At 55.8% G+C, this 57,671-nt stretch carries 47 protein-coding genes and 1 tRNA gene (2 of these 48 running past the window's edge); 22 read left to right on the forward strand and 26 right to left on the reverse strand.

Going from position 1 to position 57,671, the window contains the following annotated elements; all coding sequences use genetic code 11:
- On the reverse strand, positions 1-1,038 hold the 5' portion of the coding sequence (locus H7846_RS17000; protein ID WP_186693879.1) for an adenylosuccinate synthase. Its footprint begins 273 nt before the window's first position; the window shows 1,038 of its 1,311 coding nt (coding positions 1-1,038); the start codon lies at positions 1,036-1,038; the stop codon falls past the left edge of the window.
- A gap of 344 nt (positions 1,039-1,382) precedes the next feature.
- Here H7846_RS17000 and H7846_RS17005 point away from each other — a divergent pair, with 344 nt between their 5' ends.
- Positions 1,383-3,506, forward strand: a complete 2,124-nt coding sequence (locus tag H7846_RS17005; protein WP_186693881.1) for a fused MFS/spermidine synthase — start codon at positions 1,383-1,385, stop codon at positions 3,504-3,506.
- Between the two features lie 283 nt (positions 3,507-3,789).
- Here the strand turns inward: H7846_RS17005 and H7846_RS17010 are convergent, their stop codons facing one another.
- Positions 3,790-4,794 (reverse strand): YVTN family beta-propeller repeat protein, encoded by a 1,005-nt coding sequence (locus tag H7846_RS17010; protein ID WP_186693883.1) that lies wholly within the window; start codon positions 4,792-4,794, stop codon positions 3,790-3,792.
- Between the two features lie 74 nt (positions 4,795-4,868).
- Here H7846_RS17010 and mutM point away from each other — a divergent pair, with 74 nt between their 5' ends.
- Positions 4,869-5,678 (forward strand): bifunctional DNA-formamidopyrimidine glycosylase/DNA-(apurinic or apyrimidinic site) lyase, encoded by an 810-nt coding sequence (gene mutM / locus H7846_RS17015; protein ID WP_186693885.1) that lies wholly within the window; start codon positions 4,869-4,871, stop codon positions 5,676-5,678.
- 36 nt (positions 5,679-5,714) lie between these two features.
- Here mutM and H7846_RS17020 read toward each other — a convergent pair whose 3' ends face one another.
- Both H7846_RS17020 and sthA read right to left on the reverse strand, forming a co-directional pair.
- On the reverse strand, positions 5,715-6,611 hold the full coding sequence (locus H7846_RS17020) for an ROK family protein (protein WP_186693886.1): 897 nt from the start codon (positions 6,609-6,611) through the stop codon (positions 5,715-5,717).
- 32 nt (positions 6,612-6,643) lie between these two features.
- Positions 6,644-8,041 (reverse strand): Si-specific NAD(P)(+) transhydrogenase, encoded by a 1,398-nt coding sequence (gene sthA, locus H7846_RS17025; RefSeq protein WP_186696463.1) that lies wholly within the window; start codon positions 8,039-8,041, stop codon positions 6,644-6,646.
- Between the two features lie 288 nt (positions 8,042-8,329).
- On the opposite strand from sthA, the gene H7846_RS17030 reads away from it, so the two are divergent.
- Complete coding sequence (locus H7846_RS17030; protein ID WP_186693888.1) at positions 8,330-8,947, forward strand: thiamine phosphate synthase; 618 nt, start codon at positions 8,330-8,332, stop codon at positions 8,945-8,947.
- Positions 8,948-8,986: 39 nt separating this feature from the next.
- A complete protein-coding gene (locus H7846_RS17035; protein WP_186693890.1) occupies positions 8,987-10,801 on the forward strand; it encodes a tetratricopeptide repeat protein in 1,815 nt (604 codons plus the stop codon).
- Positions 10,802-10,804: 3 nt separating this feature from the next.
- Here the strand turns inward: H7846_RS17035 and H7846_RS17040 are convergent, their stop codons facing one another.
- Together H7846_RS17040 and H7846_RS17045 are read right to left on the reverse strand one after the other, a co-directional pair.
- The gene (locus H7846_RS17040) at positions 10,805-11,341 is read right to left on the reverse strand and encodes a DinB family protein (RefSeq protein ID WP_255460711.1); all 537 of its coding nucleotides are present in this window, start codon (positions 11,339-11,341) and stop codon (positions 10,805-10,807) included.
- Positions 11,342-11,498: 157 nt separating this feature from the next.
- Complete coding sequence (locus H7846_RS17045; RefSeq protein ID WP_186693891.1) at positions 11,499-11,843, reverse strand: L-rhamnose mutarotase; 345 nt, start codon at positions 11,841-11,843, stop codon at positions 11,499-11,501.
- A gap of 140 nt (positions 11,844-11,983) precedes the next feature.
- Here H7846_RS17045 and H7846_RS17050 point away from each other — a divergent pair, with 140 nt between their 5' ends.
- The 3 genes from H7846_RS17050 (at position 11,984) to plsX (ending at position 13,906) form a co-directional block, all read left to right on the forward strand.
- Positions 11,984-12,553 carry a YceD family protein gene (locus tag H7846_RS17050; RefSeq protein WP_186693893.1) on the forward strand — a complete coding sequence of 190 codons (570 nt, stop codon included), beginning with the start codon at positions 11,984-11,986 and terminating at the stop codon, positions 12,551-12,553.
- A gap of 67 nt (positions 12,554-12,620) precedes the next feature.
- Positions 12,621-12,806: a 50S ribosomal protein L32 gene (gene rpmF / locus H7846_RS17055; protein ID WP_186693895.1), complete on the forward strand. Its 186-nt coding sequence runs from the start codon at positions 12,621-12,623 to the stop codon at positions 12,804-12,806.
- A 38-nt stretch (positions 12,807-12,844) separates the two neighbouring features.
- Positions 12,845-13,906, forward strand: a complete 1,062-nt coding sequence (gene plsX, locus H7846_RS17060) for a phosphate acyltransferase PlsX (protein ID WP_186693897.1) — start codon at positions 12,845-12,847, stop codon at positions 13,904-13,906.
- Between the two features lie 40 nt (positions 13,907-13,946).
- Here plsX and pdxR read toward each other — a convergent pair whose 3' ends face one another.
- Positions 13,947-15,467, reverse strand: coding sequence for a MocR-like pyridoxine biosynthesis transcription factor PdxR (gene pdxR, locus H7846_RS17065; protein WP_186693899.1), 1,521 nt, complete (start codon positions 15,465-15,467; stop codon positions 13,947-13,949).
- 232 nt (positions 15,468-15,699) lie between these two features.
- On the opposite strand from pdxR, the gene H7846_RS17070 reads away from it, so the two are divergent.
- The 3 genes from H7846_RS17070 to H7846_RS17080 are packed head-to-tail and all read left to right on the forward strand — an operon-like array spanning position 15,700 to position 17,217.
- On the forward strand, positions 15,700-16,170 hold the full coding sequence (locus H7846_RS17070; RefSeq protein WP_186693901.1) for a cupin domain-containing protein: 471 nt from the start codon (positions 15,700-15,702) through the stop codon (positions 16,168-16,170).
- A complete protein-coding gene (locus H7846_RS17075; RefSeq protein WP_255460713.1) occupies positions 16,167-16,715 on the forward strand; it encodes a DoxX family protein in 549 nt (182 codons plus the stop codon). The genes H7846_RS17070 and H7846_RS17075 overlap by 4 nt, the downstream gene beginning before the upstream one ends.
- A 28-nt stretch (positions 16,716-16,743) precedes the next feature.
- On the forward strand, positions 16,744-17,217 hold the full coding sequence (locus H7846_RS17080; RefSeq protein WP_186693903.1) for a carboxymuconolactone decarboxylase family protein: 474 nt from the start codon (positions 16,744-16,746) through the stop codon (positions 17,215-17,217).
- A 69-nt stretch (positions 17,218-17,286) separates the two neighbouring features.
- Here the strand turns inward: H7846_RS17080 and H7846_RS17085 are convergent, their stop codons facing one another.
- Both H7846_RS17085 and H7846_RS17090 read right to left on the reverse strand, forming a co-directional pair.
- A complete protein-coding gene (locus H7846_RS17085; protein WP_186693905.1) occupies positions 17,287-19,929 on the reverse strand; it encodes an ABC transporter permease in 2,643 nt (880 codons plus the stop codon).
- A gap of 1 nt (position 19,930) precedes the next feature.
- Positions 19,931-20,296, reverse strand: a complete 366-nt coding sequence (locus H7846_RS17090) for a PadR family transcriptional regulator (RefSeq protein WP_186693907.1) — start codon at positions 20,294-20,296, stop codon at positions 19,931-19,933.
- A gap of 392 nt (positions 20,297-20,688) precedes the next feature.
- Here H7846_RS17090 and H7846_RS17095 point away from each other — a divergent pair, with 392 nt between their 5' ends.
- The 4 genes from H7846_RS17095 (at position 20,689) to H7846_RS17110 (ending at position 24,723) form a co-directional block, all read left to right on the forward strand.
- Positions 20,689-21,540 (forward strand): hypothetical protein, encoded by an 852-nt coding sequence (locus H7846_RS17095; RefSeq protein ID WP_186693909.1) that lies wholly within the window; start codon positions 20,689-20,691, stop codon positions 21,538-21,540.
- Positions 21,541-21,573: 33 nt separating this feature from the next.
- The gene (locus H7846_RS17100; protein ID WP_186693911.1) at positions 21,574-24,237 is read left to right on the forward strand and encodes a ribonuclease R family protein; all 2,664 of its coding nucleotides are present in this window, start codon (positions 21,574-21,576) and stop codon (positions 24,235-24,237) included.
- Positions 24,238-24,310: 73 nt separating this feature from the next.
- On the forward strand, positions 24,311-24,583 hold the full coding sequence (locus tag H7846_RS17105; RefSeq protein WP_186693913.1) for an oxidative damage protection protein: 273 nt from the start codon (positions 24,311-24,313) through the stop codon (positions 24,581-24,583).
- 63 nt (positions 24,584-24,646) lie between these two features.
- Positions 24,647-24,723, forward strand: a tRNA-Pro gene (locus tag H7846_RS17110).
- A gap of 142 nt (positions 24,724-24,865) precedes the next feature.
- Here H7846_RS17110 and H7846_RS17115 read toward each other — a convergent pair.
- Both H7846_RS17115 and H7846_RS17120 read right to left on the reverse strand, forming a co-directional pair.
- Positions 24,866-25,483: a PEP-CTERM sorting domain-containing protein gene (locus H7846_RS17115; protein WP_186693915.1), complete on the reverse strand. Its 618-nt coding sequence runs from the start codon at positions 25,481-25,483 to the stop codon at positions 24,866-24,868.
- Between the two features lie 80 nt (positions 25,484-25,563).
- Entirely contained in the window at positions 25,564-26,223 is a 660-nt protein-coding gene (locus H7846_RS17120; RefSeq protein WP_186693917.1) for a peroxiredoxin, read from the reverse strand.
- A 199-nt stretch (positions 26,224-26,422) separates the two neighbouring features.
- Between H7846_RS17120 and H7846_RS17125 the strand changes: the two genes are divergently transcribed.
- On the forward strand, positions 26,423-28,729 hold the full coding sequence (locus H7846_RS17125; RefSeq protein ID WP_186693919.1) for a winged helix-turn-helix domain-containing protein: 2,307 nt from the start codon (positions 26,423-26,425) through the stop codon (positions 28,727-28,729).
- Positions 28,730-28,754: 25 nt separating this feature from the next.
- On the opposite strand, the gene H7846_RS17130 is transcribed toward H7846_RS17125, so the two are convergent.
- The 6 genes from H7846_RS17130 to H7846_RS17155 all read right to left on the reverse strand — a co-directional run bounded on the left by H7846_RS17130 (position 28,755) and on the right by H7846_RS17155 (position 38,296).
- Complete coding sequence (locus H7846_RS17130) at positions 28,755-30,125, reverse strand: DUF5107 domain-containing protein (RefSeq protein ID WP_255460714.1); 1,371 nt, start codon at positions 30,123-30,125, stop codon at positions 28,755-28,757.
- 82 nt (positions 30,126-30,207) lie between these two features.
- Positions 30,208-33,696, reverse strand: coding sequence for a carboxypeptidase regulatory-like domain-containing protein (locus H7846_RS17135; RefSeq protein WP_186693921.1), 3,489 nt, complete (start codon positions 33,694-33,696; stop codon positions 30,208-30,210).
- Positions 33,697-33,902: 206 nt separating this feature from the next.
- The gene (locus H7846_RS17140; protein ID WP_255460715.1) at positions 33,903-35,609 is read right to left on the reverse strand and encodes a pyrroloquinoline quinone-dependent dehydrogenase; all 1,707 of its coding nucleotides are present in this window, start codon (positions 35,607-35,609) and stop codon (positions 33,903-33,905) included.
- Complete coding sequence (locus tag H7846_RS17145) at positions 35,606-36,601, reverse strand: SMP-30/gluconolactonase/LRE family protein (protein ID WP_186693923.1); 996 nt, start codon at positions 36,599-36,601, stop codon at positions 35,606-35,608. The genes H7846_RS17140 and H7846_RS17145 overlap by 4 nt, the downstream gene beginning before the upstream one ends.
- 2 nt (positions 36,602-36,603) lie before the next feature.
- Positions 36,604-37,407, reverse strand: a complete 804-nt coding sequence (locus H7846_RS17150; RefSeq protein ID WP_186693925.1) for a c-type cytochrome — start codon at positions 37,405-37,407, stop codon at positions 36,604-36,606.
- Positions 37,408-37,732: 325 nt separating this feature from the next.
- Positions 37,733-38,296, reverse strand: coding sequence for a ComEA family DNA-binding protein (locus tag H7846_RS17155; RefSeq protein ID WP_186693927.1), 564 nt, complete (start codon positions 38,294-38,296; stop codon positions 37,733-37,735).
- A 373-nt stretch (positions 38,297-38,669) separates the two neighbouring features.
- Here H7846_RS17155 and H7846_RS17160 point away from each other — a divergent pair, with 373 nt between their 5' ends.
- The 4 genes from H7846_RS17160 (at position 38,670) to H7846_RS17175 (ending at position 44,232) form a co-directional block, all read left to right on the forward strand.
- Positions 38,670-39,743, forward strand: a complete 1,074-nt coding sequence (locus H7846_RS17160) for a LacI family DNA-binding transcriptional regulator (RefSeq protein WP_186693929.1) — start codon at positions 38,670-38,672, stop codon at positions 39,741-39,743.
- Positions 39,744-39,807: 64 nt separating this feature from the next.
- Positions 39,808-41,313 carry a sugar ABC transporter ATP-binding protein gene (locus H7846_RS17165; protein ID WP_186693931.1) on the forward strand — a complete coding sequence of 502 codons (1,506 nt, stop codon included), beginning with the start codon at positions 39,808-39,810 and terminating at the stop codon, positions 41,311-41,313.
- Positions 41,310-42,260 (forward strand): ABC transporter permease, encoded by a 951-nt coding sequence (locus H7846_RS17170; protein WP_186693933.1) that lies wholly within the window; start codon positions 41,310-41,312, stop codon positions 42,258-42,260. The genes H7846_RS17165 and H7846_RS17170 overlap by 4 nt, the downstream gene beginning before the upstream one ends.
- A complete protein-coding gene (locus H7846_RS17175; protein WP_186693935.1) occupies positions 42,238-44,232 on the forward strand; it encodes a substrate-binding domain-containing protein in 1,995 nt (664 codons plus the stop codon). The genes H7846_RS17170 and H7846_RS17175 overlap by 23 nt, the downstream gene beginning before the upstream one ends.
- A 332-nt stretch (positions 44,233-44,564) precedes the next feature.
- Here the strand turns inward: H7846_RS17175 and H7846_RS17180 are convergent, their stop codons facing one another.
- The 8 genes from H7846_RS17180 to H7846_RS17215 all read right to left on the reverse strand — a co-directional run bounded on the left by H7846_RS17180 (position 44,565) and on the right by H7846_RS17215 (position 53,844).
- Positions 44,565-44,978: an ester cyclase gene (locus H7846_RS17180; protein WP_186693937.1), complete on the reverse strand. Its 414-nt coding sequence runs from the start codon at positions 44,976-44,978 to the stop codon at positions 44,565-44,567.
- A 183-nt stretch (positions 44,979-45,161) separates the two neighbouring features.
- Positions 45,162-46,214, reverse strand: a complete 1,053-nt coding sequence (locus tag H7846_RS17185) for an aldose 1-epimerase family protein (RefSeq protein ID WP_186693939.1) — start codon at positions 46,212-46,214, stop codon at positions 45,162-45,164.
- A 19-nt stretch (positions 46,215-46,233) separates the two neighbouring features.
- The gene (locus H7846_RS17190) at positions 46,234-47,106 is read right to left on the reverse strand and encodes a 3-keto-disaccharide hydrolase (RefSeq protein ID WP_186693941.1); all 873 of its coding nucleotides are present in this window, start codon (positions 47,104-47,106) and stop codon (positions 46,234-46,236) included.
- Positions 47,107-47,123: 17 nt separating this feature from the next.
- The gene (locus tag H7846_RS17195) at positions 47,124-48,269 is read right to left on the reverse strand and encodes a Gfo/Idh/MocA family protein (RefSeq protein WP_186693943.1); all 1,146 of its coding nucleotides are present in this window, start codon (positions 48,267-48,269) and stop codon (positions 47,124-47,126) included.
- A gap of 3 nt (positions 48,270-48,272) precedes the next feature.
- Complete coding sequence (locus H7846_RS17200; protein WP_255460716.1) at positions 48,273-49,325, reverse strand: sugar phosphate isomerase/epimerase family protein; 1,053 nt, start codon at positions 49,323-49,325, stop codon at positions 48,273-48,275.
- A gap of 8 nt (positions 49,326-49,333) precedes the next feature.
- The gene (locus H7846_RS17205) at positions 49,334-50,551 is read right to left on the reverse strand and encodes a cupin domain-containing protein (protein ID WP_186693945.1); all 1,218 of its coding nucleotides are present in this window, start codon (positions 50,549-50,551) and stop codon (positions 49,334-49,336) included.
- 92 nt (positions 50,552-50,643) lie between these two features.
- On the reverse strand, positions 50,644-52,206 hold the full coding sequence (locus H7846_RS17210) for a hypothetical protein (protein ID WP_186693946.1): 1,563 nt from the start codon (positions 52,204-52,206) through the stop codon (positions 50,644-50,646).
- Between the two features lie 33 nt (positions 52,207-52,239).
- Entirely contained in the window at positions 52,240-53,844 is a 1,605-nt protein-coding gene (locus tag H7846_RS17215; protein ID WP_186693948.1) for a PQQ-binding-like beta-propeller repeat protein, read from the reverse strand.
- 284 nt (positions 53,845-54,128) lie between these two features.
- On the opposite strand from H7846_RS17215, the gene H7846_RS17220 reads away from it, so the two are divergent.
- The 3 genes from H7846_RS17220 to H7846_RS17230 are packed head-to-tail and all read left to right on the forward strand — an operon-like array spanning position 54,129 to position 57,091.
- The gene (locus H7846_RS17220; protein WP_186693950.1) at positions 54,129-55,232 is read left to right on the forward strand and encodes a cytochrome-c peroxidase; all 1,104 of its coding nucleotides are present in this window, start codon (positions 54,129-54,131) and stop codon (positions 55,230-55,232) included.
- 2 nt (positions 55,233-55,234) lie between these two features.
- A complete protein-coding gene (locus tag H7846_RS17225) occupies positions 55,235-56,017 on the forward strand; it encodes a carboxypeptidase regulatory-like domain-containing protein (protein WP_186693952.1) in 783 nt (260 codons plus the stop codon).
- Between the two features lie 3 nt (positions 56,018-56,020).
- Positions 56,021-57,091, forward strand: coding sequence for a YVTN family beta-propeller repeat protein (locus tag H7846_RS17230; RefSeq protein ID WP_186693954.1), 1,071 nt, complete (start codon positions 56,021-56,023; stop codon positions 57,089-57,091).
- 78 nt (positions 57,092-57,169) lie between these two features.
- Here the strand turns inward: H7846_RS17230 and H7846_RS17235 are convergent, their stop codons facing one another.
- Positions 57,170-57,671, reverse strand: the 3' portion of a protein-coding gene (locus tag H7846_RS17235; protein ID WP_186693956.1) for an anti-sigma factor family protein. It continues 269 nt past the right edge of the window; 502 of the gene's 771 nt are visible here — the last part of the coding sequence; its start codon lies off the right edge, out of view; its stop codon occupies positions 57,170-57,172.

The raw sequence follows: 57,671 nt of genomic DNA on the forward strand, positions 1-57,671 counted from the left end.
GACCGGGATCTCATCGCACTCGTCCATCACGTCCATCTTGGTGACCACCAGCCACTCCGTGCCGTTGATCATGTTGCTGTATCGCAGCAATGGCAGATCGAGCCAACCGCAACGCCGTGGACGGCCCGTAACTGCGCCGTACTCCTGGCCGCGTGAACGCAGCAGGTCAGCGGACGAATCGTGAATCTCGGTTGGGAAAGGTCCCTCACCCACACGCGTCACATAGGCCTTGGTCACGCCGATCACCGTGCCGATCCGCGTCGGAGGCACGCCTGTTCCCGTCACGGCTCCACCAGCCGTCGACGACGACGAGGTCACAAACGGATACGTTCCGTGATCAATATCCAGCAGCGCACCCTGTGCGCCTTCAAACATCACATTGCCGCCGCGATCCAGCTCTTCGTTCAGCAGAACAGCCGTATCGGTCACGAACGGAGCTACCTGTTCGGCCATCCGGGCATACTCCTCGTACATCTCCTTCGGGTCCAGAGGCTCGGTCCCGAACAGAGCATGCGCGATCGTGTTCTTCTCGTCGCAGGCGTTCTTGATGTGTGTGCGCAACAGTGCAGGATTCAACAGATCGACTATACGCAGGCCGTTGCGATGAACCTTGTCTTCGTAAGCCGGACCGATCCCGCGGCGAGTCGTCCCGATCTTCGTCCGTCCGGGAGCCGTTTCGGCAGCCAGCTCGATCATGCGGTGGTAGGGCAGAATTACCTGCGCACGATTGGAGACAAACAACTGCTTCTCCACCGGCAGCCCTGCTTCCTTGAGCTTTTTCACCTCGCTCAGAAACGCCGCCGGGTCAAAGACCACGCCGTTGCCGATCACTCCCTTACACTCCGGACGCAGAACGCCGCATGGGATCAGCTGTAGCACAAACTTCTTACCCTTGATGATGACCGTGTGTCCGGCGTTATGGCCGCCTGCATAGCGCGCCACCACGGAGAACCTCTCCGACAGCACGTCCACAATCTTGCCCTTGCCCTCATCGCCCCACTGGGCACCCAAAATGACCGCAGATTTCGGTTGACTCACGACGGATATCTTCTCCAATAGTTACTGGTTCTGGCCGGAATGGACGCACTGTACCCGGATGGGATCCGGACGAAAACGCGCCTCTTCCATCATACCGTGTCCATGAAGAACTGGTTGTCAGTTGCAGCGAGCTAGTGTCTTGTCCCAGAAGTTTGTCACATAGAAAAGTGTCATCCTGAGTGATGCTGCGCAGCAGCAGAATCGAAGGATCTGCGGTTTATATTCGTCATTCTGAGCCTGAGCCGGATGCAGAATGCCTATAAACCACCTCGGGATGCCATCACTCTCCTCAACTTGCAACTGACAACCTGCAGCTCTCCAAGTATCCTTGCTGAACTTTATCCATGCCCTCCACGCGCCTTCTCTACGGAACTACTGCCTTCCTTTCGGCGTTTCTCCTTTTCCTTGTCGAGCCACTCGCCGCAAAACAGCTCCTTCCGGTCCTGGGAGGCTCCTCTGCTGTCTGGCTCACCTGCCTGGTCTTCTTCCAAACGACGCTGTTGCTCGGCTATCTCTACGCTCATTGGCTCTCCCCTCAGAGCTTCGCCTTCCAACGGCGTATCCATCTGGCCGTGGTCTCGCTCGCAACAGCTGTCCTCGTCTTCTCGCTTGCCTTTCAGCATTCGGGTGGTGCTTCAGACCATCCCATCTCCACCATCTTCTGGACCCTTAGCCGAACCATCGGACTCCCCTTTCTCCTGCTCGCCTCCACCAGTCCTCTGCTGCAAACCTGGCTCTCACAACGAGAAGCTGACGAAAGCGGTCGCCCCGCGCCGGTATGGTTCCGGCTATTCGCGCTCTCGAACACAGGCTCGTTGCTCGCGCTGTTCGCCTACCCAACGATTGTCGAACCCTATCTTTCGCTTCGGCATCAACGCTTCCTCTGGACTATAGGCTTCCTTCTTTTTGCCCTGCTCGCCTACCTCATCACTTCCCATAACAAAGATCTGTCATCTCGACCGGAGACAGCGCAGCGCGATCCCCTGCAAAGTGTCATTTCGACCGAAGGCGGTGTAGCCACCGAAGTGGAGAAATCTGCTTCTCTACCCCCATCCTCCAACACAACCCGCTGGCTCTGGTTCCTCCTCCCAATGGCAGCAGCGATGCAGCTCTCCGCTGTCACCGCTCACCTCACCGTCGATATCGCCGCCATACCGCTCCTCTGGATCCTCCCGCTCGCGGTTTACCTCATTACCTTCATCCTTGCCTTCGATCGGCCTGCGCTTTATCGCCGTCCTCTGATCGTGCGCGTGCTTGTCGTCATGCTCGCGAGCCTCGGCTACGCTCTCTCAAAGACTGACTTCTCCCTGCCCATCACCCTCACGATCCTTTTCTTTTTGGTCGAGTGTTTCGTCGCCTGCCTCTTCTGTCACGGCGAAACCTACGCCCGTCGTCCGCAGCGTTCCTCCGAAGTCACCCTCTTCTATCTCTTCATCGCCGCCGGTGGAGCCACAGGGACGTTCCTCGTCGGAATTGCCTTCCCCTTACTTTTCTCCGCCAACTATGACCTCGCCCTGGCCTTCTTCACGACCGCTCTGCTGGCTGTCGCGGCCACGTGGCGCGATGGATGGACACAACGCATGCTCTGGGCGACGGCCAGCATCCTGCTCTTCGTCCTTGCCCTCGCACTCCACCGCGCCTATGGGCGCCAATCACTTGTTCAGGTGCGGAACTTCTACGGCAGCCTTCGCGTCACCCAGACCGATGCTCCCGTCGTGCATACACCCATGCGAACGCTGCTGCATGGAGCCATCCAGCACGGTACGCAGATCTTCAATCCTGGATACAGCCATATCCCCACCACCTACTACGCTCCCGACTCCGGCATAGGGCTTGCCTTGCGCTTTTGCTGCAATGCCCGGCCGAAGAACATCGGCGTCATCGGCCTGGGAGCCGGCACACTCGCAGCCTATGGTCAACGTGGCGACCATATCCGCTTCTACGAGATCAACCCGAACGTTGAGCCCATCGCGCGAAACCTCTTCACCTATATCCGCGACACCTTCGCCTCTGTGACCGTCGTGCCCGGAGATGCCCGCACCTCGCTCGCTACAGAGCTCGCCTCCGGCTCTCCACAACGATTCGACGTCCTGGCCGTCGACGCCTTCTCCGGCGATGCCATTCCGCTCCATCTACTCACCCGCGAGGCCCTACAGCTTTATCTCAGCCATCTCGCGCCCAACGGCATCCTCGCCTTCCACGTCTCGAACCAGTACCTCGACCTCGCGCCAGAACTTGCCCTTCTGGCTAACTCCGCTCACCTGGAGGCCCGCGACGTCATCACCAGCTCTGCCGAGGCGCGCGGCGAATTCCGCGCCGAATGGATCCTGATGACCGCCGATCCCACCTTCTTCACTCAACCCGAGCTCACCGGCTTTGCCGACCCCATCTACATCAAGCCTGGCCTCCGCCTCTGGACCGACGACTATTCCAGCCTGCTGCCGATCTTCCAACCCAGCGGCCACTAAAACGAACGAAAGCCCGCCCCCCTGTCCTCCGGGGAATGTAAGCATAGTATTTTGTGTAATTTACTCAATTTTTCCTTCGCAAAATATTCCAAACAAAGGGATTAACACCTAAAATATTCGAAAATAAAGACTTACTAAACGGAAAAAGCCCGGAACCTGTCCGGGCTTTTTCTACTGATTCCAGTGTAGCAAGATGGCCACACCTATTCTGCAATGAACATCTCTTTTACTTTGTGCTATTTAATCAATTCCAGCCCTTGACACGCTTTTGCAGGGATCACGATTACCTCGTCAATGCCATGCCGTCTGCGTATTTCCCGGCATCGATGGTCTGGACGACCTTCCACTGGCCAACTCCACCATTCAGATCAACCACCGAGATCTGGTTCGAGAAGTTGCAGGCCACGTAAGCACGCTTCCCATCCGGGGTCACCACAACCTCCGAAGGTCCATCCGCAACATCCAGCGTACGGTCCACCTTCAGGGTCTTCAGATCGACGACGGCGACCTGCTTCGCTCCACGCATCGTCACCAGCAACCACCGGCCATCCCGGGTAGGAGCCGTGCCGTATCCCACGGCGGGCAGCGCGACCCAGGTTTTGACCTTGTTCGTCGCAGTGTCGATCACAGCCAGCTGCGGCTTCTTCTGGTCCGCCGTGAACACCATGCTTCCGTCGCGCGAGATCGCTATCCGCTGCGTGTTCCCGGAGATAGGAATCACAGCCAGCGTCTTACGGCCCACCACATCCAACACGGAGACGGTCCCCGGCCCCACGTTCGCCGTATAGCCGCGCCTGCCGTCGGCCGAGAGCGCAAACATGTGCGACTGCTCCTGCCCCGTCGGGATGGAGCCGACGATCTTCAGCGTCTTCGGATCGATGATCGTGACGCTCTTGTCCAGCTCCGTCGTCACCAGAAGCATTCCTGTGTGCCTGTCATAGACTGCGCAGTGCGGTCTGACACCATGATCGAACTCGACCTTTCCCACGATCTTACGAGTTGCCAGATCGATCACCGAGATCTGGGCTCCGTCGGTCCCCGCTCGCCCCACCCCGGCATTGCCATAGATGGGAACATACGCGGTCTTCCCATCGGGTGAGACAGCGACCTCGTGCCCGGTCACGCCACCGACAGGAATCGTAGCCACGACCTTGTTGGTCGCCGTATCGATCACGCTCAGGCTTTGATCGTGCTGATTGGCCACCAGCAAGCTCTCCGACCGCGCTGCCAGACTCGAGGCGCAGAGCGCGCCACACACCATTACGCTCCAGAAAATCTCTTTTTTCATAACGCCGCAAGTATAGACACATCCCGCCCATCCACCAAAACCTGCGGATTGCGCCCTATACTCGAAGCAGCCCCATGCCTGAGCTTCCTGAAGTTGAAACCGTTGCCAATGGCGTTCATCAGCGCGTCCACGGCCAAACCATTGTTGACGTCAGGCTTCGTAAGAATCCACAGACCTTCAAGTCCTCGCCCTCGGAAATCGTAGACACTCTCACCGGCGCTCGTATCGATCGCGTCCATCGCGTCGGCAAGACCATCGTCTTCGACCTGACCCGCGCATCGAAAAAGCCCGCCCAGTTCCTTGTCCATCTCGGCATGACCGGCCGCCTGCTCGTCTCTGCGCCAGAGACGGAGATTCCGCCGCACACTCACGCGACTCTCGCACTCAGCAGCGGCAAAGAGCTTCGCTTCGTCGATCCCCGTCGCTTCGGACGCCTCTCTGTCCTCCACGAGCTCTATACCGGCCCGGGCAGTGAGCCGCTGACCATCTCTATCGAAGACTTCATCGCGCTCTTTCGCAACCGCAAGACTCCCATCAAAGCCGCGCTACTGAATCAGTCGCTGCTGCATGGAGTCGGCAACATCTACGCCGACGAAGCCCTCTTCCACGCCGGAGTCCGCCCACGCCGCCACGCCGGACGACTTACTCGTGACGAGCTGACGCGATTGCGCGCAGCATTACAGAAGGTGTTGAAACATGCGATTAAGCTTGGCGGATCTTCGGTCTCCGATTACGTGGACGCCGACGGAGTTGCAGGATTCTTTCAGCTCCACCACCGTGTCTATTCCCGCACCGGCGAGCCCTGCCGTACCTGCAAGACTCCCATTGAGCGCATCGTCATCGGCGGACGCAGCACACACTTCTGCCCTGCGTGTCAGAAGTAGCATTGGTATTAAGCTGCTTCCAGAAATTAGTAGACGCTATAACCCTGCGGCCTGCTCCGCGCTAACAGCTGATCCAATCACGCGCGTCTCCGCGCTCTCTTCCACCACTTCAATCGAGTACCCCTGCAGAGGACTCATCTTGACCATCTGCTGCATGTAGTCCTTGAGCATCGGCAGATCGATATTCTTCACATAGGTTCCCGTCAGGAAGAACTTGCCCGGGCCGGCCATGTGGATCGAGCTGGCCGTCGCCGCCGCCAGGGCCTTGTGATAGAGCTTCTTGAATTCCAGGCATCGCGGATCGCCCTTCTTTGCAGCCTCGAAGACCTCATCCGGCTCCATGTCGAGGAAGCGCAAACGCATCGCACGATGACCCATGATGCCTTCGAGATGGCCTCTACCGCCGCAACCGCAGAAGGTTTCTTTCTCATCGAGCGTAACCACGGTGTGGCCGCCCTCCCACACGCCCGCTGTGTGGGGATATCGGCCGTGACCGATCCCCATCCCAATCGTCCAGACACGAATCATCGAGTCCAGCTTGCCATGCCGGGCCGCCAGCCCCGCAGCAACACCATCGGCATCATTCAACACCATCACCGGAGCAGCAATGCCGTGATCGTGCAGCTTCATGCTGAGTAAATCTCGCAGCCGCGCGCCCTTAAGTTGAGCCAGATTAGGAGCTTCTTCAACGACTCCGCTCTTTACGAGGCCAGGAACCGCCAAGCCAACAGCATCGAGATTCTTCTCTCCGTCGGCGGCGGCAACGATCTGTTCGCAGATCGTCTCCACCAGCGCCTCTGTGTGCATCTCCACCAGCGCGCCATAGTCGTCTTCATCCGCAGGAAAACGTCTCAGCCCACCCACCAGCTTGTGATCCACTACAAATCCTGTGTGAATCTGCTCCGATAACGTCACACCAACTGACTTCGCCATCGTTTCCTTTGCCCCGTTCGGACCCGCGTTGCTTAATCAAACTTGCTGACGCGATTCAATCCGTTGAAAGCCGCCACTTTATAACATTCTGCGAGCGTTGGGTAGTTGAAGACTGTATCCACGAAATATTCAATGGTTCCACCCAGCGCCATCACCGCCTGCCCGATGTGCAGAAGCTCGCTGGCCCCCTCGCCGATGATGTGCACGCCCAGAATCGAATGGTTCTCGCGGTGGAAGATCAGCTTCAGGCGGCCAGTCGTATCTCCGCGAATCTGTCCGCGCGCAATCTCGCGGTAATAAGCCACTCCAACTTCGTACGGAACATCCTCTTCCGTCAGCTGCTCTTCCGTCTTGCCGATGAAGCTGATCTCCGGAATGGTGTAAATCCCGTACGGATAGAAGCTGGGGTTCGAGACGATTGTCTCGTCTCCGAAGGCCCGGGCCGCTCCGATTCTGCCTTGCTCCATCGAAACCGAAGCCAGAGAAGGAAATCCAATCACATCACCCACAGCGAAGATATTGGGATTCTTCGTGCGGAAGTCCTTGTCCACAGGAATACGGCCGCGCTTATCCGCCTCAATCCCAACCGCTGGCAGATTCAGCTCGTCCACATTGCCCTGCCGTCCGACGGCATAGAGCAATGCGTCGCCCTGAACTTTCTTCTTACTTTCGAGATTAGCGACGACGCCTCCGTCTGGGAGCTCTTCGACCGACTCCACCTCTTCGTTCAGCCGCATCGTCACGCGAGCATCCCGCAGGTGATAGCTCAGCGCCTCCACGATCTCCTGATCGGCAAACTCCAGCAACCTGGGACGACGCTCGATCAGCGTCATCCGCACCCCCAGAGCGGCGAACATACAGGTGTACTCCACGCCGATGACGCCTCCGCCGACGACGATCATCGTCTTCGGCAGGTTCTCCAGATTTAGCACCAGATCACTGTTGATGATCGTCGTGCCGTTGATGGGAACCTTGTCAGAGCTTGCGGGTTTAGTACCGGTCGCAATCAGCGTGCTCTTCGTCTCGTATACGGTCGAACCGCGGGAGTTCGTCACCTTGACGTGAGTCGAGTCTTCAAAACTCGCCACTCCTGAGAGCACCTCGACGTTGTTGCGCGAGAGCTGCGCCTCGGTCACATCGATCTCGGTTTTAATCACATGCTGGACCCGGAAGGCCAGATCCGCCATCGTGATCCGTTCCTTCACCCGGTAGTTCATCCCATAGATGGACTTGTAGTTATAGCCCGAGAGATGCAATACCGCTTCGCGCATCGTCTTCGACGGAATCGTCCCGGTATTGATCGAGACGCCGCCAACAACCTCGCGCATCTCCACCAGGGCGACCTTCTTGCCCAGCTTCGCGGCATAAATCGCCGCGCGTTGTCCGGCAGGACCGGACCCAATCACGATCAGATCGTACACACTACCCATAAACTCCAGACTCTTGGCGGCTTCCATACCGCCGGTTCAGTGAGCGATGCCCTCTTCTGTCCTCGCCGGTCACAGAGGATTACGCTCTCCGCTCCCAGGGGGCCCGTCCGTCCAAGTGGCTCTCTCAGCTCAGAGTTACCGGTTTTTCCGGCCTGTTCTTCGAAACACACTCGCTGCCTCAAAGCTACCACATAGACTCGTCTCTCCCCGTCAATACCGGATGAAGCGAATAGCGGGCGAATGAGGACTTCATAGCGAACCCCACTACACTTAAAAGTAGTTATCGACATGCTCCGCTGTGCCATTACCGACCGAACTCTCTTTTCCGGGGACGAATCCCAAAGGCAGGCCACCCTTGTCCGCCAGGCAGCTCTTTGGGCTCACCGGGGGCTCGACCTTATCCAGCTCCGCGAAAAAGACCTTGCCCCCACCGAGATAGCCCCGCTCGCTTCCAAAATTCTCGCGCTCATTACAACGGCATCCTCCCCCACCCGGCTTCTCCTCAATGCCTCTTCGGAAGCTGTTGTTCGCGTCGCAGTTAAACTTCACGCGCATGGCGTACACCTTCCCTCAGACGCGTCAATCACATTCGATCAGGTTCGCAGTCTCTACGCAGAGGCGCGGCTGCCTCGCCCGACCATCACCGTCGCCTGTCACACTCTGGTCGAAGCCGACCGCATTCGTAAGCAGGACGTCGACGCTCTACTGTTCTCTCCAATCTTCGGTAAGTCTGTCGCGGGAAAGCTCGTCTCTCCCGGGATCGGCCTGAGAATGCTCGAGGAGGCCTGCTCCATGGCCGCGCCAATCCCGGTCTATGCCCTTGGCGGCATCACCCAGAAAAACGCCGCACAATGCCTCGCCGCCGGAGCCAAAGGAATCGCGGGGATCCGCATGTTTCTTGACTAAATCCTTCGGGATCACCACCGACCGCATATCATCGACCCCATGGCCCAGCGCACTTTCCGCCGTCCCGCACCTCACTGGACCGAAACACTCCCCTTTTGGATCTGGCTCCTCGTTATCGTCGCCTGGACCATCTTTCTTTATGGTCGCTCTCTTCAGGCCCCCTTCGTCTACGACGACCTCGACCAGATCGTCCGCAATCCGAACCTGGCATCGTGGCATAACATCTTCGCCCGATTTCTCTCTGCACCTGTCGCCTTTACCTCTGAGCTCCGATCCGCAACCGAAAACGGTTCGACCTATCGCCCACTCTACTGGCTCTCGCTCGCTCTCGATCGGCACCTCTGGGGACTCAACCCCATCGGATTCCATCTCACCAACGTTCTCCTTCACACGATCAACGGGGTTCTGCTCTTCCGCCTTCTGCACCGTCTACACTTCGCAGCGATCGCAGCAGCTTCGGTCACGCTCCTCTGGCTCAGCCTTCCCATCAACTCCGAAGCCGTCGCCTGGATCAGCGCCCGCGCTTATCCTCTGTGCTTCTTCTTTCTGCTTCTCAGCCTTCTCGCTACCGTCCTCTATATCGAGAAAAACAAGCCTCTCACCCTGATTGCGGCATTCCTCGCTACTGTCGCAGCACTCTTCTCGCATGAGTCCGGCATCCTCATCTTCCCGTTCGCCGCTCTCGTCATACTTCTGTGCTCCCGCAATGAGCCCCCTGCTCTCAAGCAAAGATCTGCATTCATCCTTCTTGCAGCAGATCTCACCGCAATCGCTTTCTTCTTTATCCTTCGACACGCAGTAGGGGCGCATAGCGCAACCGGCCCATCGGCCCTCTGGGGCTTCGCACCAACTTTCTGGAAATATCTCGGATGGATCCTTCTTCCCATCCACATGAGTGTCGAGCGCTCGACCTCTACCCCAGCAAATGTCTTCTCTACTGCCTCTGCCCTGGCCTGGATGGCACTGATCGCCTTAATCGCACTCTCTGTCTACCTCTGGAAACGAATCCCCTCCGCCGCCTTTGGGGTTGCATGGCTGCTGATCGCGCTCGCACCTTTCTGCGGGATCGTCTTCCTCTATCAGGGAATGGGAGAGCGTTTCGCAACCATCGCCTCCGCAGGAGTAGCAATCGTCATCGTCGTTCTGATCGCAGCATCCCGTCCGCCGCTCCGGACCATCCTCATCGTCGTCACCGCGCTCTGGGCCGCATGGGGTATCTTCCGTCTTGAAGCACGTCTTTCCGACTGGGACTCCCCTGCACAGCTCTATCGCAGTTCACTCACGGCGACTCCCAACAGCCCGACACTCTGGTTCAACCTTGGCTTCACGCTGCGTGAATCCGGCGATCTTGCAGGCGCCATCGACGCTTACAGTAACTCGATCCGCTTCAGTCCAAACTACGAACGCGCCTATTCCAGCCTGGGCGAGACCTATGCACGCATGAACCGTTTCGACGACGCTCGCGCAGCCTACCAGCAGGCCCTCGCGCTCCAACCCAAGGATGTTGGAACCGCACTCAATCTTGCCGTCGTTCTTCATCAGGCCGGACACAGCGAAGAGGCCGAACGCGAGTTTCGTCGAATCATCGAATTGGCCCCCAACAACTCCGCGGCTTATACCGATCTGGGCGTATTGCTGTTTCAACAGAAAAAGACAGAGGAAGCGGAAACGATGTTCCTCACCGCGATCGACCGCAACCCCTCTGATCCCACTCCCTACAGCGACCTCGCCCTTCTCTATCAGCAATCGGGACATCCGGGACTCGCCCTTGCCCTCTATCGGAAGCTTTTGATCCTTCGCCCGAATGACCCCGAGGCAATCGCCAATATCCATCGCCTCGAAGTCACGCACTAAAGGCTAAAACCGCTCATCCGCAGAAGGCCCATACAACGCAGGCACCAATGCCTCTTTCAGCCGCAGATATACCGTCAACTGGCCACGATGATGTGCCCAGTGCGTCAGCATTCCATGCTGGATGTTGATGTACCGTGGTTCTTCACTGATCAGATGCCCGTGGGCCTTTAGTCTCCAGTTCGTCATCAGGTGTTCATCGGTTGTCGACTCAAGAGCTGCACGCGCCTTCTTCAAGCTCTCATCAAACAGAGCAACAAGCTCTGATGTTTTGGTCCACTCAAAGGGCTTGAATTGCTTCTCCGGTTCCACAGGAGCGAAGTCCAACTCGTCCTGATTAATCATCGTCTCGATCCAACTCGGCATCGAAGCCACCAGCGATGCTAGATAGCCCAGCTTCATCGACTTCTCATGCGGAACCCAGTCATTCTGTCCCTCGGGAACCCGCTCCAATGCCTTCCTTGTTCCTGCTTCGTCCCGCTTCAGTGTCTCCAGAAAAAGCTCTTTTAGTTGCACGTCCGTCCTCGCTTTCGTTGACTTCACAACGAAGCGTACAGACCCCCTACTGACACCTTACTGTCAGTACGTTTTGCGGGAATAAAACAAAGTGTCATCCTGAGCGGAGTTTGGTGCGCGTAAGCGCGGAAACGGAGTCGAAGGATGACAAGTGATGGGGACCATCGGAATTTGTCGATACAGCCTAACTCTGCACCGGCGCTCCATCGAAGTGAAACACCTCAGGAACCTCGAGCCAGTGTACGCCTGCGTTTGTCGCCTCCGGCAGCGGCTCCTGCATCGGATCCATGATCGCCCACCAACGTTGCGTCTCTGCATCGGCGGCCATCCGCTTCATGTCGGCGGCAAAGTCGGTGCCGTGGTATTCGAAGTAGGCAAATAGCACATCGCCATGCAGAAAGATTGAGTAGTTGCGAATGTTGCTCCGCTCGATCTGTGCCAGCACTCCAGGCCAGACATCGGCGTGATAGCGGATATATTCTTCTCTCTTCTCGGGATGTAGTTTGATGATCTGTGCGTATCGACGCATCGCGTATCTTTCTCCTGTTTTATTTGGGGTTGATTGTACGGTACTGCACATCCCGCATCTCCTCTCCAGGCCGAATGATCTCCGAGTAGATTCACAACCCTCATTTGACCCCGCACCATCAAAGTCCTACCCTTAAGACCGTGACAATTACCCCCATCGAGCTCTTCGAAGAACCTCTCCAGATCGACGAGACCATCGCCCCCGGAGTCCTCGACTACGGCCCCGACGTCCGCCAGGTCTCTCCGCTCCCCGTCAAGGGACAGGCCGATCTCCTCGTCGAGCATCGCAGCGAAGAACGTGGCCCCAGCTCTCAGGTCAACGACATCCGCCTCCGGGCCTCCTATCACGGCGACTTCGAGGTCCTCTGCGCCCGTTGCGTCGAGCCTGTGCCTCAGTCCCTCTCCGGCGACTTTGACCTCGTCTTTCGCCCCGCAGAAGCCGATAGCGAGTCCGGCGAGCACTCCATTACCCCCGATGAGACCGAAATCGGGTATTATGAAGAGAGCGGTCTTTTGCTCGAGGACGTCGTGCGCGAGCAGGTGTTACTCTCCCTGCCCAGTCGAACCCTCTGCAAACCAGACTGCAAGGGCCTCTGCCCTCGCTGCGGTCAGAACCAGAACATCGCAACCTGCTCCTGCGAAAAGGCTTCGGCCGATCCGCGATGGAATGCGCTGGCGGGTTTGGCTGACAAGCTCGAGGTCAAGCACTAATCAATAAGTTTTCCGCTCGCTTCCGCGCCCTCTGGCCGGGTGTGGGCGAAGCGAAAGGGATACAGCAATGCCTAATCCAAAACGGCGCCACTCCAAGCAGCGCACCGCCAAGCGCCGCAGCCATGACTTCCTCACCCCCACCGGTCTTTCCGAGTGCCCCAACTGCCATGAGCAGAAGCTTCCTCACCGCGCCTGCCGCAAGTGTGGAACCTATAAGGGCCGCGAGGTTCTTACCGTCAAGGAAGCCAGCTAAGTAACTCTTTACAATCCAAACCCTGTTATCGTTTCCTGATGCCGATTGACATCGCGGTTGACGCAATGGGCTCCGACAAGGCCCCCGATCCTGAGATCCGAGGGGCCATTCTCGCTGCACGTCATTATGACGTCCGAGTCCACCTTGTCGGCCCCGAAGACATCCTGCGCCCCATCCTGCGCGAACACCTCCGCCACCAAAAACACCTTCCCATCTATGTCACCCCGGCCTCCGAATGGATCACCATGGGCGACAAGGCCGCCCAGGCCGTTCGCGTAAAACGCGATTCCACCATGCGGGTCGGGCTCAAGATGGTTCGCGAGGGGCTCACCTCCCGCACCACGCAAGCTCACGATCCCTCCGGTCCAGGCAAAGCCGCTGGCTTCTTCACTGCCGGCAATACCGGAGCTGCCATGGCCACCGCCAAGATGGTTCTAGGAATGCTCTCCGGGGTCGACCGCCCGGCCCTTGCTGCCGTCGTTCCCACCACTCGCGGAGTGCCATCCATTCTGCTCGACGTCGGCGCCAACGTCGACTGCGACCCCGACAACCTCGTCCAGTTCGCCGTCATGGGGCATACCTACGCCCAAAACGTCCTCAAGATCCCCAGTCCGCGCGTCGGCCTTCTCTCCATCGGCGAAGAGGATTCCAAGGGCAACGCCCTTACCCGCGACACGCTTCCGCTGCTCCGCGCCCAGCCCGGCATCAACTTCATTGGCAACGCGGAAGGCCGTGACATCTACAACGGAAACTGCGACGTCATTGTTTGCGATGGATTTGTCGGCAATGTCGCTCTTAAGACCTCCGAGGGAATCGCCAAATTCGTCACCACCTCGCTTCGCGAAGCCCTCAAGTCAACCGTCACCTCACAGGTGGGTGCCCTGATCTCGCGTCGCGCCTTTGGCGACTTCAAAAAGCGCCTCGACTACTCCGAATACGGCGGTGCCCCTCTGCTCGGCGTCCGCGGAGTTTGCATCGTTGGCCACGGCTCTTCAAACGAGAAGGCCATCATGAATGGCATCCGCGTTACCGCGGAGTTCGCACACGCCGAGGTTAACTCCGGCATTGAAGCCGCACTTTCTGCAACTCCTACTTCCTGATTTCTTCTGAGTGCAGCGATGAATCTCCGAATCCAACTCGCTATCTGGACGGGTCGGTAAGCAGGGTATTTCCATTGTGTATCGCGTTCTCCAGCACTCTTGCCAGTTCCTCCACTCCGCGGCGTAGCTCCTTCGGCCCCACGGCCGCGAAGCCCATCTGCAATCCATCCCTGCCGTGCCGTTTCCACTCCTGCGTACTGCGATAAAACGCCTCGAACGGCACCACTTCCACACCTCGCGCTTCAGCAGCCTTCGCGATCGTTCTCCCATCAAATCCCTTTGCCAACCATCCCATCGTCTGTAATCCAGCCTCAATCTCCGAGATCTCCAGAGCACCGGCCAGCAGTTTCTTTCCGTCGTCCAGCAGAACTCCCAGGCGCTCCGAGTACACCTCGCGCATCCTCCGCAGATGCCTTCCAAAGTGTCCCGCGTCGATGAACTCGCACAGAACCGTCTGCTCCAGCACAGGAGCATGACGGTTCAGAATCGACTTTGCTGCCGTAAACCTCTCCACGAGATCTTCGGGAACGATCAGGTATCCAAGACGTAGCGCCGGAAACATCACCTTACTGAAGCTCCCCGCAAACAGCACCACGCCATTCCGGTCCAGCCCCTGCAACGCAGGCACCGGTCTTCCGGAATAACGATATTCGCCGTCGTAGTCATCCTCGAAGATCATGGCGCCCGCTCGTCTCGCCCACTCCAATAACTCCAGCCTGCGTGACAAACTCATCGTCACGCCCATAGGAGCCTGATGAGCCGGAGTCACATAAGCCAACTTTGCTGTCTGACGATCTCCCGGCGGCTTCGCGCCCTGTTCATCGATCCGGAGCGGCAAAACCCTGGCACCCCACGAATCAAATACCCGCGTAGCCCCTACATATCCCGGCTCTTCCATCAGCACCTTGTCGCCGGGATTTACAAATAATCGCGCCGTCAGGTCCAGCGCCTCTTGTACTCCCGACAACACCAATACCTGAGCCGCAGTACACATCACCCCGCGCGAGCGCGAGACATACGCCGCAATCGCCTCGCGCAGAGGCTTGTATCCCGCAGCTTCGCATCCCGTAAACATCCCTATAGAGACACGCCTCAGCTTGCGATTTACGATCTGCGTCCATGTCGTCACCGGAAACTGGTCGACTGCGGGAAGATTCCCGCGAAACGCCCTAGCCGCCCTGCTCGAAAGGCTTGGAAAGGCCCGCACTGAACTGCCATAGGCGGCAAATTCCCGCTTCGGCATCTCCTTCGGACTCCTGCGCGCTCTCTCGCGCCTCACCTCCAGCAACTCCTCCGGAAGCACCTTGCTCACATATGTCCCCGACCCCGTGCTGCCTTCGATGTATCCTTCGGACTTCAGCTCTTCAAATGCCGTGACAATCGTTCCACGCGAAAGCCCATGCTCACGGGCGAGGTCCCTTGTCGCCGGAAGCCTCGTCCCGGGCCGCAAACGACCTTCAAGAATCTCCCTCCGCAGCGCACCATACAGCCACCGATACGCAGATTCGTTCTCCGCGCGCTCGCCCAGTAGAATCTCCGTCAATCCCGATCGCTTCGCCATCTGAATCTCCGACACAGAATGTCACGGCGACAACAGCCAACAAGTATCATTTCGACCGAAGCTGCGTAGCAGCGGAGTGGAGAAATCCCCGCATCCTGTTGTCCAACCGCGTGAAATTCCGCCCGTAGGCTCCATCTCAAAAGTGGTACAGCAAGACTACCCTAAATGGCTCTATGGAACCGGTCTGCTTTTTCTTATGCTCCTATCAGAACGGAAGCAGAAGGAGACCATCATGAACGGAACCGAGCGCTGGACGTGGCTATTGGCTGTGATCTGCTACGCTCCAGTACACCCATATCCTGCGATCACCCAACAGGCGCCGAAGACACAAGAACCTTCCCCTCGAAGCATCGTCCTATCGCAATCTCTTCCTCCCCTTCGAGGAAATAATCTTCAGGTACAGATTGTCCGCGTGCACTACCGTCCAGGCGAATCTTCTCCGCCTCATAGCCATCCTTGCCCCGTCATCGGGTATGTTCTCGAAGGTTCCCTCCGGATGCAGGTCAAGCCGCCCAATGCAGCACACCCCGGAGCCGTCACCATCTATCGCAAGGGCGACAGCTTCTACGAAGATCCCAACGGACAGCATCTCGTCTCTGCGAATGCCAGCCAAAGCGAGCCTGCAACCTTCCTCGCCACCTTCATCTGCGACCATCCCACAGCTGTTACCGTACCTTTGGTTCACAAGGAACAACACCCATGAATCCCAAAGCGCCCGATGAAGCACAGGCCATCCAGAAAACTGTCATCTCGACCGAAGCAACGCGAAGTGGAGAGATCCGCTTCTCTACCGAAGCTCTACGGGGGCCGAAGCTCCAGAGACTCGCTCTGCGCTATGCCCGCATTGCTCTCGGAGCCTCTTTTCTCTGCGCTGTTGCCGACCGCTTCGGCCTGCTTGGTAAATACAGCGGCTGGGGTAACTTCGCCACCTTTACCGACTACACCGCCAAAGTCAACGCATTCATGCCCCACGCTACAATTCCCTTCCTCGCATGGTCTGCCACCATTGCGGAGACGATCTTCGGCATTGCGCTCGTCATTTATGGCCTACTTCCGGAATCCGTCGTGCGTGCCAGTGCATGGCCTCGTATCGTCGCGCTCGGCTCCTCCATTCTGCTTCTTCTCTTTGCTGTGGCGATGAGCGTATCACTCGATCCCACAAAACCATTGGACTACTCCGTCTTCTCCGCCTCTGCGTGCGCTCTTCTGCTCGCAATCTTTCCCGCTCAACCCATAACCTGCAACTGATCATCTGTAACTAAGAAGGAGAAACACCATGCAGCCACGCTTTCCCTATGCCAAACTCTCCCCCGGTGCCTACCAGGCCATGTTCGCTTTCGAAAAGTACCTCGGCCAGTGCGGTCTCGAAGAAGGACTTCTGCACCTGATCAAGCTGCGCGTCTCCCAGATCAACGGCTGCGCCTACTGCCTCGACATGCACTGGAAAGACCTTCGCGCCCTTGGAGAAAACGAGCAGCGCCTCTACTCGCTCGACGCCTGGCGCGAGTGCCCTTACTACACCGACCGCGAGCGCGCCGCTCTCGCCTGGGCCGAAGCCCTCACCCTCATCACCCAGGGACACGCCTCCGACGCAGTCTACGAAGAGGCCCGTGCTTCTTTTACAGAAAAAGAGCTCTCCGACCTGACCTTTGCCATCACGACCATCAACGCCTGGAATCGCCTCGCCATCTCCGGCCGCTCCACTCCAGGAACCTACCAGCCTGCAAAGATCCACACCGCCACCGTCTAAATTCAGACAATCGGCAAACAGAACGGGTGTCCATCATCATAGAGGGCACCCGACACCTTTCCCTTCTCATCATTCAGCCCGCAATGCCTGCATTGGGTCAGCGCGTGTGGCGCGCAGCGCTGGGAGCCAGGTTGCCGCCAGTGAAACCACAGCGAGCAGGAGCCCGGACACGACGAAGACGAACATGTCGAACCCGCGCAGGGGCAGTGGAGATCCGGACTGGAATCGAGCTAATACCCACATTGCAGGTTCTGCAAGTACGATCCCGCAGAGAAGTCCCAAGACGATATTGCGAATGGCTTGTAAGGTGACCGAACGGAAGATTGTGCCGCGATCTGCGCCGAGAACCATTTTAATTCCGAACTCGCGGAGACGTTGGTTGACGGCAAACGAAAGAACTCCGTAGACACCCACGACGGCCATGAGCAATCCAATGGAAGCCATGATGAGAATGATCCCAGCGAGCGAACGCAACGACGCGGCGTCGGCCTCCAGGGATTCCCAGATAGTTTCTGGGGCAATGATTTGTGTATGGTCGAGCGCCTTGACTGTGTCTCTTATTGCGTTTTCCACGGGCTTCGGGGGGCCGTCAAATTGCACATAAAGATTGTCGCCCAGTGTGGCAGGACCGCGGAGCGTGTAGAGGCGTGGGCCATCTGTGCTGCCAAAGGTTTCGGACTGGATGTCCGCTGCAACTCCAACGACGATGAGATGGCGATTGTCGGGAGTGATGATTGACTTGCCCAAGGGGTCGTTTGCCGGCCAAAACTCACGTGCGAATGCCTGCGAAACTACTGCGACCGAATCTACAGTGGACGAAGTTGGATCGGCGGAGTTGAAGGAGCGGCCTTTGATCAGCGGAATGCCAAAGGTCGAGAAGAAGCCATTTGAAACACTATTGACCGAAACCGGTTTTCCTTGTCCTGCTGTCTGGCTGGGCAGTCGAATTTCCGTTGGAGGAACCTGGCCGAAGGGTCGAAGGCTAGCATAAGCCAGCGATTGAACGCCGGGGATCGCCATGATTCGCGATTCGAGCGTGCGATAAAAGGTGAGCGCGTTAGCATGATTCGCGGCAGACGTATCCACGACGAGCGGCACGCCTATCGTGTGATGGATATCGAAGCCGGAATTCATGCCGGTGATCTGGCTGGGGATGCGAGCGAACATTACGGCTGCACATACGAGCACAAATCCGAGAGCGATCTGCACGATGATCAGTCCACTTGTGGTTCTGGAACGTGCGGTAGCGTAGCTCTCGCGCCCTTTGAGCGCAGAGAGCAAGTCGAGTTTCCACGCGGCACGAATAGGCATAAGCGAAGAGATGATGGTAGCCGTTACGACAAGGGCCGCAAGATAGCTGAATACTCGCCAATCTGGGCGGATGAGCAACACAAAGTTGGCCCGACCTGGATCTATGGCATTCATGATCAGCATCGGAACGCGGTAGACAAGCAAGATACTAAGAGCCCCACCCATGGCAGTCGTAAGCAGGCTTTCCGCCAGCAACATGTGGGCGAGTTGTCTGCGATCGGCTCCCAATGCGAGACGAACGGCGATTTCACCGCGCCGCGTAACGGTGCGCGAAAGAAAAAGCATAGTCACGTTGCAGCATGCCAACAACAAAATGAGCGAAAGAGGTCCGAGGATCAGCGTCATCATGATGACCACTCGATCGCGAATGGCCGGGTTTCCGATGAACGATCCATTGGCCAGAACGAGAGTCGTCTTACGGTTGAAAACGGAAATCCGACGCTTGACGTAAGCGCGGTCTTGCTGGCTCATGATGGTCGATAACTCGGCCTGCGCATCAACTCGAGAGAACCCCGGGCGCAACCGACCTGCCATGAATAGCCAGGGCATATCCGGATTGTTGAGCGGATCTCCGCTACGGTCGAGAAGCGGCTTCATCGTATACGGAACGAAAACACCGCCAGGCAAGAAATTTGCGGCGTCCGAGGCAACAATGCCAATGATCTGGAAGGAGGATCCGTTAATGTGAATCGTCTTTCCTAAGATGCGTGAATCACCAGCAAATTCTGTCTTCCAGGTTGATTCGCTAAGCACCGCCACCCGCGCGGTGGAGTTGAGGTTGCAGTCAGTGGGGGCAAAAAAACGCCCGATGAACGGGCGATCGATCCCGAAGATATGAAAGTAGTTGCAGGTAACCAACACCGTGGCGTTCGGTTTACTCCCCTCTTCGAGTACGGAAGAAGACACATGCCATGCTGCTACATCCTCAAGCGCCTGTGAATTACTGCGAATAGCGTCATAATCTTCCGTGGTGAACGAGGAATACCTATCCTCTCGCGTGGACCACCCTGTGTAGCGGGGATACACCTGCACGAAGCTAAGCGGGTCTTTGAGGGTAGGCGGCTGCAGGAAGAGTGAATTCAATAGCGTGAAAACGCCAGTGTTAAGCCCAATGCCAAGCGCTAGCGCGAGGACGGCAACGATGGAAAGAAATAGAGATCGTCGCACGGAGCGCAATGCGTAGAGAAGGTTCTGCCAGAAGCGCTCGATAGGTGCCCAACCCCAGGCTTCATGCGTTTGCTCGCGAATAAGAGAGAGATTGCCGAAAGCATGGCGAGCAGCAGATGCGACTTCTTCTGGCGGTACTCCGCGTTCTCGTTGCTCTTCTTCTTCGAGCTCAAGATCGGCACGCAGCTCGCGTTCCAAATCCGCATTCCGTTTCCTGATCTGCCACCATCGCATCTCAGTTCTCCTCAGTGGCAGGCCACATCACGCGGGCGACTGCTTCCATCATCTGCTTCCACTGTGATTCTTCGATCTGGAGCTGCTTTCTGCCTTTTTCTGTCAGCTGGTAGTACTTGAATTCCCGGTTGCGATCAGGAGCCATCTCCCATTTCGCAGTAACCCAGCCCTGTTGCTCGAGGCGGTGCAAAGCCGGATAGAGCGAGCCATGCTGCATTTGCAGAAAATCATTTGTCGTTCGCTGGATGTGCTTCCCGATCTGATGTCCGTGGGCAGGACCATAGAGCAGTGTCCGGAGGATCAGCATATCCAGCGTTCCCTGCAGAACCGCCCCGCGTTGCTTCTCCTGTTTTTTGATAGAAGGCATTCGACCCTCGATGAGAGAGCGATGGTAGACATTCGACTATCAATATGTCAAGAAGCAGTGACTGGCAATCGAAATCATTCGAGGTAAACCAAAATCTCTGTCAAGCCCGAAACTTCGCAAATCAAACAAAACAAACCACATCGAATTTGCAGATTTACCCTGATCACTTTGTTAAAATAGAAGTAGAACAAGTCAAAAGAAACCCGGACATCCTCCGGGTTCTTTTGTTCTCAATACTTTGCACGAATCACTCTCAAAACAAAGGATTTGCAGCCGAGGTCCGGGCCTATGTTCTTTTTTATGAAGACTTTGAACCAAAACAGTACCCCGGGTATGCTGTAGGTACGGCTGCCCTTTGGCCAGCATCCTACGTCCCAGAGGACAAGGATTAAATGATGAAAATAGGCACGTTGGGCTGCACCCTTGCTGTCTCACTTCTTTCCGGTCTGTTTCTTCCGAGAACCTTTGCCGAATCCCGCCAGGACCCGCACATCCAACAGCTCGTCCGTTCTGCTGTTGAGAATGAACTGATAAAGGACCGCGACGACCACTCCCGCTGGCAATACCGTTCCACCGTCCGCCGGCCCGAGGGGGAGTTTGTCTACCTGGTCGTCGAAACCGACAACGGCTCCGTCAAGAAGAAGATTCAGCAGAACGGCCAGCCGCTCAATGCCGCCGATCTGGAGAAAGAGAACGAGCGCATTAACTCCTTCGTCCACGATCCGGCTCAGCAGGCAAAACGGCGTCGAGACAGCGAGCAGGACGACAAGCGGGCCGAGAATATGCTCCGCATGTTGCCGGACGCCTTCCTGTGGACCATCCAGTCCGACACGCCAGACGCGACCACTTTCAACTTTGTTCCCAATCCAGACTTCACCCCTCCCACCATGGAGTCGCGCGTCTTCGCCGCCATGGCCGGGGAGATTATCGTCTCCAAACCCGAGAGCCGCATCCAGCGCATCTCCGGAAAACTCATCCACGATGTAAAGTTCGGCTACGGCCTGCTGGGCAAGATGGAGCAGGGAGGAACCTTCAACGTTGAACGTCGCCGCCTCGCACCCGGCGTCTGGCAGATCACCGAATCGCACGTCCACATCAACGGCCACATCCTGCTCTTCAAGACTATCAACGAGCAGGAGGATGAGGTCAAAACCGACTTTCGTCCCACGCCATCCGGCACTTCGCTGGAACAGGCGGCGAATATCCTTCACAATCAACCCGGCTCGCAGACAGCGCATCGTTGATCCGGTCGTCGACAGGATTATCCTTAATCATTCATGTCAGGGCATCCTTATAAGTACACCGATCGCGAGCTGATCCACCGCATCGAGCGCTCTGCCGGACAGCGCGCCGGCTACAAGCAACTCATCCGCGAGCTTGGACTTGGAGGCGGACGCGAACGCCGCCTCCTTCTTGAACAACTCGCCCGCATCACTGCCCGCGGTGCTCTGGTCAAGATTGACCACGATCACTGGAGTCTCCCTTCCGCCGCACCGGCCAAGACTGCGCGTCCTCAGCGGACCACCGTGGCTGAGCAGCATCCAACTCGCGATCGTCTCGTCGCCGGGCGCATCGACATGCACCGCGACGGCTACGCCTTCGTCCGACCCAACGGTAGCGGCGATCGCGAACAGGATCTCTTCATCCCGCCCAATGAACTCAACGGAGCCATGCAGGGCGACGAGGTGCTCGTCGATGAAGCTCCGCGCGATCGCGAAGGACGGCGATCCGGACGCGTCGCTCGTGTACTCACGCGACGCAACCCGACGGTCGTCGGCATCTTCCACTATGCCCGCTCGCACCGGCGCAGCCCGTGGGAAGACCTCCCTCTGGCCAAGGGAAACTATGTCACTCCATTCGACGAACGGATGACGCAACCGATCCTTATCGTCGAAGGCGACGAGATCGTTGCAGAATCTGCCGCGACACCGCACCGTGTCCTCGGCGAAGAAGCGCAAGAACAGAAGCGCCTCTGGACCGCCGCCGAAAATCCAAATACTCCGCTCGAGGGACTCGCCGTCGATGTCGAGATCACCGGTTTTCCATCGCTAGGTCGCCCAGCGCGAGGACGCGTTATCGAGGTACTTGGTCCGCCCGACGCATTCGGGGTCGATGTCGAAATCGTCATCCGCAAGCATCATCTCCCGCATACGTTTCCAACGAACGTTCTCGCAGAAGCCGCAGACTCAGCGAAGCAGACAGTAGATGCGCTCGACGCCGATGAAATCGCACGACGCCGCGACTTCCGTGGACTCCCTATCGTCACCATCGATGGCGAAACCGCACGCGACTTCGACGACGCCGTCTATGTCGAGCCGTTGCCGAATGGAAACTGGCAACTCCAGGTCCACATCGCGGACGTCAGCTACTACGTTCGGCCTGGAACAGCACTCGACCTCGAAGCTCGACTGCGCGGAACCTCGGTTTACTTTCCCGACCGAGCCATCCCGATGCTTCCCAACGAGCTTTCGAGCGGAATGTGCAGCCTCCGGCCCGACGAAGACCGCCTGGTGCAGAGTTGCCTGATGGAGATCGATACTCGAGGTGAGGTCGTCGGCTTCGAGGTCTGCGAAGGAATCATCCGCAGCGCGCGGCGAATGACTTACACGCAGGTGCAGGCGATCATCGATGGCGACCAGGAGATACGTTCGCAGTTTGCAGAGCTTACTCCAGAGTTCGAGCGTATGCACGAGCTTGCCCTCAAACTCAACGCCAAACGCAAGCATCGAGGCTCACTCGACTTCGATTTGCCCGAGCCGGTTGTGCTGTTCGACCCTGACGGGAACATGCAGTCCATCGTTCGCTCCGAGCGCGGCTGGTCGCACCGATTGATCGAAGAGTTCATGCTTGCTGCCAACGAGTGCGTCGCTCACTGGATCGAGGCACAGGGGATCCCGGGAATCTACCGCATCCACGAGACACCCGATCCGAAGCGCATCGTTGAATTCGAAGAAACGGCAGCGCAGTTCGGTTACACGCTTGGCTTCAGCAACCTTCCGGTCAAACGCGTGACCACACGCGGAGATCGTCGCGACACACGCAATTCGGGCCGTCGCACTCAGACACACGAGATTCCCGATGCGATTCCCGTCACGCCGCAGATGTATCAACGTCTGACAGCAAAGATTCAGGGCAAGCCGGAGGAACGCATCCTCTCCTACCTGATGCTGCGCTCACTCAAACAGGCACGCTATAGCGAGACGAACGTCGGTCACTTCGCGCTCGCTTCGCCCAGCTACACGCACTTTACCTCGCCGATCCGCCGCTATCCGGACCTGATCGTGCACCGCCTGCTTCGTTACCTGCTGCAAGCAGGAGCGAACCCGAACGGCTTCGCGATCCCCAGCACCGAACCGCAACCCTGGGGTGAAAATGCGATAGCTCGGCCCAATATGAAGCAAAAAGGGGAGCATGAAGGACCGCTCCCCGAGGACGAGCTAAACGCCATCGCTGCCGAGTCCAGCCAGGCCGAACGACGCGCCGACGACGCAGAACGCGAGCTGATCGAGTGGAAGAAGATTCGCTTCATGCAGGATCGCGTAGGCGAAGACTTCAGGGGCATCATCCTCTCCTGCACGAAGTACGGCTTCTTCGTTGAGCTGGATGAGCTATTCATCGAAGGCATGGTTCCTATCGCCAGCCTGCAGGACGATCGTTACTTCTTCCGCGACACCGATCGAACGATTGTTGGCGGACGCAATGGCCGCGTCTTCAAGATCGGAGACAGGGTTCACGTCCTTCTGGACCGCATCGACCGCCAGCAGCAACGGCTGCAATTCGCCCTGATGCCTTCGGAATATGAGGCCACCGGCTCCTCGCGCTCCTTGCGAAAATCCAATAAGGGGCCAAAAGAGTACGGTGAGGCGCTAACGAAGAAAGGCAAGAAAAAGGCGAAACCCAGGAAGATCAAAAATCGAAACGCAAAGGGTCGGCGACGGTAGACGGATCAGCCGTACCGAATGCTGAATGAAAAATCGTCGTAAAATAAGAACTCCGAAGGAGTTATTTCGCACGATGGCACATATGGTGTTTTGCACAAAGTACAAGGCCGAGATGGAAGGTCTGGACGAGCCGCCGTTTGATTCAGACTTTGGCCAGAAGATCTACAAGAATGTCTCGAAGAAGGCTTGGGGCGAATGGGTGGAGCGTCAGAAGATGCTTTTGAATGAATATCGCTTGCAGCCCTGGACTCGTGAGGCCCAGGAGTTCCTGGTAGAGCAGATGAACGAGTTCTTCTTTGGTGAGGGTGGAGACCTCCCGAAAGAATATGTTCCTCCCACTGCCTAATCGGCTCGTGTACACTTAAGAAATTGACCCCGCTGCTGTCCTCCTGGACAGCAGGCAAAGAGTCGGGACGTGGCTCAGCCTGGTAGAGCGCACCCTTGGGGTGGGTGAGGTCGCTAGTTCGAATCTAGTCGTCCCGACCATTTATTTTCAACAATTTATCTTGACATAGCCAGCATGTGGATCTGTCGGCGGATTCGCTGTTTTCCAGTATTTGCCCCACAAGAAAACGGCCTGCCGAGGCAGACCGTTACTTAACTATTTAAGGTTAAAGCTAGACCTAGCCTATGCAAGCCGTTTCCGAACCGAAGCGGCAACACCCACTATTCCGGTACCCAGAAGCAACAGCGACGAAGGCTCTGGAACCACCGACGGCTGTTCACCGATCAATGCGGTATAGCTTCCTGACGTAATATCGCTGAGATAGAGGGAGCCGTTGCTCGTTGGAGTCGTAACTGCATAGTAGTGAGGAAGGCCAGTCCCGGTCACAGGCCCCACACTATCAAACATGCTGATATTGCCAAATGCACTGCTCTGCAACACCACCAGGCCCAGACCCAGCGTATGGTCCGAAATACCAGCATTTGGGTAGCTGGAACGAGCCACAACGAAGGAGATATTGTCGGTTAGGCTATCCGATCCCACGCCCGAGACAGACACCGTGGTCGGCACATTCAATGCGCGATCTATCGTGCCACCGGTGAGCGTAGAGACAGTCGCGAGTGTGGTGTCAGTCGTAAAGGTGATGAGTTGATCTGTGAACGAGACCCCATTGAGAGATCCCGAACCGGTTACCGCGAACGTGTAGATTGCCGCTGTTGACGGTGGCAGTGGGTCTGCATATACAAGAGGCGAAACGAAGAGAAGCGCAACTACAGACAACCAGGCAAAACGTGCAGGCATATTATTTCCTCGATAAGAATTAGATATGGATAGCAAACTATTTGAGATCACGTAGATCCCCGGCCAACTCCCTCGGAATGCTAATCGGGCTGAGCCGCTATGCGGAGATAGGGTTTCAGTGTCTTCCAACCACCTGGGAACATCGTTTTGGCATCATCACTCGAAACGGATGGGACGATGATGATGTCCTCCCCCTGCTTCCAGTTCGCCGGAGTGGATACCTTGTGCTTCGCTGTCAGCTGCAGGGAGTCCAACACGCGCAGAATTTCATCAAAGTTTCGGCCCGTACCCATCGGGTAAGTCATCGTCATCTTGATCTTCTTGTCGGGACCGATCACGAAGACAGAACGTACCGTGGCGTTGGTCGCAGCGGTGCGACCTTCGCAAGTTCCTGTCTCTTCCGCCGGAAGCATGTCGTAAAGCTTGGCGACCGCGAGGTCCGTGTCCCCAATCATCGGGTAATTCACGCGGGCCCCTTGCGTCTCTTCGATGTCCACGGCCCACTTGCTGTGGTCTTCAATAGGGTCAACCGAAAGTCCGATCACCTTTGTATTGCGATTGGCAAACTCCTGCTCGATCCTGGCCACGTATCCCAGTTCGGTCGTGCATACCGGAGTGAAATCTTTGGGATGGGAGAAGAGCACGGCCCATTGGCCATCGAGCCATTCATGAAAATTAATTGCGCCCAGCGTCGTGTTTGCTGTGAAATTAGGCGCGGTATCGTTAAGTCGAAGCGACATACTGATCTCCTTGATTATTTGTCCGAGGGGTTGGGGAACTGAAGGAAATTTATCGGTAGCTTCAGGAAAAGGCCATAGAATCTGCCTAAAATCGATGTGAAATCGATATGACAATCTAAGCTATTCATTCTGCATTGCTAAACTACATTTCGGCGAGTTAGATGAGAGCAAAACCGGACTCAAAATTTGTGATTACGATATGAACGACACTGCAAGAATTTTCCTGTTTGGCCCCTTCAGCTTTGATTTGGCCCAACAGGAGCTGCGCAGGCGTACACGGCGCGTGCATCTCTCTGTCTCTCTCCTCAAGCTGCTCACGCTTTTTCTTACACGACACGGTGAACTGATTACACGCGAGGAGATTGCTCTCACACTTTGGGAGGACAGCAACACCATTGATGTTGTCACAGGGATCAACACGGCTGTGAGGCGGCTAAGAGCACAGCTGGACGACGATCCCGCTACACCCACCTATATTGAGACCGTGATCGGGCTCGGGTATCGGTTCATCGCGCCCGTGGAGGAGATTGAAGACTCGAGGAATACTGACCACGAACGTCCACCCGTCCAGGAAGTGGTCACGCTCGAGGAGGCAGATCTTAACACTGCTGCTCTCGTAGAAAGCCCGTCCGAATCAGGGGAGGACACATCGTGGAAAGCTCAACCCCCTTTACAGACCGAACGCCATCGTTTCATGTCTCCGAGGATTCTTTTTGGTGTAGCGACTTTATTACTGTTGGCGCTGGGCGCTGCCGCCATGAGACATCGCTCAGCCAGGCTGGCTGCATCGCCAGGGGGGACATCTCATCTCAGTCCATCTCTGACTCAGATCACCTTCAATGATGAAGAGAACAGGATCACATCGGAAGCCATCTCTCCCGACGGACAATTAGTAGCCTATAGCGATCGTTATGGTATCTCGGTCCATAATTTGGGCGACGGTACAGATCACCTGCTCACCTCGCCGTCCTCCTTCCAGGCCAACCGGCTGGCCTGGCATCCCGGTAGAAATTGGTTGCTAGTTAGCGGCAGTAACCTGCTTAGTCACAGAAGTGAGGTCTGGGTTGTTTATTTGCACGGAGAGGTACCACACCTGTTAGTCGACGATGCGGGATTGGCAGTTGCTAGCCCAGATGGCAACCACATTGCTTATACACGCGCAGGGAACAGCGAAATATGGCTTGCCGATGAAGACGGAGAAAATGCTCATCTGTTAATCCCCAAAAGGAATAGAGACAGATTTACCTGTCTGCTTTGGTCACCTGAAGGGGATCGGTTGATCGACGACCGAGTAAGTGCAGCCAGTGATCCCTCCACAAATTCAGCCGGCGCCGATCCATCTCCACGATCAACATACGAGTCCGTGGATGTTCGCACTGGAAAACTGCTGAGCAAGCAGGAAAATATTCAGTTTGATTCTGGATTTCTGCTCAAGGACGGGCGCTTCTTCCACCCGGAAAAAACGGGAGATTTCGATGGCGCAAAGATCATGATGATCCCCACAGATCGGAGCACAGGGCAATTTCTTTCCCACCCGCAAGCCGTGAGCACCTCTCAGGTGCCAGATGTATGGGGGCCCCCAGGCGTCCTCTCAGCTTCCTCCAATGGAAATTGGATAGGGACTGTTTTGAGCAGTCGCACGAGCGACGTCTATGTAGCGGAGATTCATTGGCCTGGACCCACACTAATAAAAGCGACGCGGCTGACTGATCACTCGAGGAATAACTATCCTCATACATGGACTCCCAATGGCGATGCGGTCTTATTTGATCGGAATGATCGCAACGCCGTCATCGGTAAAGAGCGACTGGGAGAAGCCAAGATGGAGGTTGTGGCGCAACTGCCTAATATAGCGGCTATGGCTGAATTCAGCCCAGACGGCAAGTGGATCCTCTTCACGGAATTTGCCGGATCGCCGAGTCATGCAGTCGGCATATTCAGTGTCCCTTCGGAAGGCGGAAAACCAACGCAACTCCATACGACGGGCACCATCGAAGAATTCCACTGCCCGACTTCCTCCAAGGGATCTTGTGTGATGCGAGAGACGAACGACAATCAAGAATCTGTGTTCTATGCCCTTGATCCCGTTCAAGGTATGCAACAGGAAGTTGCCCGCATCCCCTGGGAACCAAACATACTCGGTGATTGGTCCGTCTCTCCGGATGGAGCGATCGTAGCTATCGCAAATCACGACCCCGAAAATCCAGATATTCAATTAGTTCCTCTTTCACCTCATCGCTCAATACAGCCATCCACGATTCCAGTGCCTGGTTTTGGTGCCATGCGCGGAGTGACCTGGGCTTCCGATGCAAAGGGGTTCTTTGTGGAAACGAAGACAACGACCAGCTACAACCTTCTATACGTCAATCAAGCTGGACACGTCACGCTCCTGCGCCAAAGTCCTATTGCAATTTGGGGTGTCCCTTCGCGCGATGGCAAAAAGCTGGCCTTCCCCAGCCTGACTGTCACCAGCAATGTTTGGGCAGGCCGCACATCGCCCCCGTAAGAAACTCGTCAGAAATACGACCACTTCACTTGATGGTGCCATTCGTCTCGATGATGGCGCTGGCAAGTGTTCCCCAGTCTTCTCCCGAATCACTAAGCAGCTTGAGCGCGACCCGATGGGCCTCCGAAGTAACGGGCAAGTTCGTATTGAGTTGAACTGGTTGTGCCGGGTCTACTGAAGCAAGTTCGTTGCGACTGATCTCAGCCCCTCCCGAGTTATAGACAACAGCAACAAGGCGGCCAGGAAAAAATACAGAGAAATCTCCCCGCAGGGTGATTCCTCCAAGCTGGGATGTCGCAGACAGAGCTGAAGTCACAACGCCTGGATCAGAGACCAGCTTCGGTTCCGATGCGATTGCAATCGGATGCCAAGTCGTGTCGAAGGCATAGCTTTCGCCTGGGGCAAGCGAGACAATAGGCGAATTAATTTCTGCCTCCATGTAGTAGGGCGTCGTATCCGGCGAGGCTCCCCTGATAGATGCAATCCCTTTCTTATCGAACTGAACGTGGGGTCCGTTCTTATAGAAAATAACCGTCGTCTTGCCGGGATAATCCGCGGATTTCGTAAAAGAGAAATGTTCAACCATGCCATACCGGCTGGTCTTGTCGACGATAGTAAGCCAACCCGCAGTGCTATCGAGCCAGACCTCATTGCCAAAGTAAGACCAATGAAGCCGAAAGAGATCGTCGTTCGTAGAGAAAGCGGGGTCTTCGGCAAGACCATAACGCACATGATAGCCATCGGGAAACGAAGAATTGGCACTGCGTGGTGTATAGGCCCAGAAATCGTGATTGAAGTCTTCTGGATGAGCGGGGTCGGCAAGATCATATTGCGAAACAGATTGGATTGACCAGGTAATGGGATGCCGTGTCGCATTTTCCATCACGGCATGAAAGCGGATCTCTGGCGAATCCGCGCCTAACGTGATGGTGCGAACGATGCGCATACCAGTGATCTTGTCGGGCTGGCCGGTAAGACGAACTGTACAGCGTTCCCCCTGAGCGATCGTCTCGAAACGATATGGAAGATCATCGATAGCAGTGGACTGGATGACCCAGTGATGCTCATCCTGGCTGCCCTCGGGCATGGGCCAGACCTTGTCGCCACCATAGTTGATCCAGTCGCCCTTGGCCTCAGCAGGTGAGATGTATTTGCCCCGAAATTGCGGGTTCGAGAAGAGGTAGGAGTGGCCGTTGAATTCAACCTGCATCAGCCTGCCTCCGAGTTGCGGCACAAAGATCAATGTGACCCAATGATTGGCAACCGTCTGCGAATCCCATCCAAGATATCTACCGGGCTTGATCGAGCATGAGTTGGATTGAGCAGAAGATGCCAACACTGAAGGCGACAATAGGCCGAAGAGAAGCAAGACAAAAACAGGACGAAGAAACTTCATGGATGCGATCCCTCCAAGAGGTTTGCAGATGATGCAATGCCGGAAGCAGAGATGGATTCTGTCTCCGGCATCACAGGGTGATTTAGAAGTACAGCTTGAGAGCAACCTGCATGATGCGTGGATCGCGAGCGGACGTAACGTAGCCAAAACCATTTATGCCCACGTTGTTCCAATTCCCGGAAGGCCCATTGAACTGGGCATGGTTAAAGATGTTAAACGCCTCGGCACGGAACTGTAGATAAGTCGATTCAGTGAAATCGAACTTACGTTGCAGCGCCAGGTCGGTGTTATTAATCCCTGGTCCATGGAAGAAGCGACGCCTGGAGTTTCCGAATTGCCCCAGCGGCTCCTGCGTGAAGAGCGTGGGGTCGAAGTACGGTAGACCCTTGCGCGGATCTTTGTTGATGATGAGCTTGCCTGGAGTGTAGTCCGGAAGATCGGCACCCGTCCCGGTCAGGGACTGATCGTCATTTTTCGAAATGGTAATCGGCAAACCAGTAGCAAAGGTTGTGATGCCCGAGACCGACCATCCCCTGGCAAGGTAATACGCAATGCCTGACTGGCCGGGAGTCAATCGATCGAACGGAAGCTGCACCGTATAGCTGCCAACAAAGTTGTGAGTTACATCAAAGTTCGACAGACCCCAGCTCAGCGCAGGATTGAGTACATTGGTCTTATCCGACTGCGCTGAGGCGTTGTCGAAGGAGCGGGAGAAGGTATAGCCCAACAGGAACTCGTAGCGTTTGCTGGAGTGTTGCAACGATGCCTGCAAAGAGTTGAAGCTGGAGCTCGACGTGGTGCGCATATAGGGATTCGAGCCGAAGTCCAGACCAAGGATGCGGGTGCCGTTGACGACCGTACCATCAGCCTTGATGTACTGCTGGCTCTCATTGCCTGGCCCGCAATCGGTCTGGCCGGGAGCAAGCGCCGCTCCCCGCAATGCAAGGCAAAGTGCCGGATCACCCGGATTGGACTCTTCCTGTGTAATCAGTTTGCGGCCGACGTTGCCGACGTAATTCAGACTGAGTACAGTGCGGCTGCCGACGCTTCGCTGGACGCCAAGGTAAAAGCTCTGCACGTAGGGCAAAACATTGTGGACATCGAAGAGCGCGGATCCGGAGATGGGGACGACCTGATCCCAGTTGAAGGTGGTATCGGGATTATCTTTGGAGACGTTAGTCGGCGGGAAGGCGAAGGGAAAGCGCTGCCCTTCATTATTGCCCGTTCCACGATCGATGTAGGGCGTCTCCAACATGGGCTGCACGGGGCTGGAGTAAAACAAACCATACGGAGCATCGCCGACTTCGATAAATCCCGTTGCATCCTGAATATTGGTGTAGAAGAAACCGTAACCGCCACGAATGGTGAAGTTGCCGGATCCTCCCGTGAGCTTGCCCAGGAAACCATCGCTCGCCGCAGGGGAATAGTTAAAGCCAAAGCGAGGAGCAAAGTTGTTGTAACGGATCGGAGCCAGGGTACGCGATACTCCAGGATCGCCCGGAACCAGGTAACCCTTGGGAGCCCCGGGAAAGACCACAGACTGTACACCCGGGATCAACGTCTCGAGTTTATTCTGGGTGTCGTACCAGGGAGTTGAGATCTCATACCGCAGGCCGAAGTTCACGGTGAGGTTCGTGAGGGCCCGCCAGGAATCCTGACCGAACGCACCGAAGTAGTGACTGCGCGAATCGAGGATCTGCGGACTGGCCTGAATAAAATTATTCGGAGCGCCAATCAGCATGTCCGAAAAGTCGCTTCCCGTCTCTTGTCCATTGAAACTGAACTGCCCATTCGCGGCGTAGTAGTTGCGTTCGTTAATTTGGTCGTAATGATAGTTGATGCCGTATTTCAGATTGTGGCGACCAATCGTCTGCGCGTAGGTCTCCAGCACCTGAAACATGTTGTTGTACTGGTTGAGAGTATCGACCGGCGTGCCGAAGTTGTAATTATTCAGTCCGATTGCGGGCACACCTGTAAGCGCAGGGTTGATGTTGGAGAGCCCACCCGCAGGGCCCCACGGCGTGGTGAAGCCGAGCGAGGCGAGCGAAACACCAGTGCCCTGCACCGGATTTCCCAGATGATTGATGATGCGCATGTAGGTGAACCGCAGATCGTTGACCGAGGTACCATGCACAGTGGTGGTAAGGCCAAGATTAATCATCTGCGCTCGGCCCTGATTGGCTGAGGTAAAGCCAGGGATGTTGACTCCGCTGATATAGGGATCGTTGAGGGAGAACTGATCGATGAAGTAGTAACCAAAGAAGTTGCCGAAGCGCGTGTTGAGGTCGCCACGAATGCCTCCCTTGTTGTCGGTCAGGTGAGCGGACACCGCAGCGGTCGCAAAGACATCATCCCCTATATTGGCCTGAGGAATGTATTGCAGTAGGTTTCCTGCAACAGGCGACCAGGCCGATTTGGGAATGTAGGCATTGGGAAAGACGCAGGTGGCCGAAGTACAGCCTGGGACATAATAGGGTTCATTTGCCGTGACCGGATAGCCAAGGCGGTTGGAAAGCACCTGGGCCCAGCCTGCACCGTAAACAACACCGGCGGTCAGCGGAGATTTGTCGCTTGTATCAAAATAACCATTACGATTGTCCGCCGAGGGCACCTGAAATCTCTGCGTGGCACCCTTGATCTGCCGAGTCCCCTGGTAATCGGCGAAGAAAAAGGCCTTGTCCTTGCGGATAGGACCGCCGATGGTGCCCCCAAAGATGTTCTGGATAAAGACGCCTCGCTGGTTAGCGGGGGCAAAGTAGTTCGCTGAATCGAGATCGGTATTGCGCAGAAAATCGAACGCATTGCCATGGAAACGGTTCGTACCCGATTTGGTTACAACATTGATCACGCCGCCGCTGAAGTTTCCATACTCTGCATCGAAGTTGTTGGTCAGGATACGGAACTCGGCGATGGAGTCGAGGTTCGGGATAATCGCCGCGCCATTGTAGACTCCCTCGTTGGCGTCGGCACCGTTGATCATGTAGCCGTTAGAGGCCTCGCGGCCACCGTTGATCGACACGTTGCCTGGATCGAGATCACCAGATACAGTGCGTCCCGCCTCCGAGGTCCCTTTATAGGGAGAGACACCGGGTTGCAATGAAAGCAGATCGGTGAAGGAGCGGCCGTTGAGCGGAACAGAGGTCATCTTGGTACTCTCAATGACCTGGCCGAGTTGTGTGGTCTGCGTCTCCACTTGCAACTCGTCTGCAGTTACTTCCTGGATCTGATTTGTGGTGCCGACCTGAACGGTGATGTTGATATTGATGGCGGAATTGGCGTCGACCTTGATGTTTTTACTCTCGAACGTGCGGAATCCTGCCGGTGCAGTGGAAAGCGTGTAGACACCGACATTGAGTGCGGGAAAGGTGTAATAACCGGTCCCGTTGGTGGTGACGACTTGCGTAATGCCAGTCGCCTCATTGCGTACCGTCACTTGCGCCCCGGGGATTGCGGCACCGCTCGGGTCGAGGACGTTGCCCGAGATAGATCCCGTAATCGCTGCATATAGCGGCAAAGACCCCAGAACAAGGACAAGACACGCCAGCATAATCCTGCGAATACACAGAAGCATGGAACTCTCCTTGATAAGTCGTTTTTACTTTTCTGTAAAACCCTGGAACGGAAAACGACAAAGAGACAAAGAATCATGCTCTCGACCATGCTTTTCTGCAGGTCGAGTGTGATCCTGGAGCGTCGTGGCTCCGTGAGCCGCTGGTGGGCTCTCAATATGCGGCGAGACGTGGCCGCGGGGTGAAATCAATCATGGGAAGGACCGTACTATCTGGACGTACCTCCCGAAACGTCGTGTCTACCCTGTGCCTGCTGGGGCAGTGAAAAGCTGAAGAGGTCGTTTCCAGCAGCGACGGCAAAATACTGGACACCATCGACTGCGTAGCTCATCGGCGAAGCATGAACATGTTGACCGAGATTAAAGTGCCAGAGCGATTTCCCTGTAGTTCCATCCACTACTTCGAACTCCTGGGCATCGTTGCCGAAGATCACCAGCCCCGTGGCAGTGCTCATCGCTCCTGCGAAGGAGTGGGTATCCCCGGTCTGTGCATAGCGCCATGCGAACTTATCCGTCACAGGGTCATATGCGTTGAGGTACTTTTTGTTGCGCTCTGTGGGTAAATGGGCGGCTCCGGTCGAGTAGTAAGCCTTTCCTTCGGCAAAGTCCTCGGTCTTGGCTCGAAAGACGCTGCAATCATCAAGCGACAGGAAGTAGAACATCCGGGTGTGTTCATTCCAGGTAGGCGAGTACCAGTTCGTAGCGCCGGCATAGCTGGGACACATGCGCGTTCCTTCCGCGCTGGGCACTAAGTCCGTCCGAATGGGCCGCCCCTTCGCATCGATTCCCTTCGCCCAATTGAGCGTCTGCGCAAACTGAGTCGCCTGAAGAAACTCTCCCGATTCGCGGTCGAGCACATAGATAAAACCATTCCGGTTGGCCTGGAGGAGCAACTTACGCGGCTTGCCTTTGAAGGCCATATCGATGAGCACAGGTGTTTCGGTAGCGTCGTAGTCGTTGAGATCGTGAGGCGTGAACTGAAAGTGCCATTTGAGCTTCCCCGTATCGGGGTCGAGCGCGAGCACACAGTTGGTGTAGAGATTGTCGCCTTCGCGCACCGTACCATCGAAGTCAGGCGAAGGATTGCCCGTAGTCCAATAGATCGTATTGAGAGCAGGATCATAGGCGCCAGGCATCCACGTTGTGCCACCGCCATGTTTGTAGATGTCTCCCTTGGGCCAGGTCTCGGAGCCGGGCTCGCCGGGAGCAGGAATCGTCCAGAAGCGCCAAGCCTCTTTGCCAGTTTTTGCATCGAAAGCCACGACAAAGCCGCGCACACCATCATCGCCGCCAGAGGTCCCAACGAGTACCTTGTCTTTGACAACAAGAGGGGCACTGGTCGCACCGTAGTTGCGATTGTCCTGAGCGTAAGCGACATCCCAAAGCAGGTTCCCGGATCGTGCATCAAGGCAGAGCAGATGCGCATTATCCGTCTGCATATAGAGCCGGGTACCAAGTATGGCCACGCCGCGGTTGATATGACCTGAAGCATCATCGATAAGCCCCTGAGTTACGGGGCGAGTATGGTGCCAGAGTACTTTGCCGGTCGCAGCATCCAGCGCGTAGGCATCGTTGGATCCGGTCATATACATAACGCCATCGACCACAAGAGGCGTTGCCTCGAGAATGCCTGCATTACGACTATGAAAGACCCACCGGGCCTGCAGCTGCGCGACATTCGACCGGTTGATCTGCGTGAGACTGGTGTAGCGTCGGCCCGTATAGTCGCCATTATAGGAAGGCCAGTTGTCGGCAAGCGCGGTATTGCGAAGCATCTCGTGCGTTACGAGATCGTCCGCCCCGGTCGATACCTGGTGAGGCGCCTTCACCTGTGCTGCCGCGCAAGTAGCGAGAGCAAGGCCCACAACCAGGCTACGGGCAGTATGGCCAACGATGCGGCGAGGGTAAGCTCTCACTTCTTCTCCTTCGGTTCAGCGTAGGGTAGGTAGCCGGCAACCTTCATCTTGAGCGTGTAGACCTTAGGCCCAGCGGTAATCCACATGGTGGAACGGTCTTCGCCGCCCCAGGTGAGATTGGCCGCGGTCGTGGGAAGCAGAATGCGCCCCAGCCGCTTTCCTTCCGGGCTCCATACCCAGATTCCTCCCGGTCCGGTAACGTAGAGATTGCCTTTACGGTCGAACTTCATCCCATCGGGAACGCCAGGCGCGTCTGTACTCTTCTCTTCAGCGAAGAGAACGCCATCAGAGACCGTGCCCTCTTTATGGAAGGTGTAGCGCCATATCTCTTTGCGTTCAGTATCGTCGACGAAGAGATATCGGCCGTCAGGCGAAAACGCGAGCCCGTTGGGCTGAGACAGGTCCCGCACCAACAGTGTGAGCGTTCCATCCGAGGCAAGACGATAGACACCTTTCCAGGGTGTCTCCTGTTTTTCTCCCTTAACCAGATCCAGCGTGGGATCGGTAAAGTAGAGCGCGCCATCGGGGCCGAGCGTAACGTCGTTCGGGCTGTTGAGACGCATCCCCTGGTAACGGTCGGCGATCACGGTGTAGCTCTTCTCATCCGGCGAAAGCCGGATCAAGGAACGCAACACACTGGCCGTCACGATAACCCGCCGTTGCTGGTCAAGCGTATTGCCGTCCGGGTCGCCGAGTTTCATGATGGTCTCGTGATGGCCATCGGGGTAAAGCCGACAAAGCTCGTTGGTGACTTCGTCGCTGACAATCAGAGTTCCGCCCGGTTCCCATATAGGACCTTCGGTGAATCCGAAGCCGGAGCCCACGGTCACCAACTGCGCGTCCTTTGCAACCAGCGACCAGAACTCTGGCGAATCCGCCTCCAGCGAGAAACTGCGTTGCCTCCGTTGCGCAGCAAGATTCGCGGCCGCCAGGCACGATAGGGCTACGGCAAGGGAAACGACACGCCAGCGGTGCATCTTCGAGCGAAGCATGGTCAATCTGCCTTTGATCGTCTGCGACGGGATGAGGGATCGATCGGGTCAGCGGAACGCACAAGAAACGTGACGATATCGTCGATCTGAGCCGACGAGAGACGGCTACCGTAATCGGCGGGCATCAGCGAGTGTCCAGTATGCGTGAGCTTTTTGAGGCTGGACTTTGTAAAACGACGATAGCGTCCATTCTGTAGCTGTACAACGATGTTGAAGTTGTCCTCGGAGCGCAGAACGCCGCGAAGCGATTCGCCACGCAAGGTGGTGAATTCGACGACCTCGGAACCGGGTGTCACAAAGGTTTCGGGACCAACGATTGCGGCTCGAATACGCTCAGGTGCAATGCCGCTCCCATAATCAGAGAGATCACTGGCAAGAAAACCGCCCTCGCCATGCATCATATGGCATGAGGAACAATCTGCTTTCCCAAAGAAAAGCGCGCGACCCGAGGCCTGGTCACCGGTAAGCTTTACGTCGGTTGTTGTCTTCCCCTGCAACTGACGAAGGAAGGCCACAACATCGCGAATCCCATCATCGCCAAGAAAACCAAAGGCCGGCATACCCGAACCGGTAATCCCATTACGGATAAAACCAGCGAGATCTTTGTCTGTCAGCGAGACGATATTGCGCGCCGTCGCAATATTCGGAGCGCGTTCGCCGCCACGGCCATCCGAACCGTGACATCCAGCACAGTTGGTTGAAAAGGTCTTGCTCCCCGCCGCCACATCGACCTGAGCACACAAATAAGGTGTGGGGAGCAGAGCAATAGCGAATACAGCTAGAGCGTGACGGAACCTGTTTTTCATTCGAGCCTGCCCTTTCAGGGCTATTGCTTGTTTACAACAAGATTTCTAAAGCAAACTATTGACTGCCGCCTTATAACACCCGAAGACAAACGGGAATGAATCAGCGACAGACCGTAGATCGCTACTCGCCAGTTACGCATCGATTCCTAAGCTGCCTGATCACGTTAAACCGCAATGAAAACTGTTGTCATCAGCCAGATGATCGTCTTCGGATTAGGCAATTTGACCTATCAGCCAGACGAGCGATCTATTCTCCGAGTTCAAGATGCAAGAAGGGAGGCTCTCTAGAGCCTCCCTTCTCTGTAGTATGTCCGGAAGTCAAATCTTATTGAAAAGTCATGCGATTGCGACGGGCATCGACATCACTCGCATTCAGGTCAGGAACGTGCTTGACGTCATCGGACGTCTTGAAAGCTCCATTCTTTTCCCTGTAAGCCACGATACTCTCAGCCTGCTTAGTCGTGAAACCCAACTGCGACTCCAGTTCACTGGCCGTCGCCTTGTTCATATTGATCTTCTTCGTGACCGGTGGAAAGTTCTTCACTAGATAGTCGAGGATCTCGGTAAACTCTTCATCCGAAGCTGAAGCGCCCATCCCTGCCATCTTGGTGAGAGTATCTTCCCATCCATCGCGGGTCTGTCCATTAGCGACCACGTTGGTCGGGGAATGACATTTGCTGCAAACACGAACAAGGGTATCCTTCCCCGGCCCATCCGGTAACACCGCATACTGGGAGTTGCTCTTCTGTTGCGCCGCAGCCGGAGGAGCAGCCTGCTGCAAAGTGGGAGCAGCCAATGCCGCCGAGGACGCAATGGCGATTCCCGCCCCAAGAAAAAGAACCCCACACCAAACCGCCCGTAAAGCTCCTGACCTCTTCTTCTTCATCATGGGTTACAACAATCCCTTCTTTGCGATCAGCCGCTGGGGGCATCGCCGATTCGAATTCATTTTAACGGCTATTTGGCGAAATCTCCTGACGTCCCCTGGATTTGTCGAACATCTCTTCTACGAACTTCAGCAATCCATCCGTCGAATCCTCTTGCTTCTACATGCAGAAATGGTTTTAATGAGACGTCTCATTTCGTGTCGAAATGCTACTGTTCTGACGAAAGAGCTGTCAAGATGACCATCGGGCTACCGGAAGCCTTTCGTCCTGAATCTTCTGTATATTTAGTTTGCCTTTTTAGAATCGCCGCTCAGAGCCTCGAATCAAACGACTTATCGGCGACAATTAAAAGCATTTGATGCAGGATTCCTGACTATGCCGCCAACACAAAAAGAGCTTGCGAAGCTGGCCGGGGTTTCCTCTGGTACGGTCTCGAATGTCATCAGTGGGTCGACACGAGTAAGCGAGAGATCCAGACAAAAAGTACTGGAAGCCATTCGGGTTTTGAATTATCAACCCAATCTGATCGCGCGAAGCCTGAAGACCAATCGCACACGAACATTGGGTATCGTCGTCCCGGACCTCACGATTCCTTTCTTTCCCAAAATCATTCGAGGCGCTGAATGCGCAGCTCGCGAGCGCGGCTACTTTCTGATCGTGCTCGATTCCGAAGGCAGCCCAGAGCGCGAGGTGGAGATGGTTGCCCTGCTCCGTGCACAACGGATTGAAGGCATGCTACTGGTCACGGCCAGCGGAGAGGATCTTACTTCGGAGAGATGGGATGCACTGAACTCTACCTTTCCGGTCGTCTGTCTCGACCGCGTCCCGGCTGACCTTGAAGTGGATTCCGTTTGCGTTGACGACTGTGGAGCCGCAGAGATGGCCATTACTCACCTGATGCGCGGTGGCCACAAAGAGATCGCAGTCATCACGGGTCCGCTCGCACTTCGCAATGAGCAGGAGCGTGTCCGGGGCTATCGACAGGCTTTGCAGAAAGGCGGGATCTCTCTTCAGAAATCCCTGATTTGGAGCGGTAGTTTTGAACAGGATGAGGTCGCGCGCCTTTGTCAGAATGGGATGTTTCGTCCTACGGGCAGGCCAACGGCCCTCTTCGCAACAAATGGAGTCACGGGCCTGGCAGCTCTGAGAAGTCTCTATAGCGTGGGCCTTAGCACGCCGAAGGACTTTGCCTTTATCACTTTCGACGAGATCACTGCGGAAGACTTCTTTCGGCCCGGCATTACATCAGTGGTACAACCAACCTTCGATATGGGATATCGTGCCATTGAAGTCCTCCTCGGTCGAATCGAAAAGGGAGAAGGCCGACGTCAGCGAGTTCGCCTGCCTGCCACTCTCACGGTAAGAGAATCTTCCACTAGTTCAGTGGATCTTTCTGCCAACGGCAAACGGCTCAACCCAAAGACAACGCGTATAGACCGTCGGCGTTGACAGTCGTTTCGACAAGTCGATAGTGTGAGACGTCTCAAACACCTGATTTCTGGATGCTTTGCCAATGACGAGAACCATTCTGCTACGTGCGGTTGCCCTTGCAAAAAGCTTCGCGGGGATTCACGCGCTGCGGCAGATCTCGTTTGACCTCCTCCAGGGCGAAGTCCACGCCTTGATTGGAGAGAACGGTGCAGGAAAATCCACCTTCACAAAAATTGCCACCGGCGCCCTTGCACCCGACGCTGGAGAACTCTGGATCGAAGATCAGCAGGTGCACACTTACTCCCCTGCCCAGGCGCGCGCTATGGGTATAGCGGCCATCTATCAGCAACCCCTGCTCTTTCCCCACCTGACGGTAGCCGAGAATATTGCTTTTGCATTCGAAGCTGAATCTGAATGGAAGGTGAACTGGAAGCAGCGTTACTCTCAAGCCCGCGAACTTCTCCTCCGTCTTGGCTCGGACCTCGATCCGAAGCGGCTTGCCAGCACCTTAAGCATGGCGGAACAACAGATTGTGGAGATCGCCAAGGCACTCGGTTCAAGCGCGAAAATCCTCTTCATGGATGAACCAACTGCCCTGCTGACCGATCACGAGGTAACCAACTTGTTTCGCCTGGTTCGCCAGCTTCGCGAAGAAGGAGTGGGTATCGTCTATATCTCTCATCGTCTGGAGGAGATTCAGACCATCGCCGACAGGATCACAGTTCTTCGTGATGGCTGCACCATCGATTGCAGGCAGGCAGCAGGTGTTGAGCGAAAAGAATTAATCGAGCTGATGGTGGGGCGTTCGCTCGCTTCCATCTTTCCAAAGCGCGATGTACCTGCTCGGGAAACTGCGCTCTCGGTTAGCAGACTGCACAATGAAGCGCTTGGCCTTCGCGATATCACCTTCGAGGTCAAGCAAGGCGAAATCCTGGGATTCTCTGGCCTCGTCGGTTCGGGGCGCACCGAACTAGCCAGAACACTCTTCGGATTGTCTCCTACCTCCTCGCAGGTACAGATCGAAGGAAAGTCCGTTCACATTACCTCTGCTGCAGAAGCCATCCGCTTCGGAATCGGATATCTACCGGAAGACCGCCGCCAGCAGGGACTCATCCTCGATATGGGGATAACAGAAAACGTCAGTATGGCGAGCCTGCATCGAGTTTCGCGATGGGGCCTCATCCAGAAAGAGCAGGAGACAGCTCAAGCGGAACGATATATCCATGAGCTCCGCATTAAGGCCCGCAGTCCAGAAACGATTACGAAGACGCTCTCAGGCGGCAACCAGCAGAAGGTGGCTCTTGCGCGCTGGCTGACAATTCATCCTCGCATCATGATTCTCGACGAACCGACACAGGGAGTGGATGTCGGCTCGAAGTCCGAGATTCACGAGTTGATCATGCAGATGGCCGAGCGCGGCGTCGCCATCATATTGATCTCTTCCGAACTTCCAGAGATTCTCGGTATGTGTGATCGCATCGCGGTTTTCCGCAACAGATCGATTGTGGGCATACTGAGCCGGGAAGATGCAACGCAGTCAAAGATCATGGCGCTCGCCTTTGGCCACGCAGAGAACGTTTCGGCATGAAGACCTACACAAAAGAGATCGGCGTTTTCCTAACCATCGTGGCGCTCATGCTTCTGCTGCTTTGGCGAGCGAGCGGCTTCTTCGCCTATGGAAACCTGATCGACCTGTTCCTGACCAATATGCCGGTCATGATCATCGCTGTCGGCATGACATTGATTATTTTGACGGCGCAGATCGACATCTCTATAGGTTCAATCTTCGCGGTTTGCAGTGTCGTCATGGGCCTCTGCGCCAGTAAAGGAATCCCCGTCTTCATCAGCGCGTTGATTGCCTGCGCCGCGGGTACACTCTGTGGCGCTCTCAACGGAGCTCTTGTTGCCTATCTCCGTATCCCTTCCATCGTGACGACGCTGGCGACCATGGTTGCACTGCGCGATGGGCTGCGCTGGTATACCCAAGGCGCATGGGTTCAGGGACTCAACTCCGGATTTCAATGGTTTGGTCTAACGACAAAGAGCTATACGGCAATTACGTTGCTCATCGTTCTTCTGATTGTTGCGGCAACTGCATTCGCCCTTTCGCACCTGCGATATGGAAGGGCCATCATCGCCACCGGTTCGCATGAAGCTGCTGCACACCAAGTGGGGATCAACACACAGCGAATTGTCTTCAGCGTTTTTGCATTCACAGGAGCTTTGACCGGACTAGCGGCCATCCTGAATACAGTTCGTTTCAACCAGGTTCCAAGCAACGCGGGGCTGGGACTGGAATTAAAGGTGATCGCCGCGGTCGCTGTAGGAGGAGCCTCGATCACGGGAGGATATGCCACGATTACAGGAACCGTTCTCGGCGTTGTTTTACTCGGCTGCATCGGCTCTGCGCTTACGTTTCTGGGAATCAACGCATACTGGGAAAAAGCCATCCAGGGAGCCATCATTCTGATCGCCGTCGCCACCGATACCATTCAGCTCCATCGCAGGAAAAATGTTTCCATCGTTACGGCCTAAATTAAATCTCACGGGCATCCAGTGGATTCTCGCGGCGGCTCTGCTGGTCGAGGGCGCGATCTTTGCCTTCGCATCGCCGGCATTTTTTACATGGACCAACCTGCTGGAAATTCTGCGCTTCAGCGTAGAACTAGGACTGCTTGCCGTCGCGCTCACACCGATCCTGATCACCGGAGGGATCGATCTCTCGGTCGGATCGACGCTTGGGCTTGTCGCTGTCATCTTTGGAATGGCATGGCATAACTTCCATCTCTCGATTCCCGCCGCAATGAGTCTCGCTTTATTGGTGGCATGTGTCTGCGGTTTTCTAAATGCAGTGCTCATTGCACGTCTGCGTCTTCCCTCACTGATCATCACTCTCGGCACCTACTCTCTTTATCGAGGAGTCGCGGAAGGAATCACCCACGCAGCGCAAAGCTACACAGGATACCCATCGACCTTCCTCCTGTTGGGTCAGGGTTATCTCTGGGGAATCCCCATCCAGGTCTTTCTTTTTGCGTTCTTCATCCTTCTGTATGCGGTCCTGCTTCATCGCTCCATCGTCGGGCGCTCTCTCTATGCCATCGGGCTGAACATGGAAGGAGCGCAATATGCCGGAATCCCCGTTCGCCGATATTTGATGCTTATCTACTTCCTCTCGGGTTTAGTCGCAGGCATCGCAGCCATCATCAATGTTGCCCATCTCGGGCTGGCGAAATCGGACCTCGGTACCGGCTTTGAGCTTCAGGCCATCACAGCCATCGTGATTGGTGGAACCTCTGTCTTTGGCGGGCGCGGAGACATTCTTGGAACTGTCCTGGGGCTTCTATTTCTCTGTGTCCTTCAGAATGGTTTGCACCTGATGGCCCTGCCTTCCGAGGTCACAGGAGTTCTGACCGGCGTTCTCCTGCTGCTCGTGGTCTCCGCCGATCTGCTGCGCGAGAAGATGGGACTGCGTGGAAGCGATGATCGCTCTGCGAAGAAGAACTGGATTCCTTTTGCGAGCGCCGGTGGTGTTCTCGCTGTTTTCCTGTTTGCCAGCGTTCTCTTTGTCATCCGAAAGACGCACGGGAATGCAGAGAGCTCTCATCGTCGCCCGGTGATCGCAGTCATGCCCAAGGCCAAAGGCGATCCCTACTTCATCAGCGCGCGTGCGGGGGCGGAGCAGGCAGCTAAAGAGCTTGGCGTCGATCTGATCTGGGACGGCCCCACAAGCCTCGACGCCTCCATGCAGAACGAGCTCGTCGAAAGCTGGATCACCCGTGGAGTGGATGCCATCGTCGTAGCGGTCGAGAACAAGGGAAGTATCTCGACGGTTCTGCGAAAAGCCCGTCAGCATCACATCGCGGTGTTAACCTGGGACGCCGATGCCGAGGAAAACGCGCGCGACTACTTCCTCAACCAAGCTACTCCCGAAGCAATCGCCAATACTTTGACCGATGAAGCGGCGCGACTGCTTCCCAATGGCGGACAGTTCGCCATCATTACAGGTGCCCTCAGCGCAGAGAACCAAAACCAATGGATCGCCTTCATCAAGGACAGAGTCGCCACAAAGCATCCTCAATTAAAGCTGGCAACGGTTCTGCCCAGCGATGACGATCGCGACAAGGCGTTTTCTCAGACGCAGAACATCATGAAGGTCTATCCCGAAGTCAAACTCGTTATGGCCATCTCAGCGCCTGCTGTTCCCGGAGCGGCCGAAGCGGTGCAACAGTCCAGACGCCCCGTAGATGTCATCGGATTATCGCTGCCAACGATTTGTAAGCCATATATCCATGACGGCGTGGTCCAGACCATCGTTCTGTGGAACACGCGCGACCTTGGCTACCTTACCGTCTATGCCGGATGGCTTGATTCCCAAAAGAAGATTCCACCATCAGCGACTTCGATCACTGCTGGCCGACTCGGATCTCTTGAGGTGTGGGGCAGCGAGATTGTCCTGGGAGCTCCAATGATCATCGACAAGTCGAACATCGATCATCTCGACTTCTAGGTTGACTCATTGCCCCTCCCACCTCTTTTCCTGTAAAGCATTTGTTTGCAGAGACATGCGAGATTTGAATAAGGCAAAATATAGGAAATAAATGGTTTAAGGGTAAAAATATAGAAAAATAAGGGCTTATGGCTGACCTATGAGGTCAGGAGCCGCGATTTCTTTTCCCCTATTTATTAAGTCTAACGAAACAGGGAAGCTTATTTTGCACTTTGGGCTGCCCTAATTTCTGATTGTCTTTCAATGGTTTAGAGGGGTTTCCTCCGATGCAGGGGCTTGACAGATTTTTGGCCTTCGCTCGGAGGAGTCAATATCTCTGTAATGGCAGTCATTCAAGATGTTGGAGTTATCGTTGCTCCGATTTGATTTGCCAACACGAGCGAATCCGAACAAGCCCACCGTTCAAAGCAGCGACCATTTCTGAAGTGCAACACACTGATGCCGAGCAGTTCGATCTGCTGCCCATTCGCTGCAATACCTATAAATGTCTTATGCTGAGTGCCCGTAATCACATAGCGTGCAACTAGTGTTTCCCCCTCTTCGATCAGTTCCTGCAGTGTCACTTTTGCATCGGGGAAGACGTCCCAGAAGCTATTGTAGAAACGCTTTACGCTTTCCAACCCTGGCTCCACCCCCTGGTAGCCGTGCAGAACAATATCGTCAGAATAGAGATGAAAATACTCCTGCCGCTTTGTGGCGTCAGCAAAGCACTTGAGAGCATGTCCTAGAGCTTGACGATTCGACATGGCGCCCATTTTAGCGGTTTCGGCCAGTGGTGAATGTAGAGGTTGTAGCTGGAGGGTTCGCGCTATGGCGCGAATGTTCCCACCTTAGCGGCTTCTCCAGCGAGCAAGCTCACCGGGGACCCGGTTTTCGCTGCGGAGATGAGGCACCCGATCCAAGATGGGTATATGCAGGTGCGGGTGGCTCTATTGAACAGCAGCAATTGCTTCTTGCACCTGCTTTGCGTCTGCAAGAACGCTGATCTTCAACCTGAACTCGCGACGTTCGCCGGGTTTGAGAGTTTCCAGCATGCCTTGTTCCCGCTCGTAAGCGCGGCCTCGCGTTCTGCAGTTTCCCGGCTCAAGCCCAAGAACAAAGTGATTCGCCGAGGTCATCTTCCACTGATTGAACCAGGGCAAAGCGCTGGAGTCATAACTCAGAGCCATGCCATAGTCCTGCGTATCCTGATTGCTCACCAGAACCACTGTCACTTCGCCCTTGCCCTTCATCCGATGGTAGTAAACTCTCTCCTCTAGTCCCGGATGAGGCTTATCAAAGGTATTCCATCGTTCAAGATCACTGGCAGCCCAATCATTAACGGGATCGATGTTTTCTGACGGCGTATAAATCCTGGACCGCGGAGTCAGCAAAGGAAATCCAAAATTGCAGTGGTAAAGAATCATCAGGGGAACTTCGCGAGTCCACTGATTCTCTACGACATCGTGAATCTCCAGAGATGAGCTCTTCAACGAGCTTGTGATCGTACGTTCCAATACAAGATTGGGACCATGTACGGCGCTCTCTCTCAGTCGCCCGGTAATCTGAAAAAGGCAGTCATCCTTTTCCCATCTTTCAGACCAGGAGACGTTCTCCGCCGGCGTATTTGAGATGGAACCATGCAGCCCGAAACTCTCGCCTGCATCCTGCGAAGGGGCGCCAACCGTAGAGAGCCCGCACGTCGTCAGCAAGCCACCAAAGAAGCCTTTCAACCATTCCGTTCCGCGGCTGGAAGAGTAGGCAGGATGGACCATTCCGGTAGGAGAGTGCCAGCATAGGGATTGCCCCTGAAAACTGGCTTCGAAGATGTCCATTCCGCGATCTGGCACGACCCAGAACTCAAACCCGCTCGCCGTTCGAACTCGCAGCGTGCTGGTCCCTTTCGCTTTGCCATCGGCATGAACAAAAGGAGAGATCCCTCCCACCTGAGAAAGCCTTCCAATCTGGCTTAGCAGTTCCTCGCGGGAGCGCCATGACGACATCTTTTTCTTCTCCTGGTTGCTACGGAAGCTTCTTCAACCATACATTGCGATGCGAGATTTTTACATCTCCCGGCCCTTCGATCTCAAAGGCGAGAACTCCCTTCGCCCGGAAGAACTTCGGATCGTTGTCCACAAGAATCGCCATCACATGCCCATTCACAATATGGGTCAGGGTATGACCATCCGCAATAATCTCAAACTGGTTCCACTCTCCCGGCTTGATGAAGGACTTAAGCTCGTCGGAGCTTCCCAGCGTGGCAAGCAGACGAGGGTTCTTGCCGGACTGTGTCTCCACGACCTGTCCGCGCCATGCAATGATGCCGCGCGGGCTGTCCTGCTCGTAGAGCTGCCCCGTATAGCGATTGTTGTAATCGAAGTCGCCCTGATATCCGGTCAGGTTCCACTTTGCATGCTTCTGTGCCAGCTCCTGCCCCTGCTTGAATCGCTGCTTCTGTTCCTCGGTCATCTGAGCCAGACGCTCCGGTGGAATCTCGCGATGTATCGGCGGCGCGATCGCGCTGCGATACTGGATTCCTCCGTTAGCGCCCGTCCCCTCGAGCTTGATCTCGAGCTTAAGCATGAAGTTTCCGGGTTCTCCTCCGCGCCAGATGATATTCGTTGTCCCCGAGGGATGTTCGTTGCTCGATACACCGACGATCGATCCATCTTCCACATGCCATACGTCGGAGGGCCCATCCCATCCGTTCAGTGTCTTGCCATCAAAGATCTGTGTCCAACCGGTGTTGTCGTTAAAGTCGATCGGATCGGGCTGGATAAAGCGCCCTGGTGCGGGAGCCTTTGCAGGCTGTTGAGCTGCCAGAGGAGCCGCGCATAGCGCACTTAGAGTCATGACGGCCGGCACAAACAACTGCATCCTCGAAAACCTCAACATCGTTCTCTCCTTCTCTCTCAGGCAAATGGAATGGCTTCCCACTGCTTACTCTTCGCAGATTTCAAAACAGCATCGGTCACATAATCCACCGCTAAACCGTCCTGGAAGGTCGGTGCTACCTCGCGGTTTTCCCCTACGGCTTGCAGAAAATCCGCAACCTGATGAATGAACGTGTGCTCATATCCGATCTGAAGTCCTGGGACCCACCAATGCTTCATGTAGGGATGATCGCCATCGGTAATATGAATGCTCTTCCATCCGCGCAGCCTGCTCTCATCGCGATGATCGAAGTATTCCAACCGATGCAGATCGTGCAGGTCCCACCGCGCCGAAGCCTTTTCTCCATTAATCTCCAGAGTAAAGAGCGCCTTATGTCCACGTGCGTAGCGGGTCGCCTCAAACAATGCCATCGAACCATTCTTGAACTGCCCGATGAACGAACTTGCATCATCAATCCCGACGGGCTCCATTTTGTTCGTCAGGCTGTGCTTGCGTTCCTTGATGAAGGTCTCCGTCATCGCCGCAACTTCGGTCAAGGGACCATTCAGCCACAATGCCATGTCGATGTTGTGCGCCAGAAGATCGCCCGTCACCCCACTGCCTGCGACCGCCGAATCCAATCGCCAGAGGCCTTCACCACCCTGGGGAAGGTCCTGCGAGATCGTCCAGTCTTGCAGGAACTGCGACCGATAATGGAAGATGCGGCCAAACCGGCCTTCATTCAAAAGGTCCTTCAATAACACCAGCGCCGGGACACGACGATAGTTGTACCAAACCATGTTCGGGACCTTAGATGCATTAACAGCATCGACCATTCCCTTACCCTCTTTCGCATTCCGTCCAAGAGGCTTCTCGCAGAGCACTATCTTGCCGGCCTTCGCAGCAGCGATTGCAATCTCCGCATGAGTGTCATTCGGGCTGGCGATATCGATCAGATCAATATCGCTTCGGTGAATCAATGCTCTCCAGTCCGTCTCAATCGATTGGTAGCCCCAGTTCTCTGCAAAGCCCTTGGCCCGCTCAGCATTGCGCGCGCACACGGCCTTCAAAACTGGCTGATACGGTAGATCGAAAAAACGTGGTGCCTGCAGAAAGGCATTGGAATGTGTCCGGCCCATAAAGCCATATCCGACCAGGCCAACATTGAGAGTCTTCTTTGCCATCTTCTAATCCCATCCGTGTGCGTTACGAACCGCGATCAATGTTCCCAAGACATCCTGCCACGTCTCGGGAGACAGCATCGTCTTATTGGGGAACATGCATCCATCCCAGCAAATATGCTGAAAGGCCTTCGTCGGCGTTCCATCTGCCCCACGCATCCAAAGCCCGGCAACCTTCACGATGTCCATCTTGCCGTTCGGATCTTTCGCCGGACAGTGCCGTCCTGTCTTGTCATGCGAACCGCTTCCATGCACTGTACCGTCGTTCTGGGCCACATGGAAGTCGATCGTCCAAGGGCGAAGAGCGTCTGTCAGCTTCGTGAGCGCTGCCACCAGCACATCTTGCTGCGACCATCGAAAATCTTCGGGTAACAGCCGATCCTCAGGAGCGTTGTAGCCGAGCGTATAGAGCAGAGAGTGCGCCATGTCCGCCTGGAAGCCGACCGTCTGCGGGCGACCTACCTGCTCCAACAGATCGACCATATGCTTCCATCCATGCATACCGCCCCAGCAGATCTCCCCTTCTGCGGCGAGACGCTCTCCATAGCTTTCAGCGATGGCGGCCGCTTCGCGAAACGTAGTTGCGATCTTCTTCGTGTTCCCCGTTGGATCCTTCGCCCACTCCGCCGGGCTCGTTGCAGAATCGATCCGCACCACGCCATATTTGCGGATACCCAGATCGCGCAGCGTCTTCCCCATCGCGCAGGCTTTTTTCACCTGAGTGAGAAATCTCCCGCGCTCTTCCTCTGAGCCCATTGCAGAGCCGCCACCCGTCGGCGGCCAGACCGGAGCAACCAGAGAACCAACCACCAGGTTTCGCTTCGCGATCCTCTCCGACAATCGCGCCAGATCATCCTTCGTCGAATCGATGTCGATGTGCGGAAGAGCGGCAAAGAGATCGACCCCGTCGAACTTCACGCCATCAACCTCGGCCGCCGCTGTCAGATCCAGCATCGTCTCCAGGTCGATCGACGGCTCAGAGTCTGGCCCCTTGCCCACCAATCCAGGCCACATCGCATTATGGATCGCCGGTTTCGCGTGTTGCTTGGTCGCGTTCACAGGATTCCTCACTTCTTGATCAGCGGAGTTGCATCCGGATTGCCTGGACCAAAGTGCTTCAGCATGACCAGTGGATCCGTCGAACTCAGGTTCTCCACCACCAATCCCTGCTGTGCTGTCGCAGCGGTCACAAACACCTCGTCCTCCGTCATCTGCCCAAACCGGATCATCGATGGTGTCGAGATATTCTGTTTGCCAAGTCGACCGTGTCCCTGCGTCACAATTACACCGTAAGCCTCAGCGTCCTTGATCGTCACCTTTCGTCCGGGCTGAACAGTCAGCTCCTTGGCGCTATAGAACGGAGTGCCATAGGTCACCCACACCTCGCGGTATCCCTGCTCCTTCATCTCGTCTTCAGATCGTACTGCGCGCAGTAAGGTCTTATTAGACTTGCCAAACTCAGGGTTAACGTTCGCATCCCAGTCGAGCATGCTGATCAGGTAATCGAGGTCCTTGCTGAACTCAGGCTTCACATCTTTCGTTAGCAATTCCCAATCGACGATGCGACCTTCGACCTCCGATTGGAACATCGCAAATACGTCGCTGTTTACCTGAGGCTCATACGTCACCAGCGATCCCGGAGCATGCAGAATACCGGGATTGACCTGCCACCCTTCGCCCGGTATCAGGCGATACGCACGCGAGTGCGCAAGAATCCCATTGTCCCCCTGGTTCCATTTCTCCAGGCAACGACGAATATCCTCCTTCGTCGTTCCCGGCTCAAGCCCCATATAGGTGTGAGGAAAGTTGTTTTCGATCTGGTTGTACTGCGGTGGGAAGTAATACGCCTCAGGCTTCCCTTTCTGCCCAACCTCTTTTGCGAACTCCTCAGTCTGGTGCATGTGATGAGGAATCGGCCCCATGTTGTCGAAGAATTTGCACAACAGGTTCCAACCGCTCTCGCGCTTCATCACATCAGCGCCTAACAAAAGATCACCGGCGGCCTCTACTGCATCCTTCAGTTGAAACTTATCGCCCTTCTCCGGATTGACATAGCTCAAGCCTTCATCCGGAAGAGCCGCGGGCCCATTCGAAGCCTTCGTCGTCGACGAGAACCAGCGCTCATTGATTCCGCCACGATGTCCACCAAAGGCATAAAGATCGTCTGGATGCAGCTTGAGCCTTCTGCCCGGGATCATAAACGAGCGCGGGACCCAGCACGGAGCCAGCCGCAAAACGCCACCTGTTGCATTGACGACTTCTTCTACTCGCGATCGATTCAGCATTCCTGTTTTTCCTTTATTTGTTAGCTATATCCGACGATCGCGACGCAATTACCTTATATATGCGAAGACAACCGGCTTGTAATCCCTCGGGACTAATGCTCGATTCCAATTCCAAACGAATACAACATCTGATCGTGCGTGACAAAGAACACATGCCCATCCCCTACGGCTACTCCCGCGCCATGAGCATAAGTCTTGATTGCATCTCCGCTGGAGTGCAGTTCCTTGCCTGTCTCAGCATCGAGAACATACAACACTGCATGATTCGATGAATCTCCCTGCGAGAGAGCGATCACCAGTCCGTTGGCGACAACCGGAGGAGCTGGATGGATCAGGTCGCGCGAAACCCAGGCTGGAAGCAGCGTGAACTTGCCGCCATCTTCCTGCACCTTGAATGCCACCACACTTCCATGCGGTGCGGCTCCATTGCTATCGGCAAACTTCGCCGCATCACTTACGGTCCCCGGGACAGATGCCAGCACCCAAGCATTGCCTTCTTTATCCTGCCAGCTTGCCAGGGCTGCAATCGCATCTTCTTTCGCCCTGGATACAACCGGCGTCGACGCGAGCGGCGTATGGTGGTCCGCTCCTCCCAACGACTGCGCATCCAGCAAGACGTAGCTTCCGTCTTTGCCTGGAGCCACCAACAACTGCTTTTCCTTATAGGTAAACGCGACTGGAGTTACATTCTGCAGATCGCCGGCGGCCGTATACCAATCTTTCACTTTCGCATCTGCCCCAAGCGCGACAACGCTGTTGGCGTGGACTCCCGCAGCCTCGTCTGATTTACCAGCGCCTGTGACCACAAAAGCGGTATCGTCCTCGATGGTCGGTCCCATGGCAACCAGTGGAGTGATCGAACCGGTCTTATAGCTGGCGACCGGATAATCCGTTCCATTCATCGTCATTGCCCAGACGGCATTCTCCACACCTGGGCATCCCGCCTTGGTTGCCGTGAAGATCGTCTTGCCGGAAAGCCCCAGCCCCTGCGAGATCCCAACCGCTCCGGACATAAACTTTACCGGAGGAGCAAAGTCTGCTCCGGTGATAATCACCTGTTCATGCAGCTGACCATCGGCTGTAAGGGCGTAAATCCCGCGCAACCCGAAATAGCCTCCGCCAGCCGAGCCACCCAGTTTGCGTTCGGAAGCTGGAACGGGTCCTGCCTGAGGAGGAGGCGCCGCAGGCGCAGCTCCCGGCTTGGCAGCAGGCCGCCTCGCACGGAAGTTGATCACCGGTGGAGCCTCAGCGACAGCCGCCAGGCTCGTTGCACCACACGCTGGAGCAATATCATAGTGCTTCGTCCAAAGCATCGTGCCGAGCTCGGAATCGACAGCGTACAGGTCCTGCGCTCCCGGCCAGATCACAAAATCCTTAAAGCCTTTGGCATTGATCAATCTCGCGGCGAGAAGCGGCTCGTTGTAGGACTGGCTGTCCTTCGCCGGTGGCGTACCGAGCTGAATCTTCCAGAGAAACTTGAAATCCTTCGCAAGATTCTCCTTCGTCATCGCGGTCTCGACCTTCTGCCAACCGCTATGCGCCGCGTCGTTTCGCGGAGAACTCCAGTTACCGGGCGCCTGTGCTGCTGCCCACGGAAGACAGCAAACCGCCGTCGCGAACGAAAAACCCATGGAAAGACCGAACCATTTCTTCATCTGCAGACTTCCTCGTAATTGCTCGATGCAGCGTTATTTAATGCCGAAGCAGTAGACCGTTCCATCAAACGTTCCGAACAGGATGCGCCCGCCTGCAACCGACAGCCCCGCCTGGTGCAGGAAAGACACGATCTGGTCTCCGCTTGAATAGAGCTCCTTGCCCGTTTGTCCATCCAGTACATAAAGCTTCGCCGGAATCGAGCGTTTGATTCTGTCCTCCGCCGAATAAAGTCCACCCTCTACCTCATTGGCCTGGCCCGTATATTCCCCACCGGCCAAAGCAAACACCAACCCATTCGCAACCACAGGCGGCTCCGCCGTCATCATGTCCTGCGACTGCCACGCATTCGTCAGCACCGTCTTCCCGTTCTTCTCTTCCACCTTGAAGGCCAGGATGCCGCCGTTCGGTGTGTCTCCGTAATTGATCGGGAACTTGATCGTCGTCGGGCCTCCATTCGGAGCCAGTACCCACTGTGTTCCCTTCTTGTCCTTCCAGGCCGCAAAGCTACCCCACGTACCTTCTGTCTGGAAGTTCACATTCGCATTCGCAATCAGCTCCGATCGAAACAGCGGCGTCTGATGGTCTGCTCCTCCGAGCGACTTGCTATCCAGAAGGAAGAACCTTCCTTCTTTGCCTCCTCCCACAAGCACATCGCGTCCTTTGTAAGGAAACACCACTGGCGTGGTGTTCATGTCCAGGTCGCGCTGGGTAAGCCACTTATAGTTCGAGGGCGTGTAGTAATCCTTGAGCGTCAGCGTGTCATTGGCAAAGGTATATGCCTGAAAGCTCGTCGAGAGCTGCCCCGTCTTCGCGTCATAAGGATGATCCGCAGACTCAAAGTAGATCGTCCCGTCCGATCCGACTGACGGACCCGCTGTTCCCCACAATCCTCCCTGCGGAGGTGAGGAGACCGTCACCTTCTTCGTCACGGTGTTATATGCATACAGCGCATTCGCTACGCCGCCGCATCCCTGGCCTGTAATCGTATAGACAACTCCATTCACCAGATTCAGACCATAGGGCTTGCCATAGATGTTCTTCAAGATCTGGACCGGGGCCTCTTTTTCGTCTCCCGTTCCAGGATCGATCATGTGCAGATAGCCATCTACGGTCAGCACATAAAGCACCCGCTCTGCAGCTCCCGCTGGAGTGATCACAGGATTTGCGCTCAGCGCATTCGTGCAGATAAAGCCGCGTCCCTCACCGGGCTCCTGCGGTTGGCTCGACGCCCACTTCAGCTTCTTCTGCCAGATCAGCGCACCCGTATCCGCATCGACCACATAAACGTCGTCCGCGCTACCCGCAAAGACCGCGATCGTCTTGACGCCCGTGTCCGTCTTAATCCCCGAGGCGACCATCGGCTCGCGGAAAGACTGCATTCCCATCGTCTTGTTATCGGTCTTCAGTTTCCAGAGCAGTTGAATCTTACCTGCATTCTGGGCCGTAATCTTCGTCTCATGCCGCTGCCACGCATCGCGTTGCGGGTTGTAGCTGCTCGTCGTCCACTCCGGAGAATGGGCTGCGGCTTTCCCCTGGGCAAAACAGGTGCCAGAGGCCCCGACCCCCAAAGCGCCTGCAAGCGACAAAGCAACGGTACGCGTCAGCATTGACGCTCCAGATAGGCTGCGTACTTTCATGAATGCCATCCTCGTGGAATCGATCACCATCATCTTGCGTGAGCCATTGCGACAAGACCCGGAAAGCTCCCCGGGGTCATCCCGCTCGAAAATATGAGACGTCTCATTTCGAGAGCATCCTACTGACGCGCATTCAGGCCTGTCAACATTAAATCTGACCCCCTGCTTAAACTTTCCCATTGCTCCTGCGTCCTTCAAAAAGAGGAATGAATCGAGCACACCAATCCACCTCTCTCCGGTCCGGCCTGCAAATTCGCTCCATAACCATTAGGCTGGAGAAGGTTATGACCTGCAACGAATCTCATCCATGCTTCCTCCGGTTCGTGCAGAGATACCTCTTTCTCTCTCTTTTTCTCGCCCTTCCCCTGAGTCTCGCGGGATGTAAATCGGCTGTCTCCGCAAAACCCATCGGCACGCCGATTCACATCCAGTCCCCCCTGGGACTCCCACCGGTTCCCATTCCCGCCGATAATCCCCCTACGGCAGAAACCATCGCACTTGGCCGTCGTCTCTTCTACGATCCTCAACTCTCCAAGGACAACACTCTCTCCTGTGCAAGCTGCCATAAACCGCAGTTCTACTTCACTGACGGCCTCCGGGTTTCGAAAGGAGTAGGTGGAGCCACAGGAGTCCGCAATGCCCCCACCCTTCTCAACGTCGCCTATCAACCCTTTCAATTCTGGGACGGGCGCGCCCTGACTCTAGAAACTCAGGCCGCCTCGCCCATGTCCGATCCCGTGGAGATGAATCAGCCTCACAAAATTTCCGTTTCCAAGCTCACTCACGACCCCACCTATCCTCCGCTCTTCCGCGAAGCCTTCGGGACCAGCAACATTACTCTTGAGCGCATCGAAAATGCGCTCGCCAGCTTCGAACGCACTCTTCTCAGCGGGAACTCCGCCTTCGATCATTATCAGTTCGGTGGCGATAGCCACGCCCTCACACCAGAACAGGTGCGCGGCCTGGCCGTCTTCCTCGACCCCAATCGAGGCAACTGCGCTTCCTGCCACACCATCAGTGCTCAATATGCCCTCTTTACCGATGGCAAATTCCACAACACGGGAGAAGGTGTCACCGACGAAGGAACCTTCAAAGACGTCGGCCGCTTTCAGCAGACCCACGTCGAAACCGACCGTGGAGCCTTCAAAACTCCCACGCTTCGCAACGTCGCTAAAACCGCTCCTTATATGCACGATGGAAGCCTTCAGACGCTGCGCCAGGTCGTCGACTTCTACGCAGGAGGAGGAAATTCCAATCCCGATCTCGATAAAGAGATGAAAAGCATTCACCTCTCCGGTCAGGATCGCGCGGATCTCGTTGAGTTTCTACAATCTCTTACAGGCGATCTCCCGCCGAACGTCGGACCTCCAGCAAAGGACAAAGAATAAATATGACCCGCAGCCTTCGCAGACTCATCCCTCTTTGCCTTGTCTCCGCTCTTCTGCCCATCGGATGCTCCCGCAAATCGGAGCAGACTGCGCCCGCCAAAACCGCTCAACCAGCAGTCACCTATTTCCACGTCGATCCTGCCACTGCTGGATCTATCACCGGGACCATTCGCTACACCGGCAAACTACCTCCGCGTAAAGCGATCGACATGAGTGAAGACCCTGCCTGTGTCGCAGCGCATCATGGCAAAACCTATGATGAATCGCTCGCTGTAAGCACCCACCGTTCGCTGGCAAACGTCTTCGTCTACATCAAGAGCGGCCTCGAAGGAAAGAACTTCCCCACGCCCACCGAACCCGTCGTCATCGACCAGAGCGGCTGCTGGTTCCATCCCCATGTCCTCGGAATCCAGGTAAACCAGCCCTTACAGATTGTTAACTCCGACCCGGTGACTCATAACATTCATCCCATGGCCGAAATCAATCGCGAGTGGAACCATAGTCAGGGCCCCGGCGATGCTCCGCTCAATCGCAAGTTCATCAAGCCCGAGATCATGATCCCGGTAAAGTGCAATATCCATAGCTGGATGCACGCCTACATCGGAGTCCTCGATCATCCATACTTCTCCGTCTCGAAAGACGACGGTTCTTTCACCATCAGCAACCTTCCGCCCGGAACCTACACTCTCGCCGTGTGGCAGGAAAAGCTGGGAACGCAGGAGCAGCAGATCACTATCGCTCCTCAGCAACACGCTACTGCCGACTTCACCTACAAAGGAAAATAACGAATGCCTAAGACTTTCAATCGAGCTCTCTTCTTCGCCTGTGCATTCTCTCTGCTGATTGGTTGCAAGTCGCAGAACACTGCCACTACTCCTGCCTCCCCTGCACCTCCCGCAGAATCCGGTGCGCCAAAGATCTACGTCACCAACGAAGTCTCCGGCGATCTCTCCATCATCGACAGCGGAAACTACAATGTTCTGGCCACTGTTCCTCTCGGCAAGCGTCCTCGTGGGATCCACGCCAGCCCCGATCAAAAGACAATCTATGTCGCGCTCAGCGGAACCCCCATCGCCGGCCCCGACGTCGACGAGAGCACGCTTCCCCCTGCCGATAAAAGCGCAGACGGAATCGGCATCTTCGATGTCGTGCAGCGAAAGATCGTCAAAATCATCCCTGGAGGCTCCGATCCTGAAAATTTCGATATCAGCCCCGACGGAAAACAGCTCTACATCTCCAACGAGGACATCTCCAGCGTAAGCATCATCGACATTGCTTCAGGCACCATCGTCAAAACCCTCAAGATGGGCGGCCAGCCTGAAGGAGTCAAAGTCACTCCGGATGGCAAACAAGTCTACGTCACCTCCGAAGAAAACAGCGAGATCTCTGTGCTCGATCCCGCAGCCGGAAAGATCGTCTCCACCTTCAAGGTTGGCCACCGCCCTCGTAATGTCGCCTTTACGCCAGATGGCAAGCTCGCCTACATCAATGCGGAAAACGATGGCACCGTCGTCGTTGTCGATACAAAGCGGCACAAAGTCGTCAAGACTATCCAGATTGGGCAGCCTGGCATCATCAAGCCCATGTTTGTTCTTCTCTCACCCGATGCGAAAAAGCTCTACGTCAGCACCGGTCGAGGTCACAAGGTCTTCACCATCGACACCGCAACCGACAAGGTTCTCGGTTCGGTCGAGGTCGGTCAGCGTCCCTGGGGAATCGCGCTCTCACCTGATGGAAACACGCTCTACTCTGCCAATGGTCCGTCGAATGACGTCACCGCTGTGGATGTCGCTACAAACTCGGTCATCAAAAAGGTGCAGGCAGGCAAAGGCCCCTGGGGAATCATCGTCCTGAAATAAATACAACACCCAAAGCTCGTTATGCAGTGCAAAGAGCCCGCGACTTTATCGTGGGCTCTTTGCCGAACGCTCCTTCGCTTACACCGGTCTTCGCGTATGAAAGTACTTCTGATAGGCGGCAATCCAGTTGCTCGCGATCTCGCGCTGCGCTTGCGCGAGTGTGATCTTCCTCTCACAGACCATCCGTGAAAGATGACGCTCCAACGCATCTTTCGCGTGTGCGTTCCACGTCGTCTCCTTATAGGACTGTGGCCACAGATTCCGCACATCGTCCGTACCACCCAGTTGCGGACTGATCAGATAGTCCACCTGAAAGTCCTTCGCCGAATGCTCCATCGAGATCCCATATTCCCGAAAAACTGCCTTCTGCGTTTCTTGTGGAAGCTCAGGATCAAAATCGTTGTCGTCATTCGCGGAGCACACGGCTGCGAGCTCGACCGGTCTCGTCATCCCTGGAGTCAGCCCGCGGTTCGGCAAAGAAAACGTAATCTCGCCATTCGATCTCTGCCAACGCGGCAAACATACCAACACAGCGACCACACACGCCGCAGCTCCAGCCCAACGCAGCTTCTCCGCGCCC

The sequence above is a fragment of the Edaphobacter sp. 4G125 genome (assembly GCF_014274685.1).
Classification (GTDB): Bacteria; Acidobacteriota; Terriglobia; order Terriglobales; family Acidobacteriaceae; genus Edaphobacter.

Bases quoted from the DNA above. Each gene is read 5' to 3' on its own strand.
- H7846_RS17005 (WP_186693881.1), top strand. From the start codon at position 1,383: ATGCCCTCCACGCGCCTTCTCTACGGAACTACTGCCTTCCTTTCGGCG.
- H7846_RS17010 (WP_186693883.1), bottom strand. From the start codon at position 4,794: ATGAAAAAAGAGATTTTCTGGAGCGTAATGGTGTGTGGCGCGCTCTGC.
- mutM (WP_186693885.1), top strand. From the start codon at position 4,869: ATGCCTGAGCTTCCTGAAGTTGAAACCGTTGCCAATGGCGTTCATCAG.
- H7846_RS17020 (WP_186693886.1), bottom strand. From the start codon at position 6,611: ATGGCGAAGTCAGTTGGTGTGACGTTATCGGAGCAGATTCACACAGGA.
- sthA (WP_186696463.1), bottom strand. From the start codon at position 8,041: ATGGGTAGTGTGTACGATCTGATCGTGATTGGGTCCGGTCCTGCCGGA.
- H7846_RS17030 (WP_186693888.1), top strand. From the start codon at position 8,330: ATGCTCCGCTGTGCCATTACCGACCGAACTCTCTTTTCCGGGGACGAA.
- H7846_RS17035 (WP_186693890.1), top strand. From the start codon at position 8,987: ATGGCCCAGCGCACTTTCCGCCGTCCCGCACCTCACTGGACCGAAACA.
- H7846_RS17045 (WP_186693891.1), bottom strand. From the start codon at position 11,843: ATGCGTCGATACGCACAGATCATCAAACTACATCCCGAGAAGAGAGAA.
- rpmF (WP_186693895.1), top strand. From the start codon at position 12,621: ATGCCTAATCCAAAACGGCGCCACTCCAAGCAGCGCACCGCCAAGCGC.
- plsX (WP_186693897.1), top strand. From the start codon at position 12,845: ATGCCGATTGACATCGCGGTTGACGCAATGGGCTCCGACAAGGCCCCC.
- pdxR (WP_186693899.1), bottom strand. From the start codon at position 15,467: ATGGCGAAGCGATCGGGATTGACGGAGATTCTACTGGGCGAGCGCGCG.
- H7846_RS17070 (WP_186693901.1), top strand. From the start codon at position 15,700: ATGAACGGAACCGAGCGCTGGACGTGGCTATTGGCTGTGATCTGCTAC.
- H7846_RS17075 (WP_255460713.1), top strand. From the start codon at position 16,167: ATGAATCCCAAAGCGCCCGATGAAGCACAGGCCATCCAGAAAACTGTC.
- H7846_RS17080 (WP_186693903.1), top strand. From the start codon at position 16,744: ATGCAGCCACGCTTTCCCTATGCCAAACTCTCCCCCGGTGCCTACCAG.
- H7846_RS17085 (WP_186693905.1), bottom strand. From the start codon at position 19,929: ATGCGATGGTGGCAGATCAGGAAACGGAATGCGGATTTGGAACGCGAG.
- H7846_RS17090 (WP_186693907.1), bottom strand. From the start codon at position 20,296: ATGCCTTCTATCAAAAAACAGGAGAAGCAACGCGGGGCGGTTCTGCAG.
- H7846_RS17095 (WP_186693909.1), top strand. From the start codon at position 20,689: ATGATGAAAATAGGCACGTTGGGCTGCACCCTTGCTGTCTCACTTCTT.
- H7846_RS17100 (WP_186693911.1), top strand. From the start codon at position 21,574: ATGTCAGGGCATCCTTATAAGTACACCGATCGCGAGCTGATCCACCGC.
- H7846_RS17105 (WP_186693913.1), top strand. From the start codon at position 24,311: ATGGCACATATGGTGTTTTGCACAAAGTACAAGGCCGAGATGGAAGGT.
- H7846_RS17115 (WP_186693915.1), bottom strand. From the start codon at position 25,483: ATGCCTGCACGTTTTGCCTGGTTGTCTGTAGTTGCGCTTCTCTTCGTT.
- H7846_RS17120 (WP_186693917.1), bottom strand. From the start codon at position 26,223: ATGTCGCTTCGACTTAACGATACCGCGCCTAATTTCACAGCAAACACG.
- H7846_RS17125 (WP_186693919.1), top strand. From the start codon at position 26,423: ATGAACGACACTGCAAGAATTTTCCTGTTTGGCCCCTTCAGCTTTGAT.
- H7846_RS17130 (WP_255460714.1), bottom strand. From the start codon at position 30,125: ATGAAGTTTCTTCGTCCTGTTTTTGTCTTGCTTCTCTTCGGCCTATTG.
- H7846_RS17135 (WP_186693921.1), bottom strand. From the start codon at position 33,696: ATGCTTCTGTGTATTCGCAGGATTATGCTGGCGTGTCTTGTCCTTGTT.
- H7846_RS17145 (WP_186693923.1), bottom strand. From the start codon at position 36,601: ATGCTTCGCTCGAAGATGCACCGCTGGCGTGTCGTTTCCCTTGCCGTA.
- H7846_RS17150 (WP_186693925.1), bottom strand. From the start codon at position 37,407: ATGAAAAACAGGTTCCGTCACGCTCTAGCTGTATTCGCTATTGCTCTG.
- H7846_RS17155 (WP_186693927.1), bottom strand. From the start codon at position 38,296: ATGATGAAGAAGAAGAGGTCAGGAGCTTTACGGGCGGTTTGGTGTGGG.
- H7846_RS17160 (WP_186693929.1), top strand. From the start codon at position 38,670: ATGCCGCCAACACAAAAAGAGCTTGCGAAGCTGGCCGGGGTTTCCTCT.
- H7846_RS17165 (WP_186693931.1), top strand. From the start codon at position 39,808: ATGACGAGAACCATTCTGCTACGTGCGGTTGCCCTTGCAAAAAGCTTC.
- H7846_RS17170 (WP_186693933.1), top strand. From the start codon at position 41,310: ATGAAGACCTACACAAAAGAGATCGGCGTTTTCCTAACCATCGTGGCG.
- H7846_RS17175 (WP_186693935.1), top strand. From the start codon at position 42,238: ATGTTTCCATCGTTACGGCCTAAATTAAATCTCACGGGCATCCAGTGG.
- H7846_RS17180 (WP_186693937.1), bottom strand. From the start codon at position 44,978: ATGTCGAATCGTCAAGCTCTAGGACATGCTCTCAAGTGCTTTGCTGAC.
- H7846_RS17185 (WP_186693939.1), bottom strand. From the start codon at position 46,214: ATGTCGTCATGGCGCTCCCGCGAGGAACTGCTAAGCCAGATTGGAAGG.
- H7846_RS17190 (WP_186693941.1), bottom strand. From the start codon at position 47,106: ATGTTGAGGTTTTCGAGGATGCAGTTGTTTGTGCCGGCCGTCATGACT.
- H7846_RS17195 (WP_186693943.1), bottom strand. From the start codon at position 48,269: ATGGCAAAGAAGACTCTCAATGTTGGCCTGGTCGGATATGGCTTTATG.
- H7846_RS17205 (WP_186693945.1), bottom strand. From the start codon at position 50,551: ATGCTGAATCGATCGCGAGTAGAAGAAGTCGTCAATGCAACAGGTGGC.
- H7846_RS17210 (WP_186693946.1), bottom strand. From the start codon at position 52,206: ATGAAGAAATGGTTCGGTCTTTCCATGGGTTTTTCGTTCGCGACGGCG.
- H7846_RS17215 (WP_186693948.1), bottom strand. From the start codon at position 53,844: ATGAAAGTACGCAGCCTATCTGGAGCGTCAATGCTGACGCGTACCGTT.
- H7846_RS17220 (WP_186693950.1), top strand. From the start codon at position 54,129: ATGACCTGCAACGAATCTCATCCATGCTTCCTCCGGTTCGTGCAGAGA.
- H7846_RS17225 (WP_186693952.1), top strand. From the start codon at position 55,235: ATGACCCGCAGCCTTCGCAGACTCATCCCTCTTTGCCTTGTCTCCGCT.
- H7846_RS17230 (WP_186693954.1), top strand. From the start codon at position 56,021: ATGCCTAAGACTTTCAATCGAGCTCTCTTCTTCGCCTGTGCATTCTCT.